The 41,771-nt window shown below is 69.8% G+C and carries 43 protein-coding genes, 1 rRNA gene and 1 riboswitch (1 of these 45 cut by a window edge); of the genes, 15 read left to right on the top strand and 29 right to left on the bottom strand.

Translation table 11 applies throughout. The features are described 5' to 3' along the window. Nucleotides 1–203, top strand: the 3' end of a protein-coding gene (locus tag ABZ855_RS15455) for a nuclear transport factor 2 family protein (protein WP_360806838.1). 313 nt of this gene lie to the left of the window's left edge; the window shows 203 of its 516 coding nt (coding positions 314–516); its start codon lies beyond the left edge, outside the window; its stop codon occupies nt 201–203. Nucleotides 204–376: 173 nt separating this feature from the next. After that, nucleotides 377–1,951: an apolipoprotein N-acyltransferase gene (gene lnt / locus ABZ855_RS15460; RefSeq protein ID WP_360806841.1), complete on the top strand. Its 1,575-nt coding sequence runs from the start codon at nt 377–379 to the stop codon at nt 1,949–1,951. Here lnt and ABZ855_RS15465 read toward each other — a convergent pair. Then, nucleotides 1,869–2,780 (bottom strand): Gfo/Idh/MocA family oxidoreductase, encoded by a 912-nt coding sequence (locus ABZ855_RS15465; RefSeq protein ID WP_360806843.1) that lies wholly within the window; start codon nt 2,778–2,780, stop codon nt 1,869–1,871. The two genes, lnt and ABZ855_RS15465, sit on opposite strands and share 83 nt — an antisense overlap. 128 nt (nt 2,781–2,908) lie before the next feature. On the opposite strand from ABZ855_RS15465, the gene ABZ855_RS15470 reads away from it, so the two are divergent. Next, nucleotides 2,909–3,427 (top strand): DinB family protein, encoded by a 519-nt coding sequence (locus ABZ855_RS15470; RefSeq protein ID WP_360806846.1) that lies wholly within the window; start codon nt 2,909–2,911, stop codon nt 3,425–3,427. Nucleotides 3,428–3,578: 151 nt separating this feature from the next. After that, nucleotides 3,579–4,097 (top strand): hypothetical protein, encoded by a 519-nt coding sequence (locus tag ABZ855_RS15475; RefSeq protein WP_360806849.1) that lies wholly within the window; start codon nt 3,579–3,581, stop codon nt 4,095–4,097. A gap of 39 nt (nt 4,098–4,136) precedes the next feature. On the opposite strand, the gene ABZ855_RS15480 is transcribed toward ABZ855_RS15475, so the two are convergent. The 7 genes from ABZ855_RS15480 to ABZ855_RS15510 form a co-directional block, all read right to left on the bottom strand. Beyond that, on the bottom strand, nt 4,137–4,700 hold the full coding sequence (locus tag ABZ855_RS15480; RefSeq protein ID WP_360806852.1) for a hypothetical protein: 564 nt from the start codon (nt 4,698–4,700) through the stop codon (nt 4,137–4,139). A gap of 116 nt (nt 4,701–4,816) precedes the next feature. After that, complete coding sequence (locus ABZ855_RS15485; RefSeq protein WP_360806855.1) at nt 4,817–5,500, bottom strand: uracil-DNA glycosylase; 684 nt, start codon at nt 5,498–5,500, stop codon at nt 4,817–4,819. A gap of 92 nt (nt 5,501–5,592) precedes the next feature. Next, complete coding sequence (locus tag ABZ855_RS15490) at nt 5,593–7,173, bottom strand: ABC transporter substrate-binding protein (RefSeq protein WP_360806858.1); 1,581 nt, start codon at nt 7,171–7,173, stop codon at nt 5,593–5,595. 370 nt (nt 7,174–7,543) lie between these two features. Next, nucleotides 7,544–8,302 carry an SDR family oxidoreductase gene (locus tag ABZ855_RS15495; protein ID WP_360806861.1) on the bottom strand — a complete coding sequence of 253 codons (759 nt, stop codon included), beginning with the start codon at nt 8,300–8,302 and terminating at the stop codon, nt 7,544–7,546. 17 nt (nt 8,303–8,319) lie between these two features. Further along, nucleotides 8,320–9,081 (bottom strand): 3-oxoacyl-ACP reductase FabG, encoded by a 762-nt coding sequence (gene fabG / locus ABZ855_RS15500; RefSeq protein ID WP_319213684.1) that lies wholly within the window; start codon nt 9,079–9,081, stop codon nt 8,320–8,322. Between the two features lie 138 nt (nt 9,082–9,219). Beyond that, nucleotides 9,220–9,603, bottom strand: coding sequence for a DUF3037 domain-containing protein (locus ABZ855_RS15505; protein ID WP_360806864.1), 384 nt, complete (start codon nt 9,601–9,603; stop codon nt 9,220–9,222). After that, nucleotides 9,600–10,364 (bottom strand): HipA family kinase, encoded by a 765-nt coding sequence (locus ABZ855_RS15510; protein WP_360806867.1) that lies wholly within the window; start codon nt 10,362–10,364, stop codon nt 9,600–9,602. The genes ABZ855_RS15505 and ABZ855_RS15510 overlap by 4 nt, the downstream gene beginning before the upstream one ends. A gap of 246 nt (nt 10,365–10,610) precedes the next feature. On the opposite strand from ABZ855_RS15510, the gene ABZ855_RS15515 reads away from it, so the two are divergent. Further along, nucleotides 10,611–11,018 (top strand): Rieske (2Fe-2S) protein, encoded by a 408-nt coding sequence (locus ABZ855_RS15515; protein ID WP_360806869.1) that lies wholly within the window; start codon nt 10,611–10,613, stop codon nt 11,016–11,018. Between the two features lie 24 nt (nt 11,019–11,042). Here the strand turns inward: ABZ855_RS15515 and ABZ855_RS15520 are convergent, their stop codons facing one another. Continuing rightward, nucleotides 11,043–11,693, bottom strand: a complete 651-nt coding sequence (locus ABZ855_RS15520; RefSeq protein ID WP_360806871.1) for a cysteine hydrolase — start codon at nt 11,691–11,693, stop codon at nt 11,043–11,045. Nucleotides 11,694–11,806: 113 nt separating this feature from the next. Between ABZ855_RS15520 and ABZ855_RS15525 the strand changes: the two genes are divergently transcribed. Further along, complete coding sequence (locus ABZ855_RS15525; RefSeq protein ID WP_319213674.1) at nt 11,807–12,274, top strand: pyridoxamine 5'-phosphate oxidase family protein; 468 nt, start codon at nt 11,807–11,809, stop codon at nt 12,272–12,274. A 111-nt stretch (nt 12,275–12,385) separates the two neighbouring features. Here ABZ855_RS15525 and ABZ855_RS15530 read toward each other — a convergent pair whose 3' ends face one another. Continuing rightward, nucleotides 12,386–13,297: a LysR family transcriptional regulator gene (locus ABZ855_RS15530; protein ID WP_360806874.1), complete on the bottom strand. Its 912-nt coding sequence runs from the start codon at nt 13,295–13,297 to the stop codon at nt 12,386–12,388. Nucleotides 13,298–13,406: 109 nt separating this feature from the next. After that, nucleotides 13,407–14,738 (bottom strand): aminotransferase class I/II-fold pyridoxal phosphate-dependent enzyme, encoded by a 1,332-nt coding sequence (locus tag ABZ855_RS15535; protein ID WP_360806876.1) that lies wholly within the window; start codon nt 14,736–14,738, stop codon nt 13,407–13,409. Between the two features lie 47 nt (nt 14,739–14,785). Between ABZ855_RS15535 and ABZ855_RS15540 the strand changes: the two genes are divergently transcribed. Both ABZ855_RS15540 and ABZ855_RS15545 read left to right on the top strand, forming a co-directional pair. Then, the gene (locus tag ABZ855_RS15540; RefSeq protein ID WP_360806878.1) at nt 14,786–15,544 is read left to right on the top strand and encodes a pyridoxamine 5'-phosphate oxidase family protein; all 759 of its coding nucleotides are present in this window, start codon (nt 14,786–14,788) and stop codon (nt 15,542–15,544) included. A gap of 5 nt (nt 15,545–15,549) precedes the next feature. After that, complete coding sequence (locus tag ABZ855_RS15545) at nt 15,550–16,182, top strand: FMN-binding negative transcriptional regulator (RefSeq protein ID WP_360806880.1); 633 nt, start codon at nt 15,550–15,552, stop codon at nt 16,180–16,182. Here ABZ855_RS15545 and ABZ855_RS15550 read toward each other — a convergent pair. From ABZ855_RS15550 to ABZ855_RS15560, 3 genes are all read right to left on the bottom strand, one after another. Next, nucleotides 16,158–17,195, bottom strand: coding sequence for an EamA family transporter (locus ABZ855_RS15550; protein WP_360806882.1), 1,038 nt, complete (start codon nt 17,193–17,195; stop codon nt 16,158–16,160). The genes ABZ855_RS15545 and ABZ855_RS15550 overlap by 25 nt on opposite strands. Before the next feature lie 228 nt (nt 17,196–17,423). Beyond that, a complete protein-coding gene (locus tag ABZ855_RS15555; RefSeq protein ID WP_360806884.1) occupies nt 17,424–18,419 on the bottom strand; it encodes an EamA family transporter in 996 nt (331 codons plus the stop codon). A gap of 769 nt (nt 18,420–19,188) precedes the next feature. Then, on the bottom strand, nt 19,189–19,848 hold the full coding sequence (locus ABZ855_RS15560; protein WP_360806886.1) for a Clp protease N-terminal domain-containing protein: 660 nt from the start codon (nt 19,846–19,848) through the stop codon (nt 19,189–19,191). A gap of 193 nt (nt 19,849–20,041) precedes the next feature. On the opposite strand from ABZ855_RS15560, the gene ABZ855_RS15565 reads away from it, so the two are divergent. Continuing rightward, a complete protein-coding gene (locus tag ABZ855_RS15565; protein WP_360806888.1) occupies nt 20,042–20,257 on the top strand; it encodes a hypothetical protein in 216 nt (71 codons plus the stop codon). 78 nt (nt 20,258–20,335) lie between these two features. Continuing rightward, nucleotides 20,336–20,764: an SRPBCC family protein gene (locus tag ABZ855_RS15570; RefSeq protein ID WP_360806890.1), complete on the top strand. Its 429-nt coding sequence runs from the start codon at nt 20,336–20,338 to the stop codon at nt 20,762–20,764. A gap of 120 nt (nt 20,765–20,884) precedes the next feature. Here the strand turns inward: ABZ855_RS15570 and ABZ855_RS15575 are convergent, their stop codons facing one another. Further along, nucleotides 20,885–21,490 (bottom strand): PadR family transcriptional regulator, encoded by a 606-nt coding sequence (locus tag ABZ855_RS15575; protein WP_360806892.1) that lies wholly within the window; start codon nt 21,488–21,490, stop codon nt 20,885–20,887. A 197-nt stretch (nt 21,491–21,687) separates the two neighbouring features. Here ABZ855_RS15575 and ABZ855_RS15580 point away from each other — a divergent pair, with 197 nt between their 5' ends. Both ABZ855_RS15580 and ABZ855_RS15585 read left to right on the top strand, forming a co-directional pair. Further along, nucleotides 21,688–22,395 carry a response regulator transcription factor gene (locus ABZ855_RS15580; protein ID WP_360806894.1) on the top strand — a complete coding sequence of 236 codons (708 nt, stop codon included), beginning with the start codon at nt 21,688–21,690 and terminating at the stop codon, nt 22,393–22,395. A gap of 149 nt (nt 22,396–22,544) precedes the next feature. Then, nucleotides 22,545–23,354 carry a PhzF family phenazine biosynthesis protein gene (locus tag ABZ855_RS15585; protein ID WP_360806896.1) on the top strand — a complete coding sequence of 270 codons (810 nt, stop codon included), beginning with the start codon at nt 22,545–22,547 and terminating at the stop codon, nt 23,352–23,354. Nucleotides 23,355–23,367: 13 nt separating this feature from the next. Here the strand turns inward: ABZ855_RS15585 and ABZ855_RS15590 are convergent, their stop codons facing one another. Further along, the gene (locus tag ABZ855_RS15590) at nt 23,368–24,174 is read right to left on the bottom strand and encodes a type II CAAX endopeptidase family protein (RefSeq protein ID WP_360806945.1); all 807 of its coding nucleotides are present in this window, start codon (nt 24,172–24,174) and stop codon (nt 23,368–23,370) included. A 197-nt stretch (nt 24,175–24,371) separates the two neighbouring features. Beyond that, nucleotides 24,372–25,889 carry a glutamate-cysteine ligase family protein gene (locus tag ABZ855_RS15595; RefSeq protein ID WP_360806898.1) on the bottom strand — a complete coding sequence of 506 codons (1,518 nt, stop codon included), beginning with the start codon at nt 25,887–25,889 and terminating at the stop codon, nt 24,372–24,374. Between the two features lie 573 nt (nt 25,890–26,462). Here ABZ855_RS15595 and ABZ855_RS15600 point away from each other — a divergent pair. Further along, the gene (locus ABZ855_RS15600; protein WP_360806900.1) at nt 26,463–27,047 is read left to right on the top strand and encodes a hypothetical protein; all 585 of its coding nucleotides are present in this window, start codon (nt 26,463–26,465) and stop codon (nt 27,045–27,047) included. A gap of 376 nt (nt 27,048–27,423) precedes the next feature. Then, nucleotides 27,424–27,612, top strand: a complete 189-nt coding sequence (locus ABZ855_RS15605) for a DUF5999 family protein (RefSeq protein WP_053740726.1) — start codon at nt 27,424–27,426, stop codon at nt 27,610–27,612. A 121-nt stretch (nt 27,613–27,733) separates the two neighbouring features. On the opposite strand, the gene gcvP is transcribed toward ABZ855_RS15605, so the two are convergent. Continuing rightward, nucleotides 27,734–30,619, bottom strand: coding sequence for an aminomethyl-transferring glycine dehydrogenase (gene gcvP / locus ABZ855_RS15610; RefSeq protein ID WP_360806903.1), 2,886 nt, complete (start codon nt 30,617–30,619; stop codon nt 27,734–27,736). A gap of 180 nt (nt 30,620–30,799) precedes the next feature. Continuing rightward, a riboswitch (glycine riboswitch) is annotated at nt 30,800–30,893 on the bottom strand. Between the two features lie 111 nt (nt 30,894–31,004). Between gcvP and ABZ855_RS15615 the strand changes: the two genes are divergently transcribed. Next, nucleotides 31,005–31,376: a PRC-barrel domain-containing protein gene (locus ABZ855_RS15615; RefSeq protein ID WP_360806905.1), complete on the top strand. Its 372-nt coding sequence runs from the start codon at nt 31,005–31,007 to the stop codon at nt 31,374–31,376. On the opposite strand, the gene ABZ855_RS15620 is transcribed toward ABZ855_RS15615, so the two are convergent. The 11 genes from ABZ855_RS15620 to rrf all read right to left on the bottom strand — a co-directional run. Beyond that, a complete protein-coding gene (locus tag ABZ855_RS15620) occupies nt 31,298–32,752 on the bottom strand; it encodes a DNA polymerase IV (RefSeq protein ID WP_360806907.1) in 1,455 nt (484 codons plus the stop codon). The genes ABZ855_RS15615 and ABZ855_RS15620 overlap by 79 nt on opposite strands. Before the next feature lie 69 nt (nt 32,753–32,821). Next, entirely contained in the window at nt 32,822–33,502 is a 681-nt protein-coding gene (locus tag ABZ855_RS15625) for a MerR family transcriptional regulator (RefSeq protein WP_360806909.1), read from the bottom strand. Between the two features lie 281 nt (nt 33,503–33,783). Continuing rightward, a complete protein-coding gene (locus ABZ855_RS15630) occupies nt 33,784–34,257 on the bottom strand; it encodes a bifunctional nuclease family protein (protein WP_006123076.1) in 474 nt (157 codons plus the stop codon). Between the two features lie 84 nt (nt 34,258–34,341). Then, entirely contained in the window at nt 34,342–35,076 is a 735-nt protein-coding gene (locus ABZ855_RS15635) for a MerR family transcriptional regulator (protein ID WP_360806911.1), read from the bottom strand. 53 nt (nt 35,077–35,129) lie between these two features. Further along, a complete protein-coding gene (locus ABZ855_RS15640; RefSeq protein ID WP_319213654.1) occupies nt 35,130–35,666 on the bottom strand; it encodes an FHA domain-containing protein in 537 nt (178 codons plus the stop codon). 484 nt (nt 35,667–36,150) lie between these two features. Continuing rightward, nucleotides 36,151–37,014, bottom strand: a complete 864-nt coding sequence (locus ABZ855_RS15645; protein ID WP_360806914.1) for a DUF881 domain-containing protein — start codon at nt 37,012–37,014, stop codon at nt 36,151–36,153. Between the two features lie 5 nt (nt 37,015–37,019). Continuing rightward, nucleotides 37,020–37,352, bottom strand: coding sequence for a small basic family protein (locus tag ABZ855_RS15650; protein ID WP_006376801.1), 333 nt, complete (start codon nt 37,350–37,352; stop codon nt 37,020–37,022). Next, nucleotides 37,349–38,185: a DUF881 domain-containing protein gene (locus ABZ855_RS15655; protein ID WP_360806947.1), complete on the bottom strand. Its 837-nt coding sequence runs from the start codon at nt 38,183–38,185 to the stop codon at nt 37,349–37,351. The genes ABZ855_RS15650 and ABZ855_RS15655 overlap by 4 nt, the downstream gene beginning before the upstream one ends. Nucleotides 38,186–38,352: 167 nt before the next feature. Continuing rightward, the gene (locus tag ABZ855_RS15660) at nt 38,353–40,848 is read right to left on the bottom strand and encodes a mannose-1-phosphate guanyltransferase (protein WP_360806916.1); all 2,496 of its coding nucleotides are present in this window, start codon (nt 40,846–40,848) and stop codon (nt 38,353–38,355) included. Between the two features lie 111 nt (nt 40,849–40,959). After that, nucleotides 40,960–41,568 (bottom strand): CDP-alcohol phosphatidyltransferase family protein, encoded by a 609-nt coding sequence (locus ABZ855_RS15665; protein WP_360806918.1) that lies wholly within the window; start codon nt 41,566–41,568, stop codon nt 40,960–40,962. A 108-nt stretch (nt 41,569–41,676) separates the two neighbouring features. Continuing rightward, a 5S ribosomal RNA gene (gene rrf, locus ABZ855_RS15670) occupies nt 41,677–41,771 on the bottom strand; the annotation flags it as partial.

Genomic DNA, 41,771 nt, shown 5'->3' on the forward strand with positions numbered 1-41,771 from the left:
CGATGCGTCTCGCGACCGGCAACGGCGAATCCGGGTCCACCGCACCCGACTTCGTGTGCGGCGGCCGGTACGCCTTCGGACTGATCCGTACGGGGGAGGGCTGGCGGTTGCGCGAGGTGGTCGTCCAGGAGAAGTGGCGGCGTGCGCCGACGCCCCTGTCGGAAACCGTCCACCGACCGGCCGCAGACCGGCAGACACAGTGACCACTCCGTCCACCCGACGAGCCCCTGTACGCCAATACGAGGAATCCGCCGTCCTGGCCGGAGTCCTGCTGGTCCGAGATCGTCCCCACCACGCACACTGGACGCAGGTAAGGGGTGACCGACTGGGTAGTTGACCCGGTGATCCCGGGGAACCGACTGGTAGGAGGCGCCGTATGAAACTGCCCGGCCACTGGATCGCCTCCCCCTGGCGCCGTTCCCTCGCCGCCGCGCTGGCCGGTGCCCTGCCGATGCTCGCCTTCCCGGCCCCGGCGCTCTGGTGGTTCGCCTACGTCGCGCTCGTGCCCTGGATTCTGCTCGTCCGCTCCGCCCCGACCGCCAAACGGGCGGCGTACGACGGCTGGTTCGGCGGCTTCGGGTTCATGCTGGCCGTGCATCACTGGCTGCTGCCGAGCCTCAATGTCTTCATTTTCGTCCTCGCGGCGCTGCTGGGCGCGCTGTGGGCGCCCTGGGGACTGCTCGTCCGGCGGTTCCTGGCGGGCCGCGCCTCAGTGGGGCGGATCGCCGCCGGGCTGGTCGTGCTGCCTTCGGGATGGCTCATGGTGGAGCTCGTCCGGTCGTGGCAGGGGCTCGGCGGGCCTTGGGGCATGATCGGATCCAGCCAATGGCAGGTGGCGCCCGCGCTGCGGCTCGCCTCGGTCGGCGGGGTGTGGCTGCTGAGCTTCCTGGTGGTGGCCGTGAACGTGGCGGTCGCCGTCCTGGTCGCGGTGCGCGAGTCCAGGGTCCCTGCCGTGGCCGGGCTCGTCGCTACCGCCGCCGTCACCTCCGCGGCCTGGGTGTGGTCACCGCGTCCGGAGGTGGACGGCCGGGTGCGGATCGCCGTCGTCCAGCCGGGCGTCGTCGGCGGGGCCGACAGCGCGGAGAAACGGTTCGCGCTCGAGGAGGCGCTCACCCGCCGACTGGCCGGCCAGGACCTCGATCTGGTCGTCTGGGGCGAGAGCAGCGTCGGTTACGACCTCGCCGACCGCCCCGACCTGGCCGAACGGCTCGCGTCGCTCTCCCGCGCGACCGGCACCGACATCCTCGTCAATGTGGACGCCAGGCGCTCCGACCGGCCCGGCATCTACAAGAGCTCGGTGCTCGTCGGCCCGGACGGTCCCACCGGCGACCGGTACGACAAGATGCGGCTCGTGCCCTTCGGTGAGTACATCCCGGCGCGTTCACTGCTGGGCTGGGCCACCTCCGTCGGCAAGGCGGCGGGCGAGGACCGCAGGCGCGGCAGCGAGCAGGTGGTGATGAACGTCGGGCACGGGCTGCGCATCGGGCCCATGGTCTGCTTCGAGTCCGCGTTCCCGGACATGAGCCGTCATCTCGCCCAGGACGGCGCCCAGTTGCTCGTCGCGCAGTCGTCGACCTCGTCGTTCCAGCACAGCTGGGCCCCCGAGCAGCACGCGTCGATCGCGGCCCTGCGCGCCGCCGAGACCGGCCGGCCCATGGTGCACGCCACGCTGACCGGCGTCTCCGCCGTCTACGGCCCGAGGGGCGAGCGCGTCGGCTCCTGGCTCGGCACCGACGCGAGCACCACGACGGTGTACGACATCCCGCTGGCCCGGGGTGTCACGGCGTACGTCCGCTTCGGCGACTGGACGGTGCACGCGGCGGTGCTCGTCCTTGTCGTCGGGGGTGCCGTCGAGGGGCTGGGCCTGCTCAGGCGGCGGCGGTCCGCTCCCCCACCGCTCGTACCACCCGCTCGCACAGTTCATGAGTCGCCAGTGCGTCCCGGGCGCTGAGCACCTTGCCCGCGCGCACGGCGTCGAGGAAGGCGAGCACCACCTGTTCGATGCCGCGCTGCCGGGCAACCGGCACCCAGTCGCCGCGTCGCCGCAGCGTCGGCTGTCCCTTGTGGTCGATGACCTCGGCGAGGTTGACCACCTGACGCTTGGTGTCCTGCCCGGAGACCTCGAGGATCTCCTCGGCCGAACCGCTGAGCCGGTTCATCACCCCGAGCGCGGTGAAACCGTCCCCGGAGAGCTGGAGCACCACATGGTGCAGCAGCCCGTCCTCGACGCGGGCGCGCACGGTCATGTCGTCGACCTGCCCCGGCACCAGGAACCGCAGCGTGTCCACGACGTGGATGAAGTCGTCGAGGATCATCGCGCGGGGCTCCTCGGGCAGCCCGATGCGGTTCTTCTGCATCAGGATCAGCTCGCGCGGATGATCGGCGCACTGCGTGTACCCGGGCGCGAACCGCCGGTTGAACCCGACGGCGAGCGAGACGGCACGTTCCTCCGCCAGCCTCACCAGCCGCTCCGACTCGGCGAGTTCGTATGCGAGCGGCTTGTCGACGAACGTCGGTACGCCCGCCTCGAGCAACCTGGTCACGATCTCCGGGTGCACCACGGTGGGCGCGTGCACGAAGGCCGCGTCGAGGCCCTCGGCGATCAGTGCGTCGAGGTCGGCGTGACGCTGCCCGGCCGGCAGGCGCAGACCGTCGGCGACGCGGGTGAGTGTCCCTGGCGTCCGTGTGTGCAGATGCAGTTCGACCTCGGGCCGCATGCCCAGTACTGGCAGATACGCCTTCTGCGCGATGTCACCGAGTCCGATGCAGCCGACCTTCACGGTGGTCTCCTTCAACGGTTGCCTGCCGGGGTCATCCGGAAGCATACGGCGGCCACAGGGCTCGCAGAGCGGCCGGGCCCGGTGGAAAACCCGTGGTGGGGGCGGCCGCGGTAGGCGATCATGCGTGCATGACGACACAGGCGCCGCGCAGTGAACCCGCCCAGAACGCCGACGAGCGCACCATGCTGGAGGGCTGGCTGGACTACCACCGCCAGACCCTGGCGTGGAAGTGCGAGGGCCTGACCGACGCCCAGCTCAGAACCGCCTCGGTGGAGCCCTCCGAACTGTCCTTGATGGGCCTGGTACGGCACATGGCGGAGGTCGAGCGCATCTGGTTCCGCAGGGTCCTCGTGGACGACAACCCCGGCCCGATCTACTTCTCCGAGGAGGACCCGGACGGCGAGTTCCATCTGACCGAGGCGGACACCTGGGACGAGGCGTACGGCACCTGGCAGGCGGAGATCGAGGTCGCCCGGCGCAATGCCGCTCAGTTCGGTCTCGACGACCTCTCGAAGGGCAGAAGCCGGCACAGCGACGACCCGTTCAGCCTGCGTTGGCTCTACACGCACATGATCGAGGAGTACGCCCGTCACAACGGCCACGCCGACCTGCTCCGCGAGCGCCTCGACGGAGCGACCGGCGACTGAGCCGGGCCTGCGGGCGGCGCGCCTCGGGACGGTGACGACCGTCAGCCGGGGTCGTCGCGCACCCTCCGTAAGGGGCCGGAGATCACTCGAGTGGGGCATCCTGCGCTTGTCCGCGGTATCAAATCGGGCCGGACACAGCAGAGTTGCGCGGGTGCATCGAACGACGACCACCGCATCGCTTCTGGTCACCGTGGCTGTCACGGCCCTCGCCGGCTGCGTCACGGTCCAGCACCCGTCCGCGCCCGGCCCGCCCCCGCCGCCCCCGGCACCGTCCCAGCCGTCGGTGCCGCCGAGCCCGGTCGGCAGGGCCGAACCGCAGATCGTGCAGGCGCCCGCCCGGGAGGCACTGGAGCTCATCGGCCCCGAGCGAGGGCCCACACAGGCCCAGCGAGCGCCGCGGGCGCCGGTGGAGCGGCACTACCCGGCCGCCGCCACGCCCGCGCCGCCACCGGCCGCCGCTCCGGCACCTCCTCCGCCGCCGCGCCGGTCGAAGCCGAAGCAGCGTCCGCCGAAGCCGGAGCGCCGCCACACCCAGCCGCGCGTCGAGCTTCCCGAGATGTCCCGTCCGGTACGCGAGAACACGGACGTGTGCGCCCTCGGCAGGAAGTACGGCGGCTGGGGCAAGGACAGCCCGGAGGCAGTCATCTGCAAGGAGACGTACGGGCGTTAGCTCCCGTCGGCTCCCGTCGGCTCCGTGACCGTCCGAACCTCAGGGCCGCTGTCTCGGCGGCCCCCAGGAATCCCCTTCCGGTCCGCCGCCCGGACTGCCGTCCGACCCGCCGGAGGGTTCTTCCTCGCCAAGTCGCGACTCCAGCCGCCCGATGGCCGCTCTGACCCCGTCGCCGTAACTGTCGTCGCCCAGGGCGTCGGCCGCGCCGCGAGCGCGACGGAGGTGGGTGCGGGCGGCTTCGGGGCGGTCCAGCTTCACGTAGTCGGCGGCCAGGTTCAGGTGCAGCGAGGGGTAGAGGGCGCGCACCGCGAGCGCTCCTTCGTGCCGGACGACCTCCGCGACGCGCTCGTCCGACAGTTCCTCCGCCGCCGACAGCGCTCTCAGGTCCCACGCCAGTTCGTCCGAGGGGTCGTCCTGGGTGTCGGCCATGTAGTGCGCCAGGGTGCAGCGGTGCAACGGGTCGCCGTGCTCGCCGATCTCCGCCCACAGCCCGAGGAAGCGGTCCCGGGCCTCCTCGCGGTCACCGCCGTGATGCAGCATGACGGCCTGTCCGATCCGGGTCATCATGGCCTCCGGCGCCACCTGTTCCTGCCGCTCCGCCACCGCGCCCTCCACCCTGTCCGCTGTGCCCGCTGTCCTTCCCGACGCTAACCGCAGGCACTGACAATCCCGGTCAGGCGGGCCGGTACGGCACCGGACCGGCCCCGCGACAGGACGGATCAGCCCAGGTCGGGAATGGTCCAGTCGATCGGCTCGTGCCCCTGGCCGGCCACCGCCTCGTTGATCTGTGTGAACGGGCGTGAGCCGAAGAACTTCTTCGCCGAGAGCGGCGAGGGATGCGCCCCCTTCACCACCACATGCCGCTCCTCGTCGATCAGCGGGAGCTTTTTCTGCGCGTAGTTGCCCCACAGCACGAAGACCGCCGGGTCGGGACGGTCGGCGACGGCCCGGATCACCGCGTCCGTGAACCTCTCCCAGCCCTTGCCCTTGTGCGAGTTGGCCTCGCCGGACCGCACCGTGAGCACCGCGTTGAGCAGCAGCACGCCCTGCTCGGCCCACGGCATCAGATAGCCGTTGTCGGGGACGGGCGTGCCCAGCTCCTCCTTCATCTCCTTGTAGATGTTGCGGAGCGAGGGCGGCGTCTTCACCCCGGGCCGGACCGAGAAGCACAGACCGTGGCCCTGTCCCTCGCCGTGGTAGGGGTCCTGACCGAGGATCAGGACCTTCACCTTGTCGTAGGGGGTCGCGTCGAGCGCCGCGAACACCTCGTCGCGCGGAGGATAGACAGGACCCTTCGCCCGCTCCTCCTCGACGAACTCGGTCAGCTCCTTGAAGTAGGGCTGCTGCAGCTCGTCACCCAGGACGCCGCGCCAGGACTCGGGCAGCATGGCGATGTCGGTCACGTGAACTTCCTCCGATGTGCGGTGTGTTCCACTCACCGAAGAACCTACCGGCGCCCACTGACAACGGTCACCGAGAACGGGTCATGAGCCCGCTACCAGCTGGTCTTCCAGTACAGCTCCCACATGACCATCATCGTCGCCGGGTCGATGGACACCTCGGCGCCCCCGATGTCCTCGTTGGCCGCCACATGCTGCTTGCCCTGCCACAGCGGCAGCAGACGGGCGTCGTTCAGGATGATCTGCTGGGCCTCCTCGAACTCCGGGCCGACGGCTCCGCGGTCGCTCTCCCGGCGTGACTCGGGCAGCAGTTGACCGGTGATCTCGGGCGAGGTGTACGGCGTACCGAGCGCGTTCTGCTCGCCGACGAAGGGGGCGACGAAGTTGTCGGCGTCGGGGAAGTCGGGGAACCAGCCGCGCCCGAACACCGGGTACTCGCCCTTCTGGTAACCGTCCACGTAGGTCTTCCAGGGGCGGCTCTGCAGGGTGACGGTGAACAGGCCGGAGTCCTCCAGCTGCCGCTTCAGCTCCTCGAAGGCCGGCTTGGTCTGGGAGCCGTAGCGGTCGCTCGTGTACCAGAGGGTGAGCGGGACCCGCTCGGTGACGCCGTCCTCCAGCAGGATCTGCCTGGCCTTGGAGGAGCTGGGAGTCCCGAAGCTGTCGAAGAAGCCCGTCGTGTGGCCGACCAGCCCCTTGGGGATCATGGAGTACAGCGGCTCGACGGTGTCCTTGTAGATGTTGTGCGCGAGCGCCGGACGGTCGACGAGCTGGGCGATCGCCTTGCGGACCGAGAGCTTCCCGGACCACGGGTCCTTGGGGTTGAACACCAGGTAACTGATCTCGGTGGTGGGGTTCTCGACGAGCTGGAGCCCCTCCTCCTTCTCGTTGTCCTGGATGTCGACGATGTCGTCGGCGCTGAGCCCGCGATAGATGATGTCGATCTTCTTGTCGCGGAGGGCGTCCGCGATCTCGGCCGAGTTCTTGAAGTACCGGATGGTGACGGCGTCGTTCTTGAGGTCCGCGATGCCCTTGTAGTTGTCGTTCTTGACCAGAACGGCCTGGTCGCCCTCTTTGTAGGACTTGAGGGTGTACGGCCCGGAGCCGTTGATCTTGCCGTCCTTGCGGAGGGACTTCGCGGGGTACTCCTCGGGGTCCACGATCGACATGGCGGGCGTGGAGAGCACGAAGGGGAAGGTCGCGTCGGGCTGGTTCAGATGGAAGACGATCCCTCGGTCGCCCTTCACCTCGATGCGCTCGAGGCTGGTCAGCAGACCGGCGGGGCCACCGTTGACGTTGATCGTCTTGATCCGGTCGATGGAGTACTTGACGGCCTCGGCGTCCAGCTCGTGTCCGTCCGAGAACTTCAGTCCCTCGCGCAGCTCACAGCTGTAGACCGTGCTCGAACTGTCGGTGAACGCGCAGCTCTTGGCGGCGTCGGGCTTGGGCTCGGTCCCGCCGGTGTCGAAGTTCAGCAGCGTCTGGTGAACGTTGCGGAACAGCTCCCACGAGTTGTCCCAGGAGGCAGCCGGGTCCAGCACGCTGGGCTCACTGGTCGTCCCGACCACGATCGCCCTGCCCTCGTTGGAGGAGTCGGAGGAGAAGACTCCGCATCCGGCGACCATGGATATGGACGCGGCCGTCGCCAACTGCCGCAGGCCCCGGTTCCGGTTGAACACGCGCACGCTCCTCGATCTGCCATACCAAGCCAACGGTCGGCAGACCATACCGCAGTGCCCCACCAGGTGGTCCAGCCTCCCGGGAGGCCACTTGATCAGCACGTATCGAAAAACGCCACCCCCGGACGGTGTGACCTCGGACGTCGACACCGGAGCTTTTTCTGTCAGGTGACACGCATAAGTTTGCAGCGGTCGACATAGGAGCTTTTCGCCGCTCATCTTCCGGTAAATGGCAAAGGAGACGTCAAATTCATCGGCGGCCGAAGGAGCCCTGGGGGCCCCTTGTGACGCCTGTGACCCCAGTGACCCCTGAGTACGGAAGCGGGCGCCCGTCTCACGACGAGCGCCCGCCGGATTACGTACCGCCGTGTCAGCCGTGACCGGCCTTGAGGAAGATGCCGCCGTCGACCACGAGGGTCTGGCCGGTGATCCACTCGGCCTGGGACGAGGTCAGGAACGCGGCGGCGCCACCGATGTCGGAGGGCACGCCGAGCCTGCCGAGCGGGTAGGAGGCGGCCGCCTCCTCCTCGCGGCCCTCGTAGAGCGCCTGGGCGAACTTGGTCTTCACGACCGCCGGGGCGATCGAGTTGACCCGCACCCCGGGCGCGTACTCGTACGCCAGCTGAAGCGTCAGGTTGTCCATCGCGGCCTTGCTGATGCCGTACGCGCCGATGAACGGCGAGGCCGAGAGACCGGCCACGGACGTGATGTTCACGATCGCGCCGCCGTTCTCCTTCTGCCAGGCGTGCCAGGTCTTCTGGGCGAGGCCGAGCGCGGAGACGACGTTGGTCTCGAAGACCTTGCGCGCCACATTGAGGTCGAGGTCGGCGATCGGCCCGAACACCGGGTTCGTACCGGCGTTGTTGACGAGGAAGTCGACCCGTCCGAAGGCTTCCAGGGTGCGCTCGACGGCGACGGCCTGGTGGGCCTCGTCGTGGGCCTTGCCCGCCACTCCGATGACCCGGTCGGCGCCGAGCGTCTCGACGGCCTCCTTGAGCGCGTCCTCGTTGCGGCCGGTGATGCACACCCGGTCACCGCGCGCGAGCAGCGCCTCGGCGATGCCGTAGCCGATGCCCCGGCTGGCGCCGGTGATGAGGGCGACCTTGCCCGAGAGTTCCACAGTGCTCATTTCTTCTGTCCCCGGTCCTAGTCGAGCGGTCCGCCGGCGACGTACAGCACCTGGCCGGAGACGAATCCGGCGGCCTCGCCCGTGAAGAAGGCGATGGCGTTGGAGATGTCGTCGGGGTTGCCCACGCGCTGCACGGGGATCTGGGTCGCGGCGGCGGCCTTGAAGTCCTCGAAGCCCATGCCGACGCGCTCGGCGGTGGCGGCGGTCATGTCGGTGGCGATGAAGCCGGGGGCGACGGCGTTCGCGGTGACGCCGAACTTGCCGAGCTCGAGGGCGAGCGTCTTGGTGAAGCCCTGGAGTCCGGCCTTGGCGGCGGAGTAGTTGACCTGGCCGCGGTTGCCCTGGGCGGAGGACGAGGACAGGTTGACGATCCGGCCGAACTTGGCGTCCACCATGTACTTCTGACAGGCCCTCGACATCAGGAAGGCGCCGCGCAGGTGCACGTTCATGACCGTGTCCCAGTCGGACACGCTCATCTTGAAGAGCAGGTTGTCGCGCAGGACGCCCGCGTTGTTGACGAGGATCGTGGGTCCGCCCAGTTCCTCGGCGATGCGCGCGACCGCGGCCGCGACCTGGGCCTCGTCGGAGACGTCGCAGCCGACGGCGATCGCCTTGCCACCGGCGGCGGTGATCTTCTCCACGGTGTCCTTGCAGGCGGCCTCGTCGAGGTCGATCACCGCGACGGCACGGCCCTCCGCCGCCAGTCGTACGGCGGTCGCGGCGCCGATGCCTCGCGCGCCGCCGGTGACCACGGCGACCCGCTGCTCTGTGGTGGACATTGCTGGTTCTCCTCGCCCTTGAAAAGCCTGCGGTCCACGGTACGCCCACAGGTGAGCGACCGCTTAGTACCTTCGGTACCCGTGACGCTAGAAGTCCTGGCACCCGGTGTCAACGTCCTGTCACTCCGGTGTGAGCCATTACCTGACCAGCAGGTCGAGCAGCCGCTCCACCTCGGCGGCCGGATCAGCGGTGAGCCCCGTGTGCACCGGGCCCGGCTGGACCACCGTCGAGCGCGGCGCGATCAGCCAGCGAAAGCGCCGCCCCGCGTCGTCCAGGCCGGCCTGGCCCGCGGCCTTCCCGCCCACACAGACGTCTTCGACGCCCCGCAGCGCGGCCCGCACACCGACCAGGTCGGCCCCGGGATCGAGCGCCAGCAGTTTGCCCTCCGCCAGATGTGTGCGCGCGGCCACGAAGGACCGGGCACGGCAGTACACCAGGACACCGGCGTTGAAGCACTCGCCGCGTTCGATCCGGGGTACGACCCGCAACAACGCGTACTCGAAGACATGCCGCTCGCTCACTTCTCCCCCTCAAGTCCCTTGATCCGCTCGTGGATGACGGCCGCGCGCGTGAGCAGTGGCTCCGCGTAGGCGCGCCGGAGCGCGTCCGGCGAGTCGAAGCCGGGTTCGTCGGCGAGCCACTCGTCGGGGATCTCGGCGGTCACCTCCGCGAGCAGTTCCTCGGTGACCAGCGGCGCCAGTTCGGCGGCGGCCGAGGCGATGTCCGGGCGGAACCGCGCGAGCGCGTGCTCGGAGACGTCGTACGGCTTGGCGGCCGAGGCCCCGGCGCCGGGCCAGTGGTGGTGCCAGATCATCGTGGCGCCGTGGTCGATGAGCCACAGGTCGCCGCGCCACATCAGCAGGTTGGGGTTGCGCCAGGACCGGTCGACGTTGTTGACGAGCGCGTCGAACCACACCACCCGCCCGGCCTCCTCGGCACCCACCTCGAAGACGAGCGGGTCGAAGCCGAGCGCCCCCGACAGGAAATCCATACCGAGATTGGTGCCGCCGCTCGATTTCAGCAGCCCCTGCACCTCCTGGTCGGGCTCGCCGAGCCCCAGCACCGGGTCGAGGACGACCGTCACCAGCCCCGGCACCCGCAGCCCCAGCCGCCGGGCCAGTTCACCGCAGACGACCTCGGCGACGAGCGTCTTACGGCCCTGTCCCGCACCGGTGAACTTCACGACGTACGCCCCGAGATCGTCGGCCTCGACGAGCCCCGGCAGCGAACCCCCTTCACGCAGGGGCGTGATGTAGCGGGTCGCGGTGACCTCTTTCAGCATGTCCCCAGGCCACCCGTCTCTTCACCAGCGGTTCGTCCGTCGCTTCCGGTCTCCGGCACGAAGCGAGCATAGTGACCGAGGACGGCCGCCCATGGCCCCGGCCGCTGCTGTTCGCCGCGCGCCGAGTGTGCGTTTCCTCGTGCCGAGTGTGCGTTTCCTGTGGATACCCGCCCCGCCTGAACGGCGCGCGCGAAGGGTTCGTATCTTCGAACGGATCCAAAAACGCCTCCGGAAGGAAACGCCAGCATGAGCAGCGCCTCGCTTCAGCCCGCATCGGGACCGGCTCGTCGTACGGTCATGGCGGCGGCCGGCGCAGCGGGGCTCACCGCCGCGCTGACCGCGTGCGGGTCCGAGGACGACTCGTCCGGCACCGCGCTGGCGAAGACCTCCGACATCCCGGAGGGCGGCGGCAAGATATTCGCGGACCATGGTGTGGTGGTCACTCAGCCGACGGCGGGCACGTTCAAGGCGTTCTCGTCGAAGTGCACCCACGCGGGCTGTGCGGTGACCGGTATCACCGACGGCGTCATCACCTGCCCCTGCCACAAGAGCGAGTTCTCGGTGGCCGACGGCAGCGTGAAGAAGGGCCCCGCGACCCAGGCTCTCGCCGCCGAGTCGATCAAGGTGTCCGGGGACTCCATCACGCTCGCCTGAGCCTCCGCCCTCCGCCTTCCGACCTCACCCCCGCCCGGCACGGCGGGGCCGCTTGAGGCAGGCCAGCACCTCGTCGCTGGTCACGACCGTGGCGACCAGCGCGAGGGTGTTGCGGATCATCGCGGCGGTGTAGTCGGAGGGCACCCCCGCGATGGCGTCCTTGGGCACCACGACGGTGTATCCCCGGTTCACGGCGTCGAACACGGCGTTGGGGATGGCCACATTGGCGGAGACCCCGGTCACGATCAGGGTGCGACAGCCCAGGTTGCGGAGCAGGGCGTCGACATCGGTGCCCTGGATCGGCGACAGTCCGTGCAGCCGCCGTACGACGAAGTCCTCGTCGGCGACCTCGATCGGCGGTGCGACGCGTACCGCGGTGGTGCCCGAGAGCTGCTGGACGGGGAGTCGTTCGGCGGCGCGGAACAGGCGCGCGTTGTGGTTCGCGCCCCGGCCGTCCGGACGGCGTTCGGCGATGGCGTGGATCACCTGGACGCCGGTCTCGTGGGCGGCGGCGACCAGCCTCGCGACCTGGGCGAGCGCGCCCGACGACCGCGCCTCCCTGGCGAGTTCGGGCAGCGCGCTGTCCGGTCCGACGACGCCCTGCTGGCACTCGACGGTGAGCAGGACCGTGGTCGCGGGGTCGAGGAGTTCGCTGAGCTGTTCGTGAGACGGCATGGCGTTCCTCCATTTTCTTTTCTGACGTTGTGCCAGAGGATCACCTCTGACACAACACGGGAGAACCGAACGAACTGAACGAACCGAACGAACTGAATCAAGAGGGGGACCGCATGACCGCCACCCAACGCCGCGGCCGGAAGATCATGATGACACCGGGCGAACTGGACGAGTTCCTGACGACCCAGCGCACATGCCGGGTCGCCACCGTGTCGGCCGAGGGCGCTCCGCATGTGAGCACGCTCTGGTTCGCCTGGGACGGCACGTCGATGTGGCTGTACTCGGTGGTCCGCAGCAAGCGCTGGACCGACCTGCGCCGCGATCAGCGGGTCGCGATCGTCGTGGACACCGGCGAGGAGTACGACGAACTGCGCGGCGTGGAGCTGTCCGGAACCGTCGAGTTCGTCGGCGAGTTTCCGCGCACCGGAGAGCTCCGAGCCGAACTCGACGTCCCGGAGACCCTGTTCGCCCGCAAGAACTTCCACCTGGACGAAATGCCCCACGACGGCAGACACGCCTGGATCCGCCTCACCCCGGAAAAGATCGTCTCCTGGGACTTCCGCAAACTGCCGCCGCAGTAAAGTTCCAGCCCGTCCGGCGTTTGAGGACAAGGCCCGTTCAGGGCCGTAGCGGGGGTCTGGGGGCGGCAGCCCCCAGGGATGGGAAGGGTAGGGGCGGCGGGGGCGAAACCCTCACGACGCGCACCCCACCCCCCGCCCCGCCACCCGCAACGCCTCCACGGCCGCCCGGATCGACGGCCGCCGATCCGCATCGGCCCGCCAGACCACATACACATGCCGCCGCACCCGCTGCCGCAGCGGCACGGTGACAACCCCCGCAGGCACAGGATGCCGCCCCAGCAACGGCGCGATGCACACCCCGAGCCCCGCCGCGACCAGCGCCAGCTGCGTATGCGTCTCCGCCGCACGATGCCCGATGCACGGCTCCACCCCCTTGGAGCGCAGCGTGAACATCAGCCACTCGTGGCAGAACTCGCCCTCGCCCCAGGTGATCCACTCGTCCTCGGCGAACTCCTCGAGGTCCACCTCGCTCCGCCCGGCGAGCGGATGGCCGGCCGCCATAGCCACGTCCGCCGGGTCGTCGAGGACCGGCGCCTTCACCAGACCGTCGGGCAGCGCCAACGGCTTGTTGTACCAGTCGAGCACGACCGCCAGGTCCAGGTCTCCGCGCACCACTCCGGCGACCCCGGCCTCCGGTTCCAGCTCGCACGAACGCAGCCGCAACCCGGGGTGCTCCGCACGCAGGGTCGCGAGCGCGGCCGGGAACAGCCCGCGCGCGGCGGTCGGGAACGCCGACAGCCGCAACTCCCCCACCACCTTGCCGCGCTGCGCCTCCAGGTCCGACTGGGCGAGCTCGACCTGGGACAGGATGCGCGCGGCATGGTCGGCGAGCAGTCGTCCGGCGTCGGTGAGCCGTACGCCCCGCCCGTTCTTGGCGAGGAGCTGCTGCCCCACTTCCCGCTCCAGCTTGGACAGCTGCTGCGAGACGGCCGAAGTCGTCACATGCAGCCCTTCGGCCGCCCCGCTGACCGAGCCGTGCCGTGCGAGGGCGTCGAGGGTGCGCAGGCGCTCCAGGTTCAACATGTAAGCAATGCTACGAGAATTAGTGGAGAACTACCCACCTACGCTACGAAATCAACATCGCGATCACAGAAGCGCGAAGCGACCACACCCGCCCCCCACCCCCGATACCTCAGACATAGGTACGCGCCCCCACCGGCCCCACCGCCGAGGCGATCGCGTCCGCCAGCGTCCCCGTCTCCTCGCGCGTCAGCGTCGCGACGGTCACGCGGATACCGGACGGCGCGTTCATACGGAACCGCGCGCCGGGGGCGACGGCCCAACCGGCGTGCAGCAGCCGGGCGACCGCGCCGGTCTCGTCCGGGACCGGGATCCACACGTTCAGTCCACTGCGCCCGTGGGCGGCGACCCCGCGCAGCGCGAGCGCGTCGATCAGCGCGTCCCGGCGCCGCCCGTACGCCGCAGCGACCGCTCGCGCGTCCAGCGCGTTGTCGGACCACAGCCGTACGACCGCCCGTTGCAGCAGCCGGCTGACCCATCCGGGCCCGAGCCGCTGCCGCCCCAGGACACGGTCGACGGTGACGGCGTCCCCCGTGAGGACGGCGAGGCGCAGGTCGGGCCCGTACGCCTTGGCGACCGAGCGGACGAACGCCCAGTGCCCGGTGGCCCCGGCCAGCGGATGGAGGGGCTGGTCGACGATCCGGTAGCCGTGGTCGTCCTCGACGAGCAGGGTCTGCGGGTACTCGCGGAGCACGGCACGCAGGGCACGCGCGCGCGTGGCGCTCAGCACGGCCCCGGTCGGGTTCTGGGCGCGGTCCGTGACGATCAGCGCCCGCGCCCCGCCCGCCAGCGCCCGCCGTACCCCTTCGGCGAGTGGACCCTCGTCGTCGACACCCACCGGGACCATGCGGAGTCCGAGGGCCGGCACGAGATCCAGCAGCCCGCCCCAGCCGGGGTCCTCGACGGCGACGGTGTCACCGGGCTTGAGATGTACGGCGAGGACGCGCTCGATGCCGTCCAGCGCGCTGGAGGTGACGGCGAGGGGGCCGTCCGGCACGCCGTCGGCGTCGAGGTCGGCGCGGGCGATCCGGGCCAGCTCCGGTTCGACGGTGGCGTCTCCGTAGAGCACCGGCGCCCGGTCGCCCTGCTCGCCCGCCGCCGCGAACGCCGCCGCCAGTGACGGCAGCAGTTCCGGATCGGGGTTGCCGTGCGCCACGTCCCGCACCCCGGCCGGTACCTCCACACGGATGTACTCGCGCCCGGTGGTGGCCGGCTTGGAGCGCACCCGGCTGCCTCGCCGCCCATGTGTCTCGATGACCCCGCGTTCCCGCAGCGTGCGATAGGCGGCGGCGACGGTATTGGGATTCACCCCGAGCCGCTCGGCCAACTCCCGCATGGGAGGCAGCAGTTGCCCCGGCTCCAGCTCCCCGGCACCCACCGCGCGTTCGACGCTCGCGGAAATCTCTGCTGCGCCCCGACCCTGGATCGGATATTCTCCTAGCACAACATTAATTATGCACTAGTGCAATAACCATGGCAAGGAGACCGGCGATGTCGGGGACCGCGCAGGACGACGCTCGCACCACACAGGACGCCATAGGGGAAGGGACGGCGACGGCATCGCGAGAGGCCGGCCCGTCGTCCCCGCAGCCCACGACCGACGCCTACGCGCCCACCGACCGCACGGTCCCCACCCGCTCAGCCAAGAGGGCCTCGTACGACAAGGAGTCGGTGCACGCGATCCTCGACGCGGGCTATGTGTGCCACCTCGGGTTCGTGAGGGACGGCGCGCCCGTCGTGCTGCCGACGCTCTACGGTCGACTCGGCGAACGCCTGTACGTGCACGGTTCGACGGGCTCGCGCCCGCTGCGGATGACCGGCCAGGCCGACCCCGGTCTGCCGGTCTGCCTGACGGTCACGCACGTGGACGCCCTGATCCTGGCCCGGTCCGCCTTCCATCACTCGATCAACTACCGCTCGGTGGTCGTCCACGGCATCGCCCACCAGGTGACGGACCCCGACGAGAAGCGCCTGGCCCTGGACGTCCTGGTCGACCACGTCGTGGCCGGCCGCTCGGCCGACTCACGGCCCGCCAACGCCAAGGAACTGGCGGCCACCGCCGTGATCCGCATCGACCTCGACGAGGTCTCCGCGAAGGCCCGCACCGGCGGGGTGAACGACGAGCCCGAGGACCTCGCACTCCCCCACTGGGCCGGCGTGGTCCCCCTGCGCCAGGGGTACGAAACCCCGCTCGCCGACGCCGAGTTGGCGCCCGGCACCCAGCTTCCCGACTACCTCGAGGCCCTCTGATCCCGATGCTGATCCACCCCTGGGACGCGCCGCGCGACGACGCGGAGTGGCAACAGTGGCTGTCGGTCCACGACTTCGGCCAGCTCGCGGTGAGCGGCCTGCCGGGCGAGGCGCCGTACGTCCAGCCACTGCACTTCGCGTACGACGCCGAGCGCCTCGAAGCGGTCACCCATCTGGCCCGCCCGAACCCCCTCTGGCCCGCGCTGGAGAGAAACCCGGTCGTACTGCTCAGCGTGGTCGACGACTACGCGTTCATCCCCGGACCGTGGCAGGCCGCGCCGGACGGACCGTCCGAGCACGGCACGCCGACGAGCGTCTACGCGGCCGTCCAACTCCGGTGCACGGCCCACGTCGTGGACGACCCCACCGAGAAGGCCGCCCTGCTCAACCGCCAGATGAGCCACTTCCAGCCGGAGGGCGGCTCGGCGCGGGTGGCGAGGGACGAGGAGCCGTACGGCCGGATGCTCGCCGGTATCCGCGGCATCAGGCTCGAAGTGACGGACGTACGGGCGAAGTTCAAGTACGCCGAGAAGAAGCCGACGGAGGTCCAGGACCGTATCGCGGCCGGCCTGGCGGCACGCGGCGGACCACGGGACGCGGCGGCGCTGGCGATTCAACGACGCAGGCGGGGGCTGTAACGAGATTCCGCCCTCCGCTCCGCACCTCCATCCACACCAGCAATCTCACCGGCACCCCCGCTCCCACCCCCACCCACACGCGCACCCGCACCCCGGGTCTCCGCCACCGCGAGCCCCGCCGTCGCGCCCAGCATCAGCAGGGTGCCCAGGACGGTCGCCGTCGTCAGCCGCTCGTCGAGCAGCGCGACGGCGAGGAACGCCGCGCTCACCGGTTCCAGGAGCATGATCACGGAAACCGTCGCCGCGCGGACGACGGCCGCCCCGGCGAAGTACAGCCCGTACGCCAGAGCCGTCGGGACGGCGGCGACGTACACCAACAGGCCGACGAGTCGCAGATGGTCGTCGGTCTGCGGCAGGAGGCCCTCGGCGAGCCCGAACGGCAGCAGGCACAGCGTCGTGACGCCGAAGGCCCTGACGGCCGTACCGAAGGCGTCCGTCGCTCCCGCCCGCCCCCACCACCGGGTGAGGAGGGTCATCACGGCGTAGCCGAACGCCGACAGCACCGCCCATGCGACACCCGCCGGCCGCAGCTCACCGCCACCGCCACCGCCGCCGCCACCCAGCACGAGCACGGCGAGCCCGGTGAGCGCCCCGGCGACCGCGAGGATCCCGCCCGCCCCCAGCCGCTCGCCCATGGTCAGCCGGGCGCCCAGCGCGATGAGGACGGGCCCGGCGCCCAGCGTGACAACGGTGGCGACCGCGAGGCCGGTGGCCTGGACGGACGCGAAGTACGCGGTCTGGAAGACGGCGAGCGAGATTCCGGTGACCCCGGCGCGGACGGCCTTACGGCGCCCCGACTCGAGGTCTGTGGCCGTACGGCGGCGCAGTGAACGGGCGAGGATCAGCAGCACGAAGCCACCGGCGCAGCGCCAGAAGGAGAGGGCGACAGGGCCCATCTCACTCGTCCGGTAGACAAGGGAGGCGGCCGCGCCCGCGGTGCCCCAGGCGGCGCCGGCGACGGTCAGGAAGAGCAGGCCTCGCCCGATTGGCAAGCCGGAAACGTGATTCGACACGGGAGTCTCTCCGCAGCCGCGCGGAGACACACCCAAAGAGCGCCCACCGCGCGGAAGTTGACGAAAGGACCCGGGCCCTCTGGGCTCCACGGATCCTCGGACCTCGTCTGCGGGCAGCGCCGTTCAGCCCGACGTGGACACAGGAAGACGTCGGACAGGTTCTCCGGGAAGCCCGCTCAGGCGGCCGGAGGCGGAAGGACGAGTACGCGCGCGTGCATGATCGCGACCCTAGGCGGCGGTACGGGGGGCCGCCACCTCTTTTTCGGGCCCCCGGGCGACCGGCTCCGCCGACCCCTTGGCGGGCGTGGACGACTGTGCGATGAACGCGCCCAGGAGCACCACGGCGCCCCCGACGATCTGCGGCGCCGACAGATGCTCGCCCAGCAGCACCCAGGCCAGCACGGTGGCGATGACCGCCTCGAGACAGGCCACGACCCCGGCGACCTGCGGCGACAGCCGCCGCACGGAGACCACACCGGTGACGTACGCGACGACCGTGGCGACCAGCACGAGCCAGCCGAGCAGCAGCCCGGCGGCGACGGGTGTGCCGTCCATATGTGCGCTTCCGGCGAGCACGGACCACTCCATCTGCCAAGGACGCGCCACGACGGTCAGCACGAGGGTGCCGACGAGAAGGCCGTACGCGATGACACCGAGGGGGTCGGGTGCCTCGTTCCCCGCTTCGCTGCCCTGGTCGGACAGGACGAAGTAGCAGACCTGGCAGCAGGCGGCGGCAAGGGCGAGCAGCAGCCCCGTCGCGTCGAAGCCGATCCCGGACCACACCTCCACGACACAGGCGAGCCCGCCGACGGCGAGGACGACCCCGAGCGCCGCGGCACGGGTCACGGGCCGCCGCTGGACGAACCGCACCCAGCCCAGCACGAGGGCGGGTGCGAGGTACTCGACGAGCAGGGCGACACCGACGGGAATCCGGGATATCGCGGCGAAGTAGCAGGCCTGGACGCCGGCCACGGCGAGCAGCCCGAACCCGGCGAGCAGCGCGGGCCGACTCCGGACCAGGGCGCGGTGCCGTACGGCCAGGGGCAGCATCACGAGCGCGGCGCCCGCCACGCGCAGCCACACGACGTGCAGCGGATCGAGGCCCGCCTCGATCAACGGCTTGGCCGCGACCCCGGACCCCCCGAACGCAACCGCCGACAGCAGCGCGAGCCCGAGCCCGACACTCCTGCCCCGACCGACCTCACCACTCACTGACGTACCCACCGGCCCATGATGGCAGGAGATGACATGACCGTCACCCCCATTGACACCTGTCTCACCAACCGGACGAGCCCACAGCCCGACGGGCCGAACCCAGGGACCCGAGGACGCGCGCGCCAAACGGGGTCCACAGGCCGGACGAGCCCACGGGCCAAACGGGCCCACCGACCGGACGAAGCGCGCACACCGGACGGGGTTCACAGGCCGGACGGCCCACCGACCGGACGGGGTTCACAGGCCGGACGGCACACCGACCGGACGGACGCACCGACCGGACGAAGCGCGCGCACCAGACGAGGTTCACGGGCCGGACGGCCCACGGGCCAGACAGGCCCACCGCCCGGCGGAGCGCGCACACCGGACGGGGTTCACGGGCCGGACGGCACAGCGACCGGCCGGACGCACCGACAGGACGAAGCGCGCGCGCCGGACGGGGTTCACGGGCCTGATGGCCCACCCACTGGACGTGCTCACGGGTTAGCGGGCCCACCGACCGGAGGAGGCGCGCACCGGACGGGGTTCACGGGTCGAACGGCCCACCGCCCGGACGAGCCCACCGACCGGTCGGGCCCACGGGCCGGACGGGCCCACGGGCCGGACAACCCACCGCCCGGACGGGCCCACGGGCCGGACAACCCACCGCCCGGACGAGCCCACCGACCCGACGGCCCCTCGGGCTGGACGGGCCCACCGGTCAAACAGGCCCACCGGCCAAACAGGCTCGCGCGCCGAACGGGCTCGCGCCCGATGAGGTTCACGGGCCGGACTGCGCTCACGGCCCGTCGAGCAGCTCCGCCTCCTCGGCCGTCGTCCACGCCCGGGAGTACTCCTCCCACCCCGCCGCAGTCAGTCCGACGTGGCGCAGCCGCGTCAGCAGCTCCCCCGCGTCGACGCCCGCCCGCCCCAGCACCTCGACGGCCCGGGACTGCGGATCACCGACGATCGCCGCGAGCAGATCGATCCCGCGGGCCCGTGCGTCGCCCCGCCGCCCGGCCCGCTCGCACGCCTCCTCCAGCGCCCCCGCCGCGACCGGCGACCAGCCGGCCGCACCTGACGCACCCGCCACCCCCGGCAGCACGGGCAGCGCCCCGGAGTCCTCGACTGAGCTCTGCCAGCGCAGTCCGTAGCCGATGCTGCGCTGCACGAGATAGCCGAGCAGCCGCGCGACCTGCGGATCGCCGCCCTCGAACACCACACGAACCTCGGGATCGGACTCCAGGAGGGTGTGCAGCAGATGGGCCGTGTCGATCTGCCGGTCCCCGTCCCGCAACGCACGTCTGCGCGCGCCCGCGACCACCGCTGCCAGCTCTGCGGTGAGCCTGGCATCGTTGTCCACGCGGAGCGCACCGTGCTCAGTGGTCGACTGCCGGGGTATACGGGGCTTACGGGGTTGCACATCTCCCACCCCACCAGCCCCCGCCGATCCGGTCATCCTCGCTGCGCACCATTTCCGGGTCCCACGAGGGGTGTGCATCGCACGCGCAATCTCCTCCTTACGGATGACATCACGCCGCTCCCGCACGAATTCGCCACGAGGTCGACGAAGTCGACGCAAGGGGCGCCCGCACCCTATTCCGCGCGCCCCGGGCGCAACCAGGGCACGCCCGCGCACGTCCCAGACCAACATGGAGAGCACGTGCTGGCTGGTGGCGCTGCCGGCCACGGACGGCAGACAGTACGTGTACCGGGTGTACGCCCCGGAGGACGCACTGCTCGCCGACCTGTTCTGGGAGGCATGGCACTGCCACGACGAAGGCCCCTACCCGCGCGCGTGGGACGTGTTCGACGCGGCGGTGATACGGCGGGTGGACAGAGGCCGCGACCCCGACAGCAGAACCTGACGACTCGTCAGTATTGAATGTTCCAGCCCTTGCGGCTACGTTCCGCGACACCGCAGCCCGAGACACAGAGGTGGTCGCATGGCCGAAATAAGCGCGGAGGCACGCATCCAGGCACCGGCGGAGAAGATCTGGACGCAGCTGACGGACTGGACGGCGTACGGGGCGTGGAACGCGACCCACACGAGCTTCCCGAAGGGCGGCCCCTCCGCGCTGGAGGTCGGCGGCACCTTCGAGGAGAACATGAAGCTGATGGGTTTCCCGGCCGAGGTCGAGTGGACCATCGCGGAGTTGGAGCCCGCCCGCACCCTGGCCATCAGGGGCAAGGGCCCGATGGCGGTGAACGTCGCGACGCGCTACACCCTCACCCCCGACGGCGACGCCACGACGGTCCGCATCGACGGCGAGTTCACCGGCGCGGCCGTCTCGCTCATGGCCGGCAAGCTGAAGGACTCGGGCACGGCCGCCCTGAACGAGTCGCTGCGCAAACTGGCCGGCCTGGTGAGCTGAGCAGGTCCGCAGCCGCCGTACGACGACAGAAAGGCGCCCCGCGGACACTTCCGCGGGGCGCCTGCGCGCACTGGGGGACGTACCGCCGGGGGCGGACAGGTCTCCGAGGGCGGCGGCCCATCAGTCTTCGTCGGCAAGGATCAGATACAGCTTCTTGCGCGCTTCGTTGATCACGGAGAGCGCCTTCTCGCGCTGCTCCTTGCTGCCCGTCTTCCAGACCTGGCCGAAGGCCTCCATCAGACCGAAGCCGGCCTGGCGGATGTCGTTCAGCGCCTCCCAGTCCATGCCGCGCCCGGCCTCTTCCCAGGGGGCGTCGGGGCCTTCGTCGGCCGCGGTGCGGCCGGACTCGGTGAGCGCGAACAGCTTCTTGCCGCCCTCGCTCTCACTGGCGATCAGGCCCTCGTCCTCCAGCAGTTGGAGGGTGGGGTAGACCGAGCCGGGGCTGGGCTTCCAGGCCCCTCCGCTGCGCTCGGCGATCTCCTGGATCATCTCGTAGCCGTGCATGGGCCGGTCCTTGAGCAGGGCCAGGATCGACGCGCGGACATCACCGCGCCGCGCCCTGCCCCGCGGTCCGCCCCGGCCGCCGCGCCCGCCCCAGGGCCCCGGACCGAAGCCCGGACCGAAGCCGGGACCGCCGGGACCGCCAGGACCGGGTCCGAAGGGACCGAAGGCGGACCGCCGCCCCTCGAAGCCGCCACGCCGGAATTTGTCTCCATGGGAATGCATCGCAACCACTCCGTTCGTTTGTCTTGTCGTTGATCTGTCGCGATGCGTCAACGATATATCGAGATAGCTCATCCGACAACCCCCGGAAAGAAGTGACCCAGGCCACAGTAGAAACGCGAGCGTTTCGATAGCGACGGGAGCTAGGCTGACGACAGCTGAAGTGAACGAAACAGTTTCGTACAAGGAGGGTGCCCCCCATGGCCTCCGTACTCGTCGTACACCGCCAGACCCTGCAGCGTCTCGGCCTGCGCATGCTGATCGCGGCCGAGCCCGATCTGACCGTCGTCGGCGAGGCGACGAACGGCGCCGACGCCGTTCGTATGAGTGCCGCGCTCCGGCCGGACGTCGTGCTGATGGACAGCCTCGTGGTCGACACGGACGGGGTGGACGTCATCCGCCGCATCAGCCGGCCCCCCACCCTGCTCCCGGTCCCCGAGCCCGCGAGAGTCGCGGGCGACTCCCCGCGCGTACTGGTCCTGACCCCCACCGACCACGAGCGGCACGCCTACGCGGCCCTGCGGGCCGGAGCCGGCGGGTTCCTTCCCCAGGGCGCGACCCCGGAGGAACTGATCGCCGCCGTCCGGATCGTGGCCGCCGGTGACGCCGTCACGACGCCCGCCCTCACCCGCGCGCTCATCGACACCGTCCGGCACGAGCGCACCTTCGGCTCACTCGAACGCGAGAGCGAGCTCCACGCACTCACCAGCCGTGAGCGCGACGTCCTGACCGCGGTCGCCGCCGGCTGGTCCAACACCGAGATCGCCGCCCGCCTGTGCATCTCACCTACGACGGTCAAGTCCCACGTCAGCCGCATCCTCGCCAAGATCGGCGCACGCGCGCGCGTGCAAGCGGTGGTCTTCGCCTACGAGTCCGGCCTGGTACGGCCGGCCGCGACGGCGGCCTGACGCTCCCGGCCCCCGGAAGCCACCGCCCCTCGGCGCCAGCCACCGCCCCTCGGCGCCGGGCCCGTCCAGGTCCACCGGCCGCCGAATCAGGTCCAGCGCCCCGAAATTGGCCTTGGTCCGTCACCCCTCCGCCCGTCTAGCGTCACCCCATGCGCATTCGAATCGTCGACGCCTTCACCGACCGCCCGTTCGCCGGCAACCCGGCGGGCGTCATGCTCCTCGACGCCTTCCCGGACGACACCCGGCTGCAGCGGATCGCCCTTGAGGTCAACCACGCCGAGACGGCGTTCGCCCACCGCCTGCCCGAGGGCGGCGAGGCCGACTGGGCGCTGCGCTGGTTCACCCCGGCCGCCGAGGTCGCCATGTGCGGCCACGCCACGCTGGCCACGGCCCACGTCCTGCACACCACGGGCGCCCACTCGGGACCCGTACGGTTCGCCACCCTGAGCGGCGTCCTCAGCGCGACGCCCCACGAGGACGGCTCGATCACCCTCGACTTCCCGACGGCCCCCCTCACCCGCGTCGAGCCTCCCGCCGGGGTCGCCGAGGCCCTGGGCGCCGAGCCGCTCACGGCCTTCGACACCGGCCCGAACATCGGTGACCTGCTGATCGAGGTCGCCGACGAGAAGACAGTCCTGGGCCTCACCCCCGACCTCAGGGCTCTCGCCGCCCACTCGGAACGCGGTGTCATCGCCACCGCCCGCGCCGAAAACCCGGCCGACGGCTACGACTTCGTCTCGCGCTGCTTCTTCCCGCGGATCGGCATCGACGAGGACCCTGTCACCGGCAGCGCCCACACGGCCCTGGCCCCCTACTGGTCCGAGCGCCTCGGCCGCCCCGACCTCACCGGTCTCCAGGCCTCCGCCCGCACCGGCCTGGTCCGCACCGAACTCCGCGGCGACCGCACCCTGCTGACCGGCCGAGCTGTCACGACCATCGAGGGCGACCTGCTCGTCTGAGAACGCTGCCCACTCACGCGGTGGGCAGCCACCCCACCTTCCCCGCCAGCAGCGCGTACCCCACGAACGCTCCGATGTCGAGCAACGAGTGCGCGACGACCAGGGGGCCCACCCGCCCCCACCGCCGGTAGAGGTACACGAACACCACCCCCATCACCATGTTGCCGATGAACCCGCCGATGCCCTGGTACAGGTGGTACGACCCGCGCAGTACGGAACTGGCCACCAGCGCCGTCCCCGGGGTCCAGCCCAACTGCTTCAGCCGGCGCAGCAGATAGGCGACGACGATGACCTCCTCCAGTACGGCGTTCTGCACCGCCGAGAGGATCAGCACCGGGTACTTCCACCACACCTCGGGAAGCGCCTCCGGGACCACCGTCAGATTGAAGCCGAGGCCACGGGCCGCGAGGTAGAAGGCGATTCCGCTGCTGCCGATCACCGCCGCGACGGCGGCCCCGCGGCCGAGATCGGGCCAGGGCCGGGTCCGGTCGAAGCCCAGCGTCCGCAGCCCCTCCCCCTCGCGCAGCAGGAAGTGCGCGACCAGGGCGACCGGGACCAGCGCCGTCGTGATGCCGAAGAGCTGCCAGGCGAGATCGAGCCATGGGCGGCCGGGGGCCGCCGAGGCGTTGAGGGTGGCCGCCTGCTCCTTGAGGCCGCCCGGTTTCGTGACCGATCCGACAAAGCTGATCAGGGCGGAGACCCCACTCGCGCCGAGCGAAAGCCCCAGAACCAACAGCGTCTCGTCCCGAAGAATCCGTCGCGACGGTTGCTCCTCAGGGATAGAACCAGCCACCTGCACCCGTGCCTCCAGTTGCGTCATCCCGCCGCGTCCGGAGTACCTCCCCTCACCGGGGAAGGAGACCACCGTCGCGTGGGACGTCACAGCTTGCCCGATCGACCTGAGACGGACATGAGCGGCCCCCGTGCGGCGCGGTACGGGTACGGTCCGGGCCCGGACAGGAGGCGGCTCGGAGCGGGTACCGGCGCCTGGAGGTCACGCCGTCCCTGGGCGGGCGATCACCCCAGCGGCACCGGTTTCGGCAGGCCCACCGGCCAGGTGTGCACCGGCTCCCCGAGGTGCATCAGCTCGCTGTAGCGCCGGGTGGTCGCCGCCAGCGCGGCCTCCCTGGACAGCCCCTTCTCCAGCGCCCGGTGGAAGGTGGCCGCCTGCCAGGACGCTCCATTGGCCCGGCGCCGGCACCGCTCCTCGATCACCCCGAGGTACAGGTCCCGGTCGGCGGGCTCGACCCCCCACGCGTCGAGGCCGGCCGCGGCGAGCGGCAGCAGTTCGTCCCGTACGAGGTGCACGACGTCGACCTCGGCCGTGCCGCCGAACCGGCCGTGCCGTGGCCACTGGAGCCGCGCGTCGATGCCGTACCGGCAGGCCGCGTCGAAGTTGGCGGCGGCCGCCTCGAAGGGCAGCCGGGTCCACACGGGCCGCGACTCGTCGGCGAGCGCCCGGACGACCCCGTAGTAGAAGGCCGCGTTGGCGATCACATCCGTGACGGTGGGCCCGGCGGGCAGCACCCGGTTCTCGACCCGCAGATGCGGAACGCCGTCCGCGATGCCGTAGACCGGGCGGTTCCACCGGTACACGGTGCCGTTGTGCAGGACGAGTTCGCCGAGCTTCGGCACACCTCCGGCGTCGAGGACGCTCAACGGGTCCTCGTCGTCGCAGATCGGCAGCAGCGCCGGGTAGTAGCGCAGGTTCTCCTCGAAGAGGTCGTACGCCGACGAGATCCACCGCTCCCCGAACCAGGTGCGCGGCCGTACGCCCTGCGCCTGGAGCTCCGGCGGACGGGTGTCCGTGGACTGTGTGAACAGCGGGGGCCGCGACTCCCGCCACAGCTCACGGCCGAACAGGAAGGGCGAGTTGGCGCCGATCGCGACCTGCACGGCGGCGATCGCCTGCGCCGCGTTCCACACATCGGCGAACCGCGCCGGCGTGACCTGGAGATGCAGTTGTACGGAGGTGCAGGCGGCCTCCGGAGCGATGGACTTCGACGTGCACGACAGACGCTCCACCCCGTCGATGTCGAGGGTGAAGTCCTCACCGCGGGCCGCCACGATCTGGTCGTTGAGCAAGGCGTAACGGTCGACGTCGGAGAGGTTGGAGGAGACCAGGTCGTCCCGGCCGAGCGTCGGCAGGATGCCGATCATCATGATCCCCGCGTCGACCTCGTTCGCCTTCCGATGGGCATACGCCAGGGACGTACGGAGCTCTTCGGCGAGCCGGTCGAATACTCGGCCGCCGAGGCGGTGGGGGGCGATGTTGACTTCCAGATTGAACATGGCGAGTTCTGTTTGGAAATCGCGGCTCGCGATCCTTTCGAGTACTTGCCCATTCATCATTTTCGGCATGCCGTCGGGCCCTACGAGATTCAGCTCGATCTCCAGACCCAGCAGATTCTTCGGGCGGTCGAACCGCTTCTCGGCCAGCAGTCGCTCCAGCCCCGTCAGACACTGCCGGAGCTTGCCGCGATAGCGCCGGCGATCGGACAGATCGAACTGCCCCGCCACGACCTTCTCCCCCATCGGAAGCGTCCCTCCTCGAATGGGCAGGCCGAAGACCGGCCGCTGATGTCCCGGGTCAGGTGGGATGATGCCCACCCGACGCGATCGATAACGCCCCGTGCGCCACCGTCACCCGCTACGCTGCTCGACGTGTCCGGCGGCACATTCGTCCGGCATGAAGCGACGGACGGTGCGGCCCGGGTACCCCCGACAGATTCGCGCAATCTCGAACTCGTGAGAAACGTCGACGACAATTGGCCGACCGTACTTCGGCGCGTATACCGAGGTCATCGCCGCGCAGCGGGCCGGGAATCGGAAAAAACACCACGCAACACCGACCGAACAGACTCTTGCTCTTCACGCGGAAAACAGTTAGACGAAACACAGTGTGAACACGTGTCGTATAAACTCCGCGAACAAGGCAGAGAGTCGGCGCCCGGGACCTGGATCCTGCCGTCCAGGTGACGTACGACAGGCCGCACCCCGTCGCCTCACCCGGCCCCCGCCTCTTTGACCCAGAGACTTCGAGAGCTGACAGCGCCGTCCGCCCCCGCCCTCGCGCCACCTTGCCTGTCGAATGAGAGGCGTTCCGCCATGCCGCTGCATGTCCCCCCGGCACCCGCCCCCGCACTGCGCGCCGTCCTCACCGCACTCAGTTCACCCACCGCCGTCCGCGAGGCACCGACCCCGTCCCTCCGCGCGGCCCAGGGGCCCACCACTCCCGAGCTGCCGCTGCCCGTACACGTCCTGGACCGGATCACCCCCGCCGGGGCGTCCGCCAGCCGACTGACCGGGTGGCGCTTCCTCATCCGCAGCGGGGACCGCGCGGTGGCCGCCGCCGAGACCATGCTGACCCCCGACGGCTGGGCCTTCTCGCACTTCTTCGAAGGGCCCTACATCGCCTCCACCGAGCGAGCCCTGCGCCAGGCCGAGACCATGAAACAGCCCTACCAGGCGCGACTGCTGTCCGTTCCCGAGCTGTACATGCTCACACTCTGGCTGCACGGCGACATCACCGCCGACGGAGCCGAGGGCCACCTCGCCGCCACCGACCTCCTCGTCCCGCTGGCCCCGGCCCCGCCCGGCATCGCCGCCCACCGTCCGCACCGGGTCGCCGAACTGCTCCCGGTGTTGACCCATCGGGTGACTTCGGCCCCGCTGCTCAGTTCCCCCGCCTGACCGCACACGACACGACACTCTCCGTATTCCCTTGTGCCCCGTCACCGAATTCCCGGCGGCGGGGCGCATTGCTCTTTCGCGCACCATTACGCTCGTACGAGCCATTAAGGGTTTTCGGCCCGACCGGACTAGCCCCATCCGGCCACCAGGAACCACCCAAAGGGACAGCCCAGTTGGACTGAACCGGCCGCGCGGGTGATGCGTCTTCAACCTGTGAGAAGCGGTCCAGCCAAATCCCTGCGGATTGACGCCCGTGGGGCAACACTGGGTTCGAACCGATTTACCACAACGGGGAGCGGCCATGAACAGCGCTTCGAGCCGCAAGACAGACACCACAGCCATCTCACACTCGACGACAGAGCGAAAGATCCCACCAATGTGCCAGCATCAGCCACCGTGCCCGACAGCCCACTCCACCGACCGGGAGTCCGCCCGCCTCATGGCGCACCACCCGGAACAGGGATGGAGCCTGCTGTGCAACGGCGTCCTCCTCTTCGAGGACACCGGTGAGCTCCTGCCCGACGGCCAGATCATCGCCCCGCACCGCGCGATGACGGCCGTCTGACGACCGCGGACCGGGCATCCTCCGGACGTCAGGAGCGACTGCCCGAACAGCTGAACAGACGAAGAGGGGCCGGCCCGCAGGAACTCACTGCGAACCGGCCCCGACGCATGTCCGAGGGTCGTTACTCCTGGTAAGCGTCCAGCGGCGGGCAGGAACAGACGAGGTTGCGGTCACCGAAGGCCTGGTCGATCCGGCGCACCGGCGGCCAGTACTTGTCGGCCGCCGAGACCCCGGCCGGGAAGACCGCTTCCTCGCGCGTGTAGGCGTGCGTCCACTCCCCGCCGAGCGCGGCGGCGGTGTGCGGCGCGTTGCGCAGCGGGTTGTCGTCGGCGGGCCAGCCGCCCGTGCCGACCTTCTCGATCTCGCCCCGGATGGCGATCATCGCCTCGCAGAACCGGTCCAGCTCCCCGAGGTCCTCCGACTCGGTCGGTTCGATCATCAGCGTCCCGGCCACCGGGAACGACATGGTCGGCGCGTGGAAGCCGTAGTCGATCAGCCGCTTGGCGATGTCGTCGACGCTCACTCCCGTCGCCTTGCTGATCGGGCGCAGATCGATGATGCACTCGTGCGCTACGAGCCCGCCGGGCCCGGTGTAGAGGACCGGGTAGTGCGGCTCCAGCCGCTTGGCGATGTAGTTGGCGCTCAGCACGGCCACCTGCGTGGCCCGCTTGAGCCCCTCACCGCCCATCAGCCGGACGTACGCCCACGAGATGGGCAGGATGCCCGCCGAGCCCCAGGGCGCCGCCGAGATCGGCCCCACGCCCGTCTCGGGCCCGGCCGCGGGCTGCAGCGGGTGGTTGGGCAGATAGGGGGCGAGGTGCTCCCGCACCCCGACCGGGCCCACCCCGGGGCCGCCGCCGCCGTGCGGGATGCAGAACGTCTTGTGCAGGTTCAGATGCGAGACGTCCCCACCGAAGTGCCCGGGCTTGGCGAGCCCCACCAGCGCGTTGAGGTTGGCCCCGTCGACGTACACCTGACCGCCGGCCTCGTGCACCTGGGCGCAGATGTCGGCGACATGCTCCTCGAACACACCGTGCGTGGACGGGTACGTGATCATCAGCACCGACAGCTCGTCCCGGTACTGCTCGATCTTCGCCCGCAGATCCTCGACGTCGATCTCACCGTCCCCGGCGGTCTTCACGACGACGACCTTCATCCCGGCCATGACGGCACTCGCCGCGTTGGTCCCGTGCGCGGACGACGGAATCAGACACACGGTCCGCTGCTCGTCCCCGTTGGCCCGGTGGTATCCGCGTACGGCGAGCAGCCCGGCCAGCTCGCCCTGCGAACCGGCGTTCGGCTGGAGCGACACCTTGTCGTAGCCGGTGACCTCGGCGAGACGTTCCTCCAGCTCCCGGATCAGCGTCAGATAGCCCTCAGCCTGCTCGGCGGGCGCGAAGGGGTGCAGCTGGCCGAACTCGGGCCAGGTGACCGGCTCCATCTCCGTGGTCGCGTTGAGCTTCATCGTGCAGGAGCCCAGCGGGATCATGCCCCGGTCGAGCGCGTAGTCCCGGTCGGCGAGCCGGCGCAGGTAGCGCAGCATCGAGGTCTCGGAGTGGTACTGGTGGAACACGGGGTGGGTGAGGATCTCGTCGGTGCGCAGCAGCGCCTCCGGCAGCGTGTCCCCGGCGTCGGCGTCGAGCGCCTCGATGTCACCGTCGACCCCGAACGCCGTCCAGACGGCGGCCAGTTGGTCCCGCGTAGTGGTCTCGTCGCAGGAGACGGAGAGCCGGTCGGCGTCGACGACGTGCACATTGACCCCGTGCTCGCGCGCGGCGGCGGCGATTTCGCCGGCCTTCCCGGGCACCCGCGCGGTGAGCGTGTCGAAGTAGGCCCCGTGGACGACCTCGACGCCGCCCGCCGTCAGCCCCGCGGCGAGGATGGTGGCGTACCGGTGGGTGCGCCGCGCGATGATCCGCAGCCCCTTGGGCCCGTGGTAAACGGCGTACATGCCGGCCATCACGGCCAGCAGGACCTGGGCCGTGCAGATGTTGCTGGTCGCCTTCTCGCGGCGGATGTGCTGCTCGCGCGTCTGCAGGGCGAGCCGGTACGCCTTGTGCCCGTCCGCGTCCACGGAGACACCCACGAGCCGCCCGGGCAGGCTGCGCGCGAACTGCTCCCGTACGGCCATGTATCCGGCGTGCGGCCCGCCGAAGCCCATCGGTACGCCGAACCGCTGGGTCGTCCCCACCGCGATGTCCGCGCCGAGCTCACCGGGCGAGGTGAGCAGCGTCAGCGCCAGCAGATCGGCGGCGACGGTGACCACGGCACCGAGCCCGTGCGCCTGGTCGATCACGGGCCTCAGGTCCCGTACGGCCCCGGAGGCGCCCGGGTACTGAAGGAGCACACCGTTGATCTCACGCCCGGCGATGTCGTCCGGAATGCCCGCGCTCAGGTCGGCGACGACGACCTCGACGCCGGTCGGCTCGGCCCGCGTCTCGATGACGGCGATGGTCTGCGGCAGGGCGTCCGCGTCGACGAGGAAGAGGCCCTTCTTGTTCTTGCCCATGCGCCGGGAGAGCGCCATCGCCTCTGCGGCCGCGGTGCCCTCGTCGAGCAGCGAGGCGCCCGAGGTGGGCAGCCCGGTGAGGTCGGCGACCATCGTCTGGAAGTTCAGCAGCGCCTCGAGGCGTCCCTGCGAGATCTCCGGCTGGTACGGCGTGTACGCGGTGTACCAGGCGGGGTTCTCCATCACGTTCCGCAGGATGACCGGCGGGGTGAAGGTCCCGTAGTACCCGAGCCCGATCATGGACCCCAGCACCTGGTTCCGGTCGGCCAGCGACCGCAGCTCGGCCAGCACCTCGGCCTCGGTACGGGCGGCCGGCAGGTCGAGCGCGTCGGCGTTCCTGATCACGTCCGGCACCGCGGCGGCGGTCAGCTCGTCGAGCGAGCCGTAGCCGACCTGCGCGAGCATCTTGGCCCGGTCCTCGTGATCGGGCCCGATATGACGCCGTTCGAAGGGCGTTCCCTGTTCGAGTTCGGCGAGCGGAGTGCGATGGGCGGTCATTACGGAGGCCTCCTGGTCGTCGCGACCTTCGAGGGGCACCCCGGCACGGGTGCCCGAACGGCCTCCCCCTCTGTCATCTCAACCTGAGAGCTTCACCGGACCGCCAACGCGCTGACGTCCCGGTTTTCACCGTCGGTGAGAGCGGAAGCCGTCGACACCCGCTCTTCTTTCCAGAGTGACCTCGTCCGTGCGGTACAGGGGCCTGAGAGATTCCGGGGAGGATTTGCTCCTTCGGCGCCTCCGAGGTTCCGGAGGACTCTCCCGCACAGGGTCAGCAGCCATTGGCCAGCCTATCAGCGGGTCCACGCACAGACCTTCGAGTGGCCGCCTTCCCGAATGTGCTCTTTTGTAGTGCTTACGGATGTTGCGATCCTACGGAGGCGCCGTGCAGACCGACATCGATCCGCGCAACCTGATCGGCCGCAAGGCCTTCGACCGCAACGGCACCAAGATCGGCACGATCGACGAGATCTACCTCGACGACGCCACGGGAGTGCCGGAGTGGGCGGCCATACGGACCGGGCTGTTCAGCAGGGACGCCTTCGTACCCCTGGAGCCCAGCGAACTGGTCGACGGCACCCTGCGCATCCCCTTCGAGCGTGCCCTGATCAAGGACGCGCCCGATTTCGGCGTCGGCCGCCACCTCTCCCCGGAGCAGGAACTCCAGCTCTACCACCACTACGGCCTCGACGTGGCTCCTCCGCCCCCCTTCCCGGACCACGACTTCGGCAGGCTGGCGGGCACGGACGACACCTGACCGGACGACTCCTCAGCCGGACCGCCGGTTCTTCGCGCCGCAGGGGCGACCAGCGGCAGCGGATCCGCCGGCTCCAGCGCGGGATCGTCGGTCCGGAACGTCCGCACCCGCCCGGGCTGCTCCGAGTCCGGCGTCTCGAACCGGACGGTCACCCGCCCCAGCCCGCTCCCCTGCACCCACCCGTGCCCGAAGTCGGCATGCCGTACGTCGTGCCCGGTGGTCCAGCGCCGCTCGGCGGGCGTTTCCGGCTCCTCGACCGGCTCGTGCTCCGCCTCCCCGTCCGGCTCGAGCGCGGCCAGCTCCCCGGCCGCCTGGGCGAACAGATCCTCCTGCGTGTAGTCGGCGAGGCCGCTCACCCCGACCCCGAGCAGCCGGACGCCCCCGGTGGTGTCCACCGCCTCCAGGAGCCGGGCAGCCGCCTCCCGCACCACCGCGGGGTCGTCGGTGGGCCCCCGGAGCGTCTCGGACCGGGTCAGCGTGGAGAAGTCGTACCGGCGCACCTTGAGGACGATGGTCCGCCCGGACAGCCCCGCACCCCGCAATCGCCGCACACACCGGTCGGCCAGCCGCTGCACCTCGGTGCCCACCCGGCCCCGGTCATGGATGTCCACGTCGTAGGTGTCCTCGACCGACACGGACTTGGTCTCCCGCTCGGCCACCACGGGCCGCTCGTCGTGCGCCAGCGCCATCGCGTACAGCGCGTGCCCGTGCGCCTTGCCCAGCAGCCGCACGAGCTCGTCCTCGCCCGCCTCCGCGAGTTCGTCGACCGTGCTGATCCCGGCCCGCCGCAGATGGTCGCCGGTCGCCGGGCCGACCCCGGGCAGGGTCCGCACCGACATCGGCCCGAGCAGCGCCCGCTCGGTCCCGGGTTCGATCACCACCAGACCGTCCGGCTTGGCCTGCTCGGAGGCGATCTTCGCGAGCATCTTGGAGGCGGCGAGCCCCACCGATCCGGTGAGACCCGTGACGGCCCGTATGTCCGCCCGCAGCTTGGCCCCGGCCAGCCGGGCCGACTCCTCGTCCCAGGCCGCCTGTCCGGCCTCCAGATCGACGAACGCCTCGTCCAGGCTCAGGGGCTCCACCAGCGGCGAGAGCGCGTGCAGCAGCGCCATGACCTGCTCGCTGATCGACCGGTAGAAGGCGCCCCGGGGCACGAGATACGCGGCGTTCGGCGCGAGCCTGCGCGCCTGGGCCATCGGCATCGCGGAGTGCACCCCGAAGACCCGGGCCTCGTACGACGCGGTGGCCACCACACCGCGCGGCCCGAGCCCGCCCACGACAACGGCTTTCCCGCGCAGACTCGGCTTGGACGCCTGCTCCGCCGAGGCGAAGAAGGCATCCATGTCGAGATGCAGGATCGTGGGCACGTTTCTCACATCACCGATGCTGCCCTACGCCACTGACAACGGCCCCGGAGGACGGCGGCGCCGAGTCGGGAGTGCCGCTCAGACCGCCCGGTTGCGCCGCCGCGCCAGTTCGTCCGTGGGGTTGTGCCCCACCAGTGTCTCGCCGGTGTCGACGCGTTCGCCGTGCAGCTGCGAGAGAGCGCTTTCCACGTCCCGCCACACCACGCCCACGGCGATACCGAAGATGCCCTGGCCGCCCTGGAGCAGCGCGTGCACCTCGTCGGGGGACGTGCACTCGTAGACCGTCGCGCCGTCGCTCATCAACGTCAGCCGCTCCAGATCGCGGAACTCGCACGCCCGCAGATGCTGAACGGCCGTACGGATGTTCTGCAACGAGACGCCGGTGTCCAGAAAGCGCTTGACGATCTTCAGGACCACGACATCGCGGAAGCTGTAGAGACGCTGCGTCCCCGACCCGTGGGCGGGCCGCACACTCGGCTCGACCAGACCGGTGCGCGCCCAGTAGTCCAACTGCCGGTAAGTGATGCCGGCCGCGGCGCACGCCGTGGGGCCGCGGTAGCCGATCTCCTCGGACGCCATGGATGTCGCCCCTCCGCCGCCTGCTACAGCCGTCGGCCGCGAGACGTGATCGACCGCGTTGCCCTGATGGGGATCCCCCCAGCTCGAGCGTTGCCGAGAGCCTGGGGGAGGGTACGGGCCGCTCTCCCCCAAACCGCGTCCGGGGGCACCCCCAGCCGTACCGTCGCCGCTGCTTCTCACGCCGACCTCCGTCCTTGACCTGCCTTCTTGACGGTAGGCAGTCCCCAGGGGCGCGTCAACGATCGCCACACTCGGCACGCCGAGTGATAATCACCCTAGGAGTGGTTTCCCGTACCCCACCGCGGGGAAAGGCTAGCCGAATGCGCTCCGCCGGAGCCGCACGACGCTCTCACACGCCGCTGGCAATTGCCATCATTTGTGGCACCCCGGGCCAAAAGACAGACCCCACGGACCACTGGGTCCGTGGGGTAGCCGGAGCCTCGACAGCCTTGGCTTGAGGCTCACTGACTGTTGGTGCCGAAGTCCTCGGGAGAGATCTGGTCGAGGAACTCGCGGAACTTCTCCACTTCGTCCTCCTGCTCGTCGGGGATCGCGATCCCGGCGTCGTCGAGCACACCGTCGCTGCCGTAGATCGGCGTCCCGGTACGCAGCGCAAGCGCTATGGCGTCGGACGGACGGGCACTCACCTCGACTCCACTGGCGAACACCAACTCCGCGTAGAACACACCTTCACGCAGATCGGTGATCCGCACCTCGGTGAGTTCCTGGCCGACGGCCTCCAGCACGTCCTTGAACAGGTCGTGGGTCAGCGGTCGCGCGGGGGCCATGCCCTGCTGGGCGAAGGCGATCGCTGTCGCCTCACCCGGTCCGATCCAGATGGGAAGGTAGCGGTCGCCTCCCACTTCACGCAGGAGCACGATCGGTTGGTTGGAGGGCATTTCGACCCGGACACCTACGACATCGAGCTCGTTCACACAGCAACCCTAGGCCGTGCCCGGGATGTTTGGGTAGTCGGGCACGGAACGGGTGGCCGATCCACCCCCCGGCGACCCCCCGGCTCAGGGCTGCCGCACACCCAGCGCGATGCGCACCAGGGCCGCGTGCAGCTTGACCGTGAGTCCGGCCAGTTCCTTGCTGCGGGCCTCCGCCAGGGCCCTGGTCTGCGGATTGCGGTGCCGCTTGAGCGGGGCCACCACCTGGTCGACCAGACCGGCCTCGCGTTCGGCGGCGGCCTTCATCACCCGCAGATGCCGTGGCTCGATCCCGAACCGCCCCAGCTCGGCGACGAGCGTGGCGACAGTGACCGTCTCCGCGTCGTACGCCCCGTCGGGCAGCGGCACGACCAGACCGTACGACTGCCACTCCTCGAGTTCCTCGTCGCCGATCTCCGCGGCGGCCAGCAGCTCGGAACGGCCGATCCGGACGGCGGTGGGGCCCTCGGCCTCCAGAACGGGCTCGCCGTCCCGCTGGCGGCCCACCGTGGGCAGCGGGACGGCCTCCCCGCGCTCCATGGCGTCCAGGTACTCCCTGATCACCTTCAGCGGCAGATAGTGGTCCCGCTGCATCCTCAGCACCTGGCTGAGGCGTTCCACGTCCTCGGGACTGAACTTGCGATACCCGGAGGGGGTCCGCTGCGGCTCGATGAGCCCTTCCGACTCCAGGAAACGGATCTTGGAGATGGTGACTTCGGGAAACTCGTCACGCAGTGCGGTCAGCACTGCGCCGATGCTCATCAGCCCGTTGTCCGCGGCGGCGATGCCGTGCCCGGCACCGCCGCTCGGTGTTTGAAGCATGGACCTTTCGGTCCTTCCGTGGGGAAGCCCCCCGGACTCGGTCCGGAGGAGGGTCAGTAGCCCCGCTGGCTCGCGTAGAACACCAGCCGGTACTTGCCGATCTGCACCTCGTCACCGTTCGACAGCGCGACCTCGTCGATCCGCTCACGGTTGACGTACGTGCCGTTGAGGCTGCCCACATCGGCGACCGTGAACATTCCGTCCTGGCCCCGCCGGAACTCCACGTGCCGGCGCGACACCGTCACGTCGTCCAGGAAGATGTCGCTCTGCGGATGACGCCCGGCAGTCGTCAGCTCCCCGTCCAGCAGGAAGCGGCTGCCCGAGTTCGGGCCACGGCGCACCACCAGAAGCGCCGACCCGAGCGGCAGGGCATCCACAGCCGCCTGCGCCTCGGGCGAGAGCATCGGCATCTGCGTCTGACCGGTGACCTCGGCGTCATACGCCTCGATCCCGGAGATGGAGATCGTGGACGTCGTCTCCGACGGACGCTCGGCGGAGACCCCTGCCCTCAGCGGCGCGCCGCAGTTGGAGCAGAAGCGGCTGTTCTCCGCATTACGGTTACCGCACCTCGTACACACCAGGGCCGACATCGACGGATCCTCCTGCCGCGGCTGCCCCGCCGGGGCATTGGACGCATAGGGACCGGAGGAAAACTCTCCACCCGTACCTGAGGTTGACGGTTCCCCGAAACCTATGCGCCCGGACTGGGCAGGGTCAACAGACGGCGCGCCCTGACCTCCGGGAACGTCACCGCCCGGACCTCCGACCTGGTCCCGGAACAGCGGACGCTGGCCGTCCGCGTCAGGCTGTGCGCGATGCCGGGCAGTGGCATTGTCGCTGCCCTCTCGCGCGCTCTTGCCGAACAACTTCGAAAACAACTTCACGGGCGATTCCCCTTGACCGAAACAGACCCGCCCGTGGGGCAGGACGAACCCTGACTGCACCTACCGGTCGACCCGGACATCCTCACAACGTCCGCCGCCACCTGACAGTTTCCACCACGCACCACCCATTCGGTGCGCCGACCCCCCGCAACCTCATGCCCTCCCCGGACAGCCCTCATGCACCCCCGGCTCACTCGGAGGACGACCGAGCGTAGTCAGGCTGCTTCGCAGCTCGCAAGGCGTCCACGACGATCTTGGTCGCCCGCTCCACGGTAACGGTGGCCTGCTCCTTCTCCAGGGTCTGCACCACGCCCCCGGGGATGTTGAGCGCCGGCTCGAGGTCCTCGGGCTTGCCGATGACCTTGAAACGATAGGGAGAGTCGATCTTGTTCCCGTCGACGCTCACTCCCCCACCGTCCTCGTCCGCCAGAAAGGTCCCCGCGACCACCCGTACACCGTTCACCTGGATCGCCTCGGCACCGGCCGCACGCAACTCCTGAATCGCGTCGAGCAGCATGTCGGCTTCGACCGTTCCCTTCGTGTCCACGACGGTCAGCGTGATCCCGGGCCCCTGCGCGGCCACCGTGCCCGCCAGGATGCCCAGTTGCCGCTCCTTCTCGACCGTCTGCTTCCGGGCCTCCTCAGCTTGGTCCGAGCTGTTCTCCAACTCGGCCCGCTGATCTTCGAGACCCTGCTTCTCGTCCTCAAGACGCTGCGTACGGTCATCCAGTTCATCGAGGATGCGCACGAGATCTTCCTGACGCGCACCCCGTAGCGCACCGTCGTTGTCACTGGTGGACGCGACCTGCACCGCGAGCCCGAATCCGAGCCCGAACAGCAGCAGCGCGACGATGAGTTGGGCCCGGGTCACTCGCGGCGGCCACAGCCCGTTGACCAGCCGCTGACGGCCGGTCACGGACGGCTCGGGCGCTTCCTCGGTCACCGCCTCCGCTGCCTCGGCGTCAGAGGCTTCCGCGGGCGTGACGGCGACCTCCTCGGGAAGTTCCTCACGCAACCGCTTCTCGCCCGCGTCGTTCTTGTCGTTGTCACTCATCGGCGTCAGGCCCGGAACACGTGCCGGCGGATCGCCGCGGCATTCGAGAAGATACGGATACCGAGGACCACGACGACACCGGTCGACAACTGCGCGCCGACACCCAGCTTGTCGCCCAGGAAGACGATCAGCGCGGCCACGACGACATTCGACAGGAACGACACGACGAAGACCTTGTCGACGAAGATCCCGTCGAGCATGGCCCGCAGACCACCGAACACGGCGTCCAGCGCCGCGACGACGGCGATCGGAAGGTAAGGCTCGACGACAGCCGGCACCTCGGGCCGGACCAACAATCCAGCCACGACTCCCACGACGAGGCCCAGTACCGCGATCACGATGTGCCCTTCTCTGTGCTCGGCTGTGCTGTACGTACGATCACACTCGGTGCGGCGGGCAGCCGGAGGTCGCTCTCCACGGAGATGCTGGTCCGGATATCGAAGTTCTCCTGCAGCGCGTGCAGATACAGTCCGTCGGCGCTGTCCTGGAACCTGCTGCTCAGCCGCTTGCCGTCCCCCACCGCGAGCACCGTGTACGGCGGCACCAGCGGCTTGTTGTCGACCAGTATCGCGTCTCCCGCGGCCCGGATCGCCGACAGGGCCGTCAGCCGCTGCCCGTTGATGGCGATGGCCTCGGCGCCCGACTGCCACAGACCGTTGACGACCCGCTGCATGTCCCGGTCACGCACCCGCCCGGTGTCGGAGAACCCGGAGGTCTCCCGCGCGTCCCCGCCGGCCCCCGTGCTGGCTTCCTTCGCATCGTCCACGACGAGCTTGACACCGGGGCCGTGCACCTCGGTCGCGCCCGACAGGATGCCCACCAGGTCGGCCCGGCCGCTGACGCCGTCCGACTTCAGCGCCGCACGCTGACGGGCGCTCACATCGTCGCGCAGCTGGTCGACCTTCTCCTCCAGCTTGTCGGCCGCATCGGTCTCGCGGTCGATACGGTCGATCAGTTCCTCGCGCTCCTTGGCGACCACGGGTGCCGCCACCCGCGCCTGGGCCGCCCCCACGGTCACGACGAGAGCGGCGAGCACCAGACCGGCGGCAAGGCCCAGCTTCGACCTCAGCGGCCTGGGCAGACCGCCGTCGCCCGTGGCCTTCCTCCGGGCGGCAGCCTCGGCATACCCCTCGTCGAGGCTGTGGTCCATGACGTTGGTGAGCAGCGACATGGACGCGTCCGGGCGGGCACGGCTCGTGGGGATGCTCCGAACGGGGGGCTGCTGCGGCATGCCGCACATCGTCCCACGTCGCGACCACTGCCTCCGAACGGCCCCACCCGCGTGCCGGACAGGCCCCATTGGGGACCCTCGTCCGGCACGCGCGCGTGTATCGCGATTCAGCGACCGGCGCCGTCCACGACCGCGGACCACTCGTCGAGCAGCGCCTGGGCGGAGGCGTCGTCGGGCCCCTCTGCCCACAGATGCGTGACAGCCTCGGCGGGATCGGGCAGAACCATCACCCACCGTCCGTCGGTCTCCACCACTCGCACCCCGTCCGTGGTGTCGACGAACCGCTCTCCGGCCTCCTCCACGACCCGCCGCATGACAAGACCCTTGACGGCCCAAGGAGTCGCCAGATCCCGCTTCAGGACGTGCGCCCGCGGAATCCTCGCGTCGATCTGGCTGAGGGTGAGCTGCGTCCGCGCGACCAGCCCGATGAGCCGTACGAAGGCCGCCGAGCCGTCGAACACGCTGCTGAACTCCGGCACGATGAACCCACCGCGGCCGTCCCCACCGAAGATGGTCGTCTCGTCCCGCCCGACCCGGGTCAGATCGTCCGGCGACGTGGTCGTCCACTCCACCTGGGTCCCGTGATAAGCCGCGACCTGCTCGGCGATCCGGGTCGTTGTCACCGGCAGCGCCACGCGCCCACTTCGCCGTTCCGCGGCCACCAGATCGAGCATGACGAGAAGCGCCCGATCGTCCTCGATGATCCGCCCCTTCTCGTCGACGAGCGACAGCCGCTCGCCCACCGGGTCGAAACGCACCCCGAAGGCGGCGCCTGCCGACGCCACGATCTCGCCGAGCCGCACCATCCCGGATCGCCGGGTCTCCGCGGACTCCGTCGGCCTGGATTCGTCGAGCCCCGGATTGATGGTCAGCGAATCCACGCCGAGCTTTCCGAGCAGGCTCGGCAGGACAAGACCCGCACTGCCGTTGGACGCGTCCACGACGACCTTGAGCCCGGACTCCGCGATCCCGGTCGTGTCGACGTTCCGCAGCAACGACCCGGTATAGGAGTCGAACACGCTCGCCGGGAAATGCAGATCCCCGATCTCTCCGGGGAACGCCCGCCGGTACTCCTGCCGCGCGAACACCCGGTCCAGCTTCCGCTGACTCCCCTGCGAAAGATCGGCCCCTTGCCCGTCGAAGAACATGATGTCGACGGAATCCGGCACCCCGGGCGTCGTCCGGATCATGATCCCCCCGGCACTCCCCCGCGCGGTCTGCTGCCGCGCCACGGGCAGCGGTACGTTCTCCAGGTCCCGTACGTCGATGGCGCTGGTCTGCAACGCAGAGATGACCGCCCGCTTCAGCGCCCGGGCGCCTCGGGAGTGGTCGCGGGCGGTGGTGACCGTGGACCCCTTCTTCAGGGTGGTCGCATAGGCGCCGGCCAACCGCACGGCCAGCTCGGGTGTGATCTCGACGTTCAGAATCCCGGAGACTCCACGGGCGCCGAAGAGATGTGCCTGTCCTCTGGATTCCCAGATCACCGACGTGTTGACGAAGGCACCGGCCTCGATCGTCTTGAAGGGGTAAACGCGGACGTTCCCCTGAATGATCGATTCCTCACCGACGAGACACTCGTCGCCGATGACCGCCCCGTCCTCGATCCTCGCCGCGCGCATGATGTCGGTGTTCTTCCCGACCACACAGCCGCGCAGATTGCTGTGCTGGCCGATGTACACGTTGTCGTGCACCACGGCCTTGTGCAGAAAGGCCCCGCTCTTGACGACGACGTTCGAGCCCACCACTGTGTGCTCGCGGATTTCCGCGCCTGCCTCGACCTTGGCGTAGTCCCCGATGTAGAGGGGCCCACGGAGCACGGCATCGGGGTGCACCTCGGCACCCTCCGCGACCCACACACCCGGCGAGATTTCAAAGCCGTCGAGCGCGACATCGACCTTGCCCTCAAGGACGTCGGCCTGGGCCTTCACGTAGCTCTCGTGCGTACCGACGTCTTCCCAGTAGCCCTCGGCGATATAGCCGTAGACCAGCCGTCCCTCTTTCATCAGCTGCGGGAAGACGTCGCCCGACCAGTCGACGGAAACATCGGCCTCGACATAGTCGAAGACCTCGGGCTCCATGACGTAGATACCGGTGTTGACGGTGTCGGAGAACACCTGTCCCCAGGTCGGCTTCTCGAGGAAGCGCTCGACCTTGCCCTCCTCGTCGACGATGGTGATTCCGAATTCCAGTGGGTTCGGCACCCTCGTCAGGCAGACAGTCACGAGCGCACCCTTTTCCTTGTGGAAATTGATGAGCTCGGTGAGGTCGAAGTCGGTCAGCGCATCACCGGAGATGACGAGAAACGTGTCGTCCTTCAGCGCGTCTTCGGCGTTCTTGACGCTTCCGGCGGTACCGAGTGGCTTCTCCTCATTGGCATACGTGAGCTCCATACCGAGCTCTTCGCCGTCGCCGAAGTAGTTCTTGACGAGCGATGCCAGGAACTGCACGGTAACGACTGTCTCGTTGAGCCCATGCCTTTTGAGCAGCCGTAGCACATGCTCCATGATCGGCCGATTGGCCACTGGCAGGAGCGGCTTGGGCATGCTTGAGGTCATTGGGCGAAGGCGCGTGCCTTCGCCTCCGGCCATCACGACGGCCTTCATGTCGGAAGCGTCCTCCTTGAAGAGACGGTCTAGCCGACTTCACCCGTCCAGATTGTCCCGCACTTTTCCGAAGCGGGCCATCGAGCCACTGCTGTCGCCCAATCGGCGAGTTCAATCGGCCATGGCGTCCGCTCGGACCAGCCGGCGGACTTGCACCATGTAGAGGACTCCTGCCCACCAGTACAGGGTTGTACCCCACCCGGCGAACGCCCATCCGAAAATAGCAGCGAGTGACGAGATCCATCCGCTTCCGTCACTGAGTAGAAGTAGCGGGAACGCGTACATCAGGTTGAACGTAGCGGCCTTCCCCAGGAAGTTCACCTGCGGCGGCGGATACCCATGACGCCTGAGGATGCCCACCATCACCAGCAGAACCAGCTCTCGCGCCAACAGTGCAGCGGTCAACCAGATTGGCAGAATCTCGCGCCATGTGAGACCGACCAATGTCGAGAGAATGTAGAGCCGGTCGGCTGCAGGATCAAGTAGTCGTCCAAGACTGCTGATCTGGTTCCAACGCCTCGCGAGCTTGCCGTCCAGATAGTCACTGATCCCGCTCAGCATCAGCACCAGGAGGGCCCAGCCGTCACTCTTCGGGCCGCCGAACTCGGGCCGAAGGATCAGCCAGAGAAAAACGGGTACGCCGACAAGGCGCGCCATGCTGAGGATGTTCGGGATGGTGAGGACCCGGTCTGTCTGGACGCGGGTCTCCTGGACCTCCACCCGGGGGCCTCCTGTGGGAATGAGCCAACGATGCCCCCTGACCCTACCTCAACGCAAAAAAGCTCCGGCCCTCGGGCAGTATGCCCAAGAGCCGGAGCTATAAAAGGAGTTCGGCGGTGTCCTACTCTCCCACAGGGTCCCCCCTGCAGTACCATCGGCGCTGTGAGGCTTAGCTTCCGGGTTCGGAATGTAACCGGGCGTTT

Origin of the sequence: Streptomyces sp. NPDC047042 (assembly GCF_040644035.1) — a bacterium.
Taxonomy (GTDB): domain Bacteria; phylum Actinomycetota; class Actinomycetes; order Streptomycetales; family Streptomycetaceae; genus Streptomyces.

What these genes read in the sequence shown, in the direction of transcription:
- ABZ855_RS15565 (WP_360806888.1), top strand. Translation starts at nt 20,042, where the DNA reads ATGGAGAGCACGTGCTGGCTGGTGGCGCTGCCGGCCACGGACGGCAGA.
- ABZ855_RS15545 (WP_360806880.1), top strand. Translation starts at nt 15,550, where the DNA reads ATGCTGATCCACCCCTGGGACGCGCCGCGCGACGACGCGGAGTGGCAA.
- lnt (WP_360806841.1), top strand. Translation starts at nt 377, where the DNA reads ATGAAACTGCCCGGCCACTGGATCGCCTCCCCCTGGCGCCGTTCCCTC.
- ABZ855_RS15600 (WP_360806900.1), top strand. Translation starts at nt 26,463, where the DNA reads ATGCCGCTGCATGTCCCCCCGGCACCCGCCCCCGCACTGCGCGCCGTC.
- ABZ855_RS15570 (WP_360806890.1), top strand. Translation starts at nt 20,336, where the DNA reads ATGGCCGAAATAAGCGCGGAGGCACGCATCCAGGCACCGGCGGAGAAG.
- ABZ855_RS15660 (WP_360806916.1), bottom strand. Translation starts at nt 40,848, where the DNA reads ATGAAGGCCGTCGTGATGGCCGGAGGCGAAGGCACGCGCCTTCGCCCA.
- ABZ855_RS15560 (WP_360806886.1), bottom strand. Translation starts at nt 19,848, where the DNA reads ATGACCGGATCGGCGGGGGCTGGTGGGGTGGGAGATGTGCAACCCCGT.
- ABZ855_RS15495 (WP_360806861.1), bottom strand. Translation starts at nt 8,302, where the DNA reads ATGAGCACTGTGGAACTCTCGGGCAAGGTCGCCCTCATCACCGGCGCC.
- ABZ855_RS15580 (WP_360806894.1), top strand. Translation starts at nt 21,688, where the DNA reads ATGGCCTCCGTACTCGTCGTACACCGCCAGACCCTGCAGCGTCTCGGC.
- gcvP (WP_360806903.1), bottom strand. Translation starts at nt 30,619, where the DNA reads ATGACCGCCCATCGCACTCCGCTCGCCGAACTCGAACAGGGAACGCCC.
- ABZ855_RS15595 (WP_360806898.1), bottom strand. Translation starts at nt 25,889, where the DNA reads ATGGGGGAGAAGGTCGTGGCGGGGCAGTTCGATCTGTCCGATCGCCGG.
- fabG (WP_319213684.1), bottom strand. Translation starts at nt 9,081, where the DNA reads ATGTCCACCACAGAGCAGCGGGTCGCCGTGGTCACCGGCGGCGCGCGA.
- ABZ855_RS15635 (WP_360806911.1), bottom strand. Translation starts at nt 35,076, where the DNA reads ATGCTTCAAACACCGAGCGGCGGTGCCGGGCACGGCATCGCCGCCGCG.
- ABZ855_RS15575 (WP_360806892.1), bottom strand. Translation starts at nt 21,490, where the DNA reads ATGCATTCCCATGGAGACAAATTCCGGCGTGGCGGCTTCGAGGGGCGG.
- ABZ855_RS15585 (WP_360806896.1), top strand. Translation starts at nt 22,545, where the DNA reads ATGCGCATTCGAATCGTCGACGCCTTCACCGACCGCCCGTTCGCCGGC.
- ABZ855_RS15520 (WP_360806871.1), bottom strand. Translation starts at nt 11,693, where the DNA reads ATGCCGTCTCACGAACAGCTCAGCGAACTCCTCGACCCCGCGACCACG.
- ABZ855_RS15530 (WP_360806874.1), bottom strand. Translation starts at nt 13,297, where the DNA reads ATGTTGAACCTGGAGCGCCTGCGCACCCTCGACGCCCTCGCACGGCAC.
- ABZ855_RS15470 (WP_360806846.1), top strand. Translation starts at nt 2,909, where the DNA reads ATGACGACACAGGCGCCGCGCAGTGAACCCGCCCAGAACGCCGACGAG.
- ABZ855_RS15655 (WP_360806947.1), bottom strand. Translation starts at nt 38,185, where the DNA reads ATGTCGCTGCTCACCAACGTCATGGACCACAGCCTCGACGAGGGGTAT.
- ABZ855_RS15540 (WP_360806878.1), top strand. Translation starts at nt 14,786, where the DNA reads ATGTCGGGGACCGCGCAGGACGACGCTCGCACCACACAGGACGCCATA.
- ABZ855_RS15510 (WP_360806867.1), bottom strand. Translation starts at nt 10,364, where the DNA reads ATGCTGAAAGAGGTCACCGCGACCCGCTACATCACGCCCCTGCGTGAA.
- ABZ855_RS15640 (WP_319213654.1), bottom strand. Translation starts at nt 35,666, where the DNA reads ATGTCGGCCCTGGTGTGTACGAGGTGCGGTAACCGTAATGCGGAGAAC.
- ABZ855_RS15590 (WP_360806945.1), bottom strand. Translation starts at nt 24,174, where the DNA reads ATGACGCAACTGGAGGCACGGGTGCAGGTGGCTGGTTCTATCCCTGAG.
- ABZ855_RS15525 (WP_319213674.1), top strand. Translation starts at nt 11,807, where the DNA reads ATGACCGCCACCCAACGCCGCGGCCGGAAGATCATGATGACACCGGGC.
- ABZ855_RS15645 (WP_360806914.1), bottom strand. Translation starts at nt 37,014, where the DNA reads ATGAGTGACAACGACAAGAACGACGCGGGCGAGAAGCGGTTGCGTGAG.
- ABZ855_RS15515 (WP_360806869.1), top strand. Translation starts at nt 10,611, where the DNA reads ATGAGCAGCGCCTCGCTTCAGCCCGCATCGGGACCGGCTCGTCGTACG.
- ABZ855_RS15605 (WP_053740726.1), top strand. Translation starts at nt 27,424, where the DNA reads ATGTGCCAGCATCAGCCACCGTGCCCGACAGCCCACTCCACCGACCGG.